The 52,537-nt window shown below is 71.5% G+C and carries 78 protein-coding genes (1 of these 78 cut by a window edge); 74 read left to right on the top strand and 4 right to left on the bottom strand.

The window, feature by feature from the left end; all coding sequences use genetic code 11:
- From ABH927_RS28515 to ABH927_RS28505, 3 genes are all read left to right on the top strand, one after another.
- Positions 1-308, top strand: the 3' portion of a protein-coding gene (locus ABH927_RS28515) for a recombinase family protein (protein WP_370026593.1). 235 nt of this gene lie to the left of the window's left edge; 308 of the gene's 543 nt are visible here — the last part of the coding sequence; its start codon lies beyond the left edge, outside the window; it ends in the stop codon at positions 306-308.
- Positions 305-1,765: a recombinase family protein gene (locus ABH927_RS28510; protein WP_370026591.1), complete on the top strand. Its 1,461-nt coding sequence runs from the start codon at positions 305-307 to the stop codon at positions 1,763-1,765. The genes ABH927_RS28515 and ABH927_RS28510 overlap by 4 nt, the downstream gene beginning before the upstream one ends.
- Positions 1,766-1,900: 135 nt before the next feature.
- Positions 1,901-2,086, top strand: coding sequence for a hypothetical protein (locus tag ABH927_RS28505; protein WP_370026589.1), 186 nt, complete (start codon positions 1,901-1,903; stop codon positions 2,084-2,086).
- 17 nt (positions 2,087-2,103) lie between these two features.
- On the opposite strand, the gene ABH927_RS28500 is transcribed toward ABH927_RS28505, so the two are convergent.
- Positions 2,104-3,138 carry a hypothetical protein gene (locus ABH927_RS28500; RefSeq protein WP_370026587.1) on the bottom strand — a complete coding sequence of 345 codons (1,035 nt, stop codon included), beginning with the start codon at positions 3,136-3,138 and terminating at the stop codon, positions 2,104-2,106.
- Between the two features lie 88 nt (positions 3,139-3,226).
- Positions 3,227-3,706, bottom strand: coding sequence for a hypothetical protein (locus ABH927_RS28495; protein WP_370026585.1), 480 nt, complete (start codon positions 3,704-3,706; stop codon positions 3,227-3,229).
- 292 nt (positions 3,707-3,998) lie between these two features.
- Here ABH927_RS28495 and ABH927_RS28490 point away from each other — a divergent pair, with 292 nt between their 5' ends.
- The 24 genes from ABH927_RS28490 to ABH927_RS28375 all read left to right on the top strand — a co-directional run bounded on the left by ABH927_RS28490 (position 3,999) and on the right by ABH927_RS28375 (position 22,063).
- Positions 3,999-4,151 carry a hypothetical protein gene (locus ABH927_RS28490; protein WP_370026584.1) on the top strand — a complete coding sequence of 51 codons (153 nt, stop codon included), beginning with the start codon at positions 3,999-4,001 and terminating at the stop codon, positions 4,149-4,151.
- A gap of 430 nt (positions 4,152-4,581) precedes the next feature.
- Positions 4,582-5,415 (top strand): hypothetical protein, encoded by an 834-nt coding sequence (locus ABH927_RS28485; protein ID WP_370026583.1) that lies wholly within the window; start codon positions 4,582-4,584, stop codon positions 5,413-5,415.
- 126 nt (positions 5,416-5,541) lie between these two features.
- A complete protein-coding gene (locus tag ABH927_RS28480) occupies positions 5,542-5,880 on the top strand; it encodes a hypothetical protein (RefSeq protein WP_370026581.1) in 339 nt (112 codons plus the stop codon).
- Between the two features lie 505 nt (positions 5,881-6,385).
- Positions 6,386-6,925 (top strand): hypothetical protein, encoded by a 540-nt coding sequence (locus tag ABH927_RS28475; RefSeq protein ID WP_370026579.1) that lies wholly within the window; start codon positions 6,386-6,388, stop codon positions 6,923-6,925.
- Complete coding sequence (locus ABH927_RS28470; RefSeq protein ID WP_370026577.1) at positions 6,922-7,188, top strand: hypothetical protein; 267 nt, start codon at positions 6,922-6,924, stop codon at positions 7,186-7,188. Before ABH927_RS28475 ends, ABH927_RS28470 begins: the two co-directional genes overlap by 4 nt.
- Position 7,189: 1 nt before the next feature.
- Positions 7,190-7,582, top strand: coding sequence for a hypothetical protein (locus ABH927_RS28465; RefSeq protein WP_370026575.1), 393 nt, complete (start codon positions 7,190-7,192; stop codon positions 7,580-7,582).
- Entirely contained in the window at positions 7,582-10,020 is a 2,439-nt protein-coding gene (locus ABH927_RS28460) for a hypothetical protein (protein WP_370026573.1), read from the top strand. Before ABH927_RS28465 ends, ABH927_RS28460 begins: the two co-directional genes overlap by 1 nt.
- 205 nt (positions 10,021-10,225) lie before the next feature.
- Positions 10,226-10,570 carry a hypothetical protein gene (locus ABH927_RS28455; RefSeq protein WP_370026572.1) on the top strand — a complete coding sequence of 115 codons (345 nt, stop codon included), beginning with the start codon at positions 10,226-10,228 and terminating at the stop codon, positions 10,568-10,570.
- Positions 10,571-10,694: 124 nt separating this feature from the next.
- Positions 10,695-11,981, top strand: coding sequence for a hypothetical protein (locus ABH927_RS28450; protein WP_370026570.1), 1,287 nt, complete (start codon positions 10,695-10,697; stop codon positions 11,979-11,981).
- On the top strand, positions 11,978-12,406 hold the full coding sequence (locus ABH927_RS28445) for a hypothetical protein (RefSeq protein WP_370026568.1): 429 nt from the start codon (positions 11,978-11,980) through the stop codon (positions 12,404-12,406). The genes ABH927_RS28450 and ABH927_RS28445 overlap by 4 nt, the downstream gene beginning before the upstream one ends.
- A gap of 54 nt (positions 12,407-12,460) precedes the next feature.
- Positions 12,461-12,745, top strand: a complete 285-nt coding sequence (locus ABH927_RS28440; RefSeq protein WP_370026566.1) for a hypothetical protein — start codon at positions 12,461-12,463, stop codon at positions 12,743-12,745.
- Positions 12,746-13,019: 274 nt separating this feature from the next.
- Positions 13,020-14,246: a helix-turn-helix domain-containing protein gene (locus tag ABH927_RS28435; protein ID WP_370026564.1), complete on the top strand. Its 1,227-nt coding sequence runs from the start codon at positions 13,020-13,022 to the stop codon at positions 14,244-14,246.
- 105 nt (positions 14,247-14,351) lie between these two features.
- Positions 14,352-14,780: a hypothetical protein gene (locus ABH927_RS28430; RefSeq protein ID WP_370026562.1), complete on the top strand. Its 429-nt coding sequence runs from the start codon at positions 14,352-14,354 to the stop codon at positions 14,778-14,780.
- A gap of 537 nt (positions 14,781-15,317) precedes the next feature.
- Positions 15,318-16,544 carry a hypothetical protein gene (locus ABH927_RS28425; RefSeq protein ID WP_370026560.1) on the top strand — a complete coding sequence of 409 codons (1,227 nt, stop codon included), beginning with the start codon at positions 15,318-15,320 and terminating at the stop codon, positions 16,542-16,544.
- Positions 16,541-17,017: a hypothetical protein gene (locus tag ABH927_RS28420; protein WP_370026558.1), complete on the top strand. Its 477-nt coding sequence runs from the start codon at positions 16,541-16,543 to the stop codon at positions 17,015-17,017. Before ABH927_RS28425 ends, ABH927_RS28420 begins: the two co-directional genes overlap by 4 nt.
- Before the next feature lie 16 nt (positions 17,018-17,033).
- Complete coding sequence (locus tag ABH927_RS28415; protein ID WP_370026556.1) at positions 17,034-17,387, top strand: hypothetical protein; 354 nt, start codon at positions 17,034-17,036, stop codon at positions 17,385-17,387.
- A 130-nt stretch (positions 17,388-17,517) separates the two neighbouring features.
- Positions 17,518-18,009, top strand: coding sequence for a hypothetical protein (locus ABH927_RS28410; protein ID WP_370026554.1), 492 nt, complete (start codon positions 17,518-17,520; stop codon positions 18,007-18,009).
- A gap of 188 nt (positions 18,010-18,197) precedes the next feature.
- Positions 18,198-18,359, top strand: coding sequence for a hypothetical protein (locus ABH927_RS28405; protein WP_370026552.1), 162 nt, complete (start codon positions 18,198-18,200; stop codon positions 18,357-18,359).
- Positions 18,329-18,574 (top strand): hypothetical protein, encoded by a 246-nt coding sequence (locus tag ABH927_RS28400; RefSeq protein WP_370026551.1) that lies wholly within the window; start codon positions 18,329-18,331, stop codon positions 18,572-18,574. The genes ABH927_RS28405 and ABH927_RS28400 overlap by 31 nt, the downstream gene beginning before the upstream one ends.
- An 86-nt stretch (positions 18,575-18,660) precedes the next feature.
- Positions 18,661-19,221 carry a hypothetical protein gene (locus ABH927_RS28395; RefSeq protein ID WP_370026549.1) on the top strand — a complete coding sequence of 187 codons (561 nt, stop codon included), beginning with the start codon at positions 18,661-18,663 and terminating at the stop codon, positions 19,219-19,221.
- Positions 19,218-19,403: a hypothetical protein gene (locus ABH927_RS28390; RefSeq protein ID WP_370026547.1), complete on the top strand. Its 186-nt coding sequence runs from the start codon at positions 19,218-19,220 to the stop codon at positions 19,401-19,403. Before ABH927_RS28395 ends, ABH927_RS28390 begins: the two co-directional genes overlap by 4 nt.
- Positions 19,400-19,828: a hypothetical protein gene (locus ABH927_RS28385; protein ID WP_370026546.1), complete on the top strand. Its 429-nt coding sequence runs from the start codon at positions 19,400-19,402 to the stop codon at positions 19,826-19,828. The genes ABH927_RS28390 and ABH927_RS28385 overlap by 4 nt, the downstream gene beginning before the upstream one ends.
- Positions 19,829-20,267: 439 nt before the next feature.
- The gene (locus ABH927_RS28380) at positions 20,268-20,855 is read left to right on the top strand and encodes a hypothetical protein (protein ID WP_370026545.1); all 588 of its coding nucleotides are present in this window, start codon (positions 20,268-20,270) and stop codon (positions 20,853-20,855) included.
- A complete protein-coding gene (locus tag ABH927_RS28375; RefSeq protein ID WP_370026543.1) occupies positions 20,852-22,063 on the top strand; it encodes a hypothetical protein in 1,212 nt (403 codons plus the stop codon). The genes ABH927_RS28380 and ABH927_RS28375 overlap by 4 nt, the downstream gene beginning before the upstream one ends.
- A 17-nt stretch (positions 22,064-22,080) precedes the next feature.
- Here the strand turns inward: ABH927_RS28375 and ABH927_RS28370 are convergent, their stop codons facing one another.
- Positions 22,081-22,539 carry a MaoC family dehydratase gene (locus ABH927_RS28370; RefSeq protein ID WP_370026542.1) on the bottom strand — a complete coding sequence of 153 codons (459 nt, stop codon included), beginning with the start codon at positions 22,537-22,539 and terminating at the stop codon, positions 22,081-22,083.
- A gap of 424 nt (positions 22,540-22,963) precedes the next feature.
- Here ABH927_RS28370 and ABH927_RS28365 point away from each other — a divergent pair, with 424 nt between their 5' ends.
- From ABH927_RS28365 to ABH927_RS28170, 40 genes are all read left to right on the top strand, one after another.
- Positions 22,964-23,089 carry a hypothetical protein gene (locus tag ABH927_RS28365; protein ID WP_370026541.1) on the top strand — a complete coding sequence of 42 codons (126 nt, stop codon included), beginning with the start codon at positions 22,964-22,966 and terminating at the stop codon, positions 23,087-23,089.
- Positions 23,086-23,469, top strand: coding sequence for a hypothetical protein (locus ABH927_RS28360; RefSeq protein ID WP_370026539.1), 384 nt, complete (start codon positions 23,086-23,088; stop codon positions 23,467-23,469). Before ABH927_RS28365 ends, ABH927_RS28360 begins: the two co-directional genes overlap by 4 nt.
- Positions 23,459-23,809, top strand: coding sequence for a hypothetical protein (locus ABH927_RS28355; RefSeq protein ID WP_370026537.1), 351 nt, complete (start codon positions 23,459-23,461; stop codon positions 23,807-23,809). Before ABH927_RS28360 ends, ABH927_RS28355 begins: the two co-directional genes overlap by 11 nt.
- A 66-nt stretch (positions 23,810-23,875) precedes the next feature.
- Entirely contained in the window at positions 23,876-24,007 is a 132-nt protein-coding gene (locus ABH927_RS28350) for a hypothetical protein (protein WP_370026535.1), read from the top strand.
- 5 nt (positions 24,008-24,012) lie between these two features.
- Complete coding sequence (locus ABH927_RS28345; RefSeq protein WP_370026533.1) at positions 24,013-24,441, top strand: hypothetical protein; 429 nt, start codon at positions 24,013-24,015, stop codon at positions 24,439-24,441.
- Positions 24,442-24,514: 73 nt separating this feature from the next.
- Entirely contained in the window at positions 24,515-25,294 is a 780-nt protein-coding gene (locus tag ABH927_RS28340; RefSeq protein WP_370026532.1) for a hypothetical protein, read from the top strand.
- 116 nt (positions 25,295-25,410) lie between these two features.
- Positions 25,411-25,890 carry a hypothetical protein gene (locus tag ABH927_RS28335; protein ID WP_370026530.1) on the top strand — a complete coding sequence of 160 codons (480 nt, stop codon included), beginning with the start codon at positions 25,411-25,413 and terminating at the stop codon, positions 25,888-25,890.
- 177 nt (positions 25,891-26,067) lie between these two features.
- On the top strand, positions 26,068-26,322 hold the full coding sequence (locus ABH927_RS28330; protein ID WP_370026528.1) for a hypothetical protein: 255 nt from the start codon (positions 26,068-26,070) through the stop codon (positions 26,320-26,322).
- A 20-nt stretch (positions 26,323-26,342) separates the two neighbouring features.
- Positions 26,343-26,513, top strand: a complete 171-nt coding sequence (locus tag ABH927_RS28325; protein ID WP_370026526.1) for a hypothetical protein — start codon at positions 26,343-26,345, stop codon at positions 26,511-26,513.
- Positions 26,510-26,965: a hypothetical protein gene (locus tag ABH927_RS28320; protein WP_370026523.1), complete on the top strand. Its 456-nt coding sequence runs from the start codon at positions 26,510-26,512 to the stop codon at positions 26,963-26,965. Before ABH927_RS28325 ends, ABH927_RS28320 begins: the two co-directional genes overlap by 4 nt.
- Positions 26,962-27,264, top strand: coding sequence for a hypothetical protein (locus tag ABH927_RS28315; protein ID WP_370026521.1), 303 nt, complete (start codon positions 26,962-26,964; stop codon positions 27,262-27,264). The genes ABH927_RS28320 and ABH927_RS28315 overlap by 4 nt, the downstream gene beginning before the upstream one ends.
- Positions 27,265-27,354: 90 nt before the next feature.
- Positions 27,355-27,753, top strand: a complete 399-nt coding sequence (locus ABH927_RS28310; RefSeq protein ID WP_370026520.1) for a hypothetical protein — start codon at positions 27,355-27,357, stop codon at positions 27,751-27,753.
- A gap of 25 nt (positions 27,754-27,778) precedes the next feature.
- A complete protein-coding gene (locus tag ABH927_RS28305) occupies positions 27,779-28,096 on the top strand; it encodes a hypothetical protein (protein WP_370026518.1) in 318 nt (105 codons plus the stop codon).
- A gap of 13 nt (positions 28,097-28,109) precedes the next feature.
- Positions 28,110-28,604 carry a hypothetical protein gene (locus ABH927_RS28300; protein WP_370026516.1) on the top strand — a complete coding sequence of 165 codons (495 nt, stop codon included), beginning with the start codon at positions 28,110-28,112 and terminating at the stop codon, positions 28,602-28,604.
- 111 nt (positions 28,605-28,715) lie between these two features.
- Positions 28,716-30,239, top strand: coding sequence for a DNA polymerase III subunit beta (dnaN, locus tag ABH927_RS28295; RefSeq protein ID WP_370026514.1), 1,524 nt, complete (start codon positions 28,716-28,718; stop codon positions 30,237-30,239).
- 185 nt (positions 30,240-30,424) lie between these two features.
- Positions 30,425-31,405, top strand: coding sequence for a hypothetical protein (locus tag ABH927_RS28290; RefSeq protein WP_370026512.1), 981 nt, complete (start codon positions 30,425-30,427; stop codon positions 31,403-31,405).
- Positions 31,398-31,952, top strand: a complete 555-nt coding sequence (locus tag ABH927_RS28285) for a hypothetical protein (protein ID WP_370026510.1) — start codon at positions 31,398-31,400, stop codon at positions 31,950-31,952. Before ABH927_RS28290 ends, ABH927_RS28285 begins: the two co-directional genes overlap by 8 nt.
- A gap of 116 nt (positions 31,953-32,068) precedes the next feature.
- Positions 32,069-32,716, top strand: coding sequence for a hypothetical protein (locus ABH927_RS28280; protein WP_370026509.1), 648 nt, complete (start codon positions 32,069-32,071; stop codon positions 32,714-32,716).
- A 60-nt stretch (positions 32,717-32,776) separates the two neighbouring features.
- On the top strand, positions 32,777-33,151 hold the full coding sequence (locus ABH927_RS28275; RefSeq protein WP_370026507.1) for a hypothetical protein: 375 nt from the start codon (positions 32,777-32,779) through the stop codon (positions 33,149-33,151).
- 3 nt (positions 33,152-33,154) lie between these two features.
- Complete coding sequence (locus ABH927_RS28270) at positions 33,155-33,763, top strand: DUF6349 family protein (RefSeq protein WP_370026505.1); 609 nt, start codon at positions 33,155-33,157, stop codon at positions 33,761-33,763.
- Positions 33,764-34,112: 349 nt separating this feature from the next.
- On the top strand, positions 34,113-34,349 hold the full coding sequence (locus ABH927_RS28265) for a hypothetical protein (RefSeq protein WP_370026503.1): 237 nt from the start codon (positions 34,113-34,115) through the stop codon (positions 34,347-34,349).
- A complete protein-coding gene (locus ABH927_RS28260; protein WP_370026501.1) occupies positions 34,346-34,657 on the top strand; it encodes a hypothetical protein in 312 nt (103 codons plus the stop codon). The genes ABH927_RS28265 and ABH927_RS28260 overlap by 4 nt, the downstream gene beginning before the upstream one ends.
- Position 34,658: 1 nt before the next feature.
- Positions 34,659-35,306: a hypothetical protein gene (locus tag ABH927_RS28255; RefSeq protein WP_370026499.1), complete on the top strand. Its 648-nt coding sequence runs from the start codon at positions 34,659-34,661 to the stop codon at positions 35,304-35,306.
- Positions 35,307-35,486, top strand: a complete 180-nt coding sequence (locus ABH927_RS28250; protein ID WP_370026498.1) for a hypothetical protein — start codon at positions 35,307-35,309, stop codon at positions 35,484-35,486.
- Positions 35,487-35,586: 100 nt separating this feature from the next.
- Complete coding sequence (locus ABH927_RS28245) at positions 35,587-35,730, top strand: hypothetical protein (protein WP_370026496.1); 144 nt, start codon at positions 35,587-35,589, stop codon at positions 35,728-35,730.
- A gap of 51 nt (positions 35,731-35,781) precedes the next feature.
- Entirely contained in the window at positions 35,782-35,907 is a 126-nt protein-coding gene (locus ABH927_RS28240; RefSeq protein ID WP_370026494.1) for a hypothetical protein, read from the top strand.
- A 91-nt stretch (positions 35,908-35,998) separates the two neighbouring features.
- On the top strand, positions 35,999-36,295 hold the full coding sequence (locus ABH927_RS28235) for a hypothetical protein (RefSeq protein ID WP_370026492.1): 297 nt from the start codon (positions 35,999-36,001) through the stop codon (positions 36,293-36,295).
- Entirely contained in the window at positions 36,181-36,864 is a 684-nt protein-coding gene (locus ABH927_RS28230) for a DUF4192 family protein (protein WP_370026662.1), read from the top strand. Before ABH927_RS28235 ends, ABH927_RS28230 begins: the two co-directional genes overlap by 115 nt.
- A gap of 19 nt (positions 36,865-36,883) precedes the next feature.
- A complete protein-coding gene (locus ABH927_RS28225; RefSeq protein ID WP_370026490.1) occupies positions 36,884-37,438 on the top strand; it encodes a DUF4192 family protein in 555 nt (184 codons plus the stop codon).
- A gap of 97 nt (positions 37,439-37,535) precedes the next feature.
- Entirely contained in the window at positions 37,536-37,811 is a 276-nt protein-coding gene (locus ABH927_RS28220) for a hypothetical protein (protein ID WP_370026488.1), read from the top strand.
- A 68-nt stretch (positions 37,812-37,879) separates the two neighbouring features.
- On the top strand, positions 37,880-38,536 hold the full coding sequence (locus ABH927_RS28215; protein ID WP_370026486.1) for a hypothetical protein: 657 nt from the start codon (positions 37,880-37,882) through the stop codon (positions 38,534-38,536).
- A gap of 23 nt (positions 38,537-38,559) precedes the next feature.
- Complete coding sequence (locus tag ABH927_RS28210; protein ID WP_370026484.1) at positions 38,560-39,750, top strand: DUF3560 domain-containing protein; 1,191 nt, start codon at positions 38,560-38,562, stop codon at positions 39,748-39,750.
- 90 nt (positions 39,751-39,840) lie between these two features.
- Entirely contained in the window at positions 39,841-40,131 is a 291-nt protein-coding gene (locus ABH927_RS28205) for a hypothetical protein (protein WP_370026482.1), read from the top strand.
- Between the two features lie 59 nt (positions 40,132-40,190).
- Positions 40,191-41,018, top strand: coding sequence for a hypothetical protein (locus ABH927_RS28200; protein WP_370026480.1), 828 nt, complete (start codon positions 40,191-40,193; stop codon positions 41,016-41,018).
- Positions 41,011-41,580 carry a hypothetical protein gene (locus ABH927_RS28195; RefSeq protein WP_370026478.1) on the top strand — a complete coding sequence of 190 codons (570 nt, stop codon included), beginning with the start codon at positions 41,011-41,013 and terminating at the stop codon, positions 41,578-41,580. The genes ABH927_RS28200 and ABH927_RS28195 overlap by 8 nt, the downstream gene beginning before the upstream one ends.
- Before the next feature lie 31 nt (positions 41,581-41,611).
- The gene (locus ABH927_RS28190; protein ID WP_370026476.1) at positions 41,612-42,103 is read left to right on the top strand and encodes a hypothetical protein; all 492 of its coding nucleotides are present in this window, start codon (positions 41,612-41,614) and stop codon (positions 42,101-42,103) included.
- Positions 42,100-43,119: a hypothetical protein gene (locus ABH927_RS28185; RefSeq protein ID WP_370026474.1), complete on the top strand. Its 1,020-nt coding sequence runs from the start codon at positions 42,100-42,102 to the stop codon at positions 43,117-43,119. Before ABH927_RS28190 ends, ABH927_RS28185 begins: the two co-directional genes overlap by 4 nt.
- Positions 43,119-43,313, top strand: coding sequence for a hypothetical protein (locus ABH927_RS28180; RefSeq protein WP_370026472.1), 195 nt, complete (start codon positions 43,119-43,121; stop codon positions 43,311-43,313). The genes ABH927_RS28185 and ABH927_RS28180 overlap by 1 nt, the downstream gene beginning before the upstream one ends.
- Complete coding sequence (locus tag ABH927_RS28175; protein ID WP_370026470.1) at positions 43,304-43,558, top strand: hypothetical protein; 255 nt, start codon at positions 43,304-43,306, stop codon at positions 43,556-43,558. The genes ABH927_RS28180 and ABH927_RS28175 overlap by 10 nt, the downstream gene beginning before the upstream one ends.
- A gap of 176 nt (positions 43,559-43,734) precedes the next feature.
- On the top strand, positions 43,735-44,913 hold the full coding sequence (locus tag ABH927_RS28170) for a phosphoadenosine phosphosulfate reductase family protein (protein ID WP_370026468.1): 1,179 nt from the start codon (positions 43,735-43,737) through the stop codon (positions 44,911-44,913).
- Between the two features lie 25 nt (positions 44,914-44,938).
- Here ABH927_RS28170 and ABH927_RS28165 read toward each other — a convergent pair whose 3' ends face one another.
- Positions 44,939-45,208 (bottom strand): hypothetical protein, encoded by a 270-nt coding sequence (locus tag ABH927_RS28165; protein ID WP_370026466.1) that lies wholly within the window; start codon positions 45,206-45,208, stop codon positions 44,939-44,941.
- Between the two features lie 516 nt (positions 45,209-45,724).
- Between ABH927_RS28165 and ABH927_RS28160 the strand changes: the two genes are divergently transcribed.
- The 7 genes from ABH927_RS28160 to ABH927_RS28130 all read left to right on the top strand — a co-directional run bounded on the left by ABH927_RS28160 (position 45,725) and on the right by ABH927_RS28130 (position 52,398).
- Entirely contained in the window at positions 45,725-46,963 is a 1,239-nt protein-coding gene (locus ABH927_RS28160; protein WP_370026465.1) for an AAA family ATPase, read from the top strand.
- Positions 46,964-47,039: 76 nt separating this feature from the next.
- A complete protein-coding gene (locus tag ABH927_RS28155) occupies positions 47,040-48,683 on the top strand; it encodes a VWA domain-containing protein (protein WP_370026463.1) in 1,644 nt (547 codons plus the stop codon).
- A 127-nt stretch (positions 48,684-48,810) separates the two neighbouring features.
- On the top strand, positions 48,811-48,987 hold the full coding sequence (locus tag ABH927_RS28150) for a hypothetical protein (protein WP_370026461.1): 177 nt from the start codon (positions 48,811-48,813) through the stop codon (positions 48,985-48,987).
- Between the two features lie 49 nt (positions 48,988-49,036).
- The gene (locus tag ABH927_RS28145; RefSeq protein WP_370026459.1) at positions 49,037-50,155 is read left to right on the top strand and encodes a DUF6744 family protein; all 1,119 of its coding nucleotides are present in this window, start codon (positions 49,037-49,039) and stop codon (positions 50,153-50,155) included.
- An 88-nt stretch (positions 50,156-50,243) separates the two neighbouring features.
- On the top strand, positions 50,244-50,519 hold the full coding sequence (locus tag ABH927_RS28140) for a hypothetical protein (protein ID WP_370026457.1): 276 nt from the start codon (positions 50,244-50,246) through the stop codon (positions 50,517-50,519).
- A gap of 124 nt (positions 50,520-50,643) precedes the next feature.
- Positions 50,644-51,216, top strand: coding sequence for a hypothetical protein (locus ABH927_RS28135; RefSeq protein ID WP_370026455.1), 573 nt, complete (start codon positions 50,644-50,646; stop codon positions 51,214-51,216).
- 120 nt (positions 51,217-51,336) lie between these two features.
- Positions 51,337-52,398, top strand: a complete 1,062-nt coding sequence (locus ABH927_RS28130) for a ParB/RepB/Spo0J family partition protein (RefSeq protein WP_370026453.1) — start codon at positions 51,337-51,339, stop codon at positions 52,396-52,398.
- Positions 52,399-52,537: the final 139 nt, after the last annotated feature.

The following is a 52,537-nucleotide window of genomic DNA, read 5'->3' as shown; positions in this document are numbered from 1 at the left end:
TCGCCCTGGTCGCTCGCGGCCTGGTCGACCGGGTGGCCGTCGTCGAACTGGCTCGGCTGGGCAGGCGGGCCGACGACGTCCGGACGTGGGTTCAGGCGTTCGACGGCCAGGCGGCGCAGTTGTGCCTGCTGTGCGGCCCCAGCGGGCAACCGTGGGAGGTGACCGGGACGGTCGGCGGGCTCGTGGTGGCCACCGCCGCCGACCTGCTGGCGCTGGATGAGAAGTTCGCCCGCCGGGTGGCGGCCGCACGACGGCGATTGCGCCGTGAAAGGAGGCTGGAAAACACCGCCGCTGACGGCGAGGCGTGAGCCTTATCGGCCATGGCCTTTCCGGTCTGCGGTGGGGAATTTACGCCCGACTGTCGATGGACCGGCAGGGCTCCGGCCTGGCCGTGGAAAGGCAATGCGCTGAATGCACCGACCTGATCCGCCTCATCGACCCCCAGGGCGTAATCGTTGACCTGTATGTCGACAATGACGTGTCGGCGTCGAAGAAGAAGTACCGGCCCGACTACGAAAGGATGATCAAAGACGTCGAGGGTGGGCGGATCAACGCTCTTGGCGTCTGGCACATCGACAGGCTGACCAGGCGAAACGCCGAGCTTGAACGCGTCGTCGAACTCGTCGAACGCAAACGCGCGTTTTTCAAATGCGTTCATGGTGACGTGGATTTGTCGACGCACACCGGCCGCATGGTCGCCAGGATCTTGGGGGCTGTGGCGCAAGGTGAAGTCGAGCAGAAAGCCGTACGGCAGAAATCGGCGAACAGGCAGCGCGCTGAAATGGGCAAAACATGGAGCGGCGGATTGAGGCGCTACGGATACGACGCCGATGGGGTCACCCTCGTGCCGGAGGAAGTGAAAGTCATCCGGCACATGGTGGAGCACGTCCTTAAAGGCGGCTCGCTGCGCTCCCTCGTCGACTGGCTGGACAAGAACGGCCACAAGACCACCCAGGGCAACCCGTGGGTGGCGCGCGGCATCTCCCGCCTGCTGCTCAACCCCGCCATGGCGGGTCACCGCACCTACCTGGAGGCCGGGCGGCCCGAGGAGGAGCGGCAGATCGTCGCCCGCAACGTGTGGCCGGCCATCATCACCGACGACGAGCAGCGCCGCCTGGAGGTGATCCTGCGCGACCCCGCCCGGGTCACCAACCGGGACGGCAACTCCCGCAAGTACCTGCTGGGCGGCGGGGTGCTGATCTGCGGGCTGTGCGGCACCGGGCTGGTCGGGCACCGCTCCAACGCAGGCAAGCCTGGCTACAACTGCCGCAAGTCGCCGCCGTACTCCGGCTGCGGCAAGATCCGCATCGCGGCGGGCCCGCTAGAGGTCGACGTCGCCGGGCAGGTGCTGGCACGGTTCACCTCCCCGGCGATCCGCCGGCGACTGGCCAAGGCAGTCGTACCCGACGACCAGGACGCCACGCTGGGACAGGAAATCACCAGGCTGCAGGAGAAGCTGGAGCAGCTGGGCCTGGACTACGCCGACCCGGAGGTCGGGCTACCGCGGGAGGCGTTCCACGCTGCCAGCCGCAGCCTCAACGCGCAGATCAAGGAACGCAAGGCGAAGCTGAAGCAGGCGGAGCGGTTCGAGGCGCTGCCCGAGAACATCAACCCCCGCTCATTGGCGGAATGGTGGGCCACGGCCGATATGGAGCAGCAGCGCATGCTGATCCTTACCGTCCTTGACCACATCGTGGTGCACCCGTCAACCCGCATCGGATTCCAGGGACTCGACCGCGACCGATTGACCTACGTTTGGCGGTAATTGTCGCCCTTAATGGCGTCTCCCAATTACATTTAAAAAAGGGGTGTTGCGGTCCGCCGATATGAGAGCGTGTCCGTCCCGCCCGGTCCGGGTAGTTGCCTGCGTCGCCGCGCGGTGGACAGGAGGAACCCCCAGGTGGAACGCGACGCACAACCCGGTCTGGCCGACCGCATCGAGCAGGCGATCCGGGAGGCTCTGCGACACCCACCCGGGCCGGAGCTGAGCGACCTGCAGATCGAGCACGCCGCCGACTTCCTCACCCCCGTCCTACTGGGCCAGGCCGCCCAGCAAGAACTGGATGAGCCGCGCCGGGCCGGCTGACCGGCCCGGCGGTCCGATCACAGGCACACCTCAATGCCGACGACCGGCGGCACCCGCACGTCCACGTCCAGCAGGTCGCAGTCCCGGCCCGCCGGGGGCTGCGTCGGCTGCTGGGTCGGCTGGTCGCTGGGCCCCTGCGTTGGCTGCTGCTGGGTGGGCGGGGCCGGGTCGCCGGTCGGCCCGCTGGGCCCAGGCGACGGCGGCGCCTGCCCACCACCGCCGGGCTGCCCGCCCGAGCCTCCGCCGCCACCGCGACCGCCAGGTGCGGCGCCCCCGCCGCCGGAGCTGCCGCCGCCCGGGCCAGGACGGTCGCCCTCTGGCCGCTCCGCCACGTCGTCGGCCCGCAGCGGCTCCTTCGACGGCCGCGGCGACCGGGTCGCCGGGGTAGGCGTCGGCTCCGACGGGGTGACCACCGGCGGCGGGGCGGGTGCCACCGCGACGACTGCGGGCCGACCGGCGGGGACGGGCTGGTGGGCGGACGCCAGCGCCACCCCGACGGCCAGCGCCGCCGCCGCGACCACCCCTGCGGCGGCCGCCGCCTGCCGGGGCCGCCTGCGTACGAGACGGGCCAGCGCGGCGGCCGGGGCGGGCAGGAATGCTCCATGCCGCAGCATGCGAATGGCCGCCCGCGCCACCGCCCGCGAATGCCCGGTGTTGAGGATGATCGCCGCGCCGGTCTGCACCGCGAGCACGGCCGAGTCCATGCTGCGCAGCTGCTCACCGGTCAGCTCGGTTTCGGCGACGGCTGCCAGGACGTCGGCCCATACGGCGACCTGCCGCTCGGGGTCGTCCCGGCCGAGCGGCTGTACCACGATCTGCACCTGGTGGGCGCTGACGTCGACGGCGACGGCGCGGGGCTGGCCGGGTTCGGCTGCCAGCGCCTGGGCCAGGGGGCGGGGCACCGCCTTCTCCGCCAAGACGGCCAGCGTGCCTTCCAGGTCGGTGATCTGCTGCCGCAGCAGCCGGTGCTCGGCCAGATCCGGCACCGGCTGGGTGCGGGTGAGCGTCGCCAGCCGCAGGCGCAAGGTCCGCAGCACTTGGCGGACGGCCAACACCGCATCGTGAACGTTTTCAGGCAAGGGCGAACCACCTCGGGGGGCGAGGGTTGGCGCAGCCGGCGCGGGGCTGCATGAGGTCAGGTCACGCGGTCCGCGCCGATGCGGGGGGTTGGGGGGCCGCGCTGGCGCCGCGGGAGGCGGCACCGGACAGTGCAAGGTAGACCTGCACCAGGGCCTCGCGCTGGGATTCGCTGAGGCTGGGGTCAGGGGTTTCCCACAGGTACTGCAGGACCGGGTCGTCGTAGCGGGGCGGCTGCCGCGGCCGGGCCGGGGCGTCAGCCTCGGCGTCGTCGAGGCACTGCAGCGGCGCACCCCTTCCAATGAATGCGCGGATGCTGCCGGGCTGCAGCCGGTAGGCGGTTTCGGCGGCCGCGAGGGTTTCCCGCTTGTAGTTGTCGCGTTCGCCGAGCTCAAGACTCGTGATCATCCTGTACCAGCCGTTGGCGCCCACGGCGCGGGTGGCGACGACGAACGCCCTGCGGGTGCGGTATTCGGGGTCGAGCTGCACGCGGCGATGGACGAGCTGGTCGCCGAGCTGACGCCAGATCGGGTCGACGGGCAACGGATCCTCCCAGGCTTGGAGTCATCCCGAGTGTGCACCAGTTGGCGTCAGATGGAAACAGTTTGAAACCGCACGTTAGGGACCTGTTGGTCACGTGGGTGGCCTGTTATGGCGTGATTGTTGGAACTATCGGGTTCCAAATGTCCCAACTGATTCCTATTGGTTCCAAGTAGTTGGCCGAAACAACTTGACGCGTTGCCAACTGATTCCTACGGTTTTTGAGCATGACTCAGGTTGTTTCCATAGGCAACGACCCCTTATTGCCGGTCTACGCCCCCACCGGGCTGCCCTGATGCGGGACGAAACACTCATCGCAAGGATCGAGGCGGCGATCCTCGACGCCGGGCCCGTCGAAACGGAACTCGGCGACGAACAGATCGAACATGCGGCCGAAATCCTCGGCCCCCGCCTGTTCGGGTCGGCCGCAACGTCACCAGCGGCCTGACCGCGACACGCCTAGCAGCAAAATTTTTTCCGCCCGCCCGTGCGCCCCCCGGGGGACGCACGCCCTACCTAGCAATACGGGCACTCTTGAAAAGACTTTGTACATAGGCGTACGGTCCATCGTGCACACTGGCGGTCGTGGAGGCACACCCCGCACCCGGGGGCGGTCGGCACACGCCGACACTGCAACCGTCCCGGCGGGAGCGCAAAGCCTGCCGGTTACGGGTCGGCGACTACGTGCACGACCGGCTGGCCCCCATGACCGTCGACGGGTTCGAGCCGGCCTGCCCCGGCACGGTCCGCATCGTCGGGACGCTGGATTCGGGCACGGTGATGCGCGTCACGCACCCGGCGCGGCGCGAGCTTGACGTAACCCGCCTGATCCCGGCCCCCGGACACCGTCACCTGACACTCTGCAGATCGGAGAGGCAATGAGCCGCAACCTGCTGTTCGTCGCGATCTCCCGCACCGGGCCCGACCCGCTGCGGCACGAAACGTTCGAGATCGCCGCGATCCTGCGCCGCCCCGGCGCCCCCGACATGGGCCGCTACTGGGTGATCCGCCCCGAGCACCTGGAGGCCGCCGACGACGCCGAGCTGCGCCGCACCCGCTACCTGGAGCGGCGCGAGGCGTGGGAGCACAACGGCGACCCCGTGATCAGCCTCGACCCCAGCCTCGGCACCACCGTCCCCACCAGCCGCCGGTCCGTCGCCGAGAAGCTGGCCGCCGCCATGGTCGATGCCCACCTCGTCACGCTGGGCCGCGACCGAGAGCCGGAGTTCCTGCGGGAGTTCATGCGCAAGCAGGGGTCCCCCTGCCCACACCTGGGCCACCTGGACGCCACCGTCCACGCCGCCGGGGCGATGTACGGGTGGGCGCAGGGCTGGCACACCTGCGCCCAGACCGCCAGCGCGGCCGTCGCCAACCAGGTCGACTTCGGGCCGGAGCTGCCCTACGACCCGTTTTGGATCGCCCGCGCGCTCGGCCTGGCCCTGCCCGCCGAACAGGAGAACGCGTACGCCCGCGCCCAGCTGGCCGCCGCCATCTGGTCGACGACGACCGCCCGCCCGGCCCCCCTGCCCGTCCCGCCGCCCGAGCCCGCCCCGCCCGGCCCCGCCGACGCGGCGGAACTGCTCGGCGACCTGGTCGCCACCGGGTCCCGCGACGACGACCACCCCGGGCTGAGCCCCGACCGGCGGCCCCCGTGCGGCGACGACGAGCGCCCCGCCGCAGCGGACCAGACGGTCGCCATGCCGGTCGCGTGACGGGTTTGCTCAAATACCCGTCACAGCCCGCCCGGGCGGGCTAACGTGGCGCCACCTATGCGGGCGCGTAACAAAAACGCGCCCGCATAGCCGTTTCCGGGGTCAAGCAAAAGGGGGGTAAAGCAAATGGCAAGAACCGTCTTCACGGTCACGTTCCAAGACGAGCAGTTGGACGACCTGCAGGTGGTCGCCAGCCGGTACGACACCGACGAGTACGCAAGGTTCGTCCGCTTCTACGACGACGGCCGTGAGGTCACCGCCGTCGTGTTCCATCTGGTCAAGGCGATCCGGATCAGCGGGTACGCACCCGTGACCAGTCCCGGCCGCGCCGCCGACGCCGCCCCGCCGCCCGCCCCGGCGGCGCAGCCCGTCGTGCCGCCGCAGATCCCGGCCCCCGGCCCCCAGCAGCCGGAGCCGCGCCTGCCCATCGCCGCGCAGGCCGCCGCCGCAGCAGCCGGACGCTGACCATGCAGCTCGCCGGCTGGTCGTGGCCCCACACGCCCCGCTCCCTGATCACCGTCACACCAGCCGGCAGCCCAAGCGCACCCCGCTGGGCACACCGCCTGGCCTGCGCCCTGTTCCCCCAGTCGCACCGCGACTGCTGGACCTGTGAGCCCTACCGCGCCCACTGGGACCACCTGATCAACGAAGACCGCCGACGCCGTGGGAGGGGTCCGACGGCGTCGGCGACCCATCCCGGATCACCACCGGCCCGCCCTTCGGAGACCGCCACGCGCGGCCTGCACCCCGAGCCGGAGGGCACCGGCTCCCCGCCAGGCCTCACCCCCGTGGGCCTGCCGCAGGGTCGAGACGGCCAAGCCGCGGCGTAATCCGGGACCAGGGGGACGCCCCTGCACCATCTGGGGGGACTGGTGCAGGCGGCGTCCCCCTCTTTCATGTCACCGGTCGTCACCCCGGGGCCTCTGGCATCCTCGCGCGAACAGTGGACAGTGCACTATTCTCCTGACCTATGCGTGAGCATTCCAACCACCACCCCCCGCAGGGGACGCCGGACGGCGACCCCGACGACACGCCGACGCAGGCGTTCGGCGCGGCGGTGCAGCTCGGCCCGGCCGAACCCGGCCGCGGCGTAAGGCTGGCACCACGCCCCCACCACCACGGCGACGACCCCGGGCCGAGCCCCGCCGACGAGGACGACACGGCGGAGCTCGAGTTCGACGACCCGCCCGTCCCCGCCCGGCCCAGCCGCGCCCCGCGACCGGCCGCCCGCACCGGCAAACGTCCCCCCAAACGCACAGCCAAGACCACCAGGGCGGCCCGGCCGGGGCGGCGGCTGCGCGCTCAGCTCGGCATCGGCCTGCTGGTCGTAATGGCCGCCGCCGCCTGGGGTGCGTACACGCTGGCGCGTGAGGTCGCCGGCCTGCCCCGGGACGTGTCCCTGCTCGGGGCGGGGCTCGTCTCCGGGCTCAGCACCCACCTGGGGGCGTGGCTGCACCGGGCGCGCCTGGCCGTCGCCACGTGGATCCATCCCGGCGGGGGTCGGTCGTGAACGCCCAGTCCCGGGCCGGGGTGTGGGCGCGGCGCGGCCTGTCGCTGACGCTCGCCGTGGTGGTGGCCACCGGGCTGGTCGCCGCCGCCACCGTGGCGGCGGCCGTCGTGGTGTGCGGCGGCCTGGCCGTCGCAGCCGCCGCGCTGGCGTGGATGCGGTTGCGGCCTGCCGAAGGCCACCAGTTGTGGCACGGGCCTACCCGGCCCGAGCCGATTGGCACCGACGACCCCGACGGCCCCCCGCAGATGACCCTGGAGGTGTGACGTGGCACAACGCGCGGCGGAACTGCGCAACGTGGCGACGCGCAAGCCCGAACAGGTCCGCACCTACGCCCGACAGGCGGAGGAGGTGCTGACCGACCTGATGACGGAGTTCGTCTGGCGGCGGCCGGAGCTGACCGCCCGCATCCACGCCCTGCTCAAGGAAGCGCAACGGCAGGGCGTCGACAAAGGCAACGACAAGTGGGTGCGGGCGCGGCTGTGCACGGTCGGGCTGGTCACCGCCGTCATGGGCCTGCGCATGGCCCGCATGGGGATCCGCACCCTGTACCCCAACCTGGAGCGGTACGCGGGGGTGGCGATCGACGGGCTGCGCGACAAGAAGTACGGCCCCGACTGGCGGAAGAAGTCCGCCCGCAGCGAGGCCATGGAGGTGTGATGGTCGCGTTCCTGACGTCCGACCCCAAGCGCCGCGGCAAGGCGGAGGAGCGCAAGCTCCGCCGGCAGATGTCGGAGGCCGGGGAGATCTCCGCGACGCTGCGGCTGCTCGCCCCGTGGATCATCCTGCTGGCGTCGATCGGCGTGGCCCCGCTGGCGTACCTCGGGGCGCAGGCCGCCGACGCGCAGGGGTTCACCGCGTTCTGCGCGGCCGCCTGCGGGGCCGCGCTGGTCGGGTCGTCGGTGTACCTCAACAAGGGCCGCGAGATCTTCGCCACCTGCCACGAGGCGTTCAACTTCGGCGCGCCTTTCGCCGTGTTCGCCTACACCGTGCTGTACGGCCCGAACGCCTACGTGGAGATCGGCGCGTTCTTCGCCGGGCTGGCGGCGGCGATCATCTGGCACAAGCGGCACGGCAACCACACGCTGCGGGACCTGGAGCGGCGGGGCGCGGCGACACCCGCCGCGGTGTCGGCGGCGTGGCGGGAGTTCGCCGCCGAGCACATGCCGACGATCCGCGACAGCGACATGGTGATGCTCGCCAACAACAAGGACGAGTTCCGCGGCGGGATCGAGCTGGGGCCGGGCGAGGTGCCGTCCGACATCGACGAACGCGCCATCGACAAGATCACCCGGTGGGCGGGGGGCATCGCCGGGGGCACCACCCTGTTCGTCGGCGAGCAGCTGGACCGGGTCGGTGTGCAGGTGCTGCGCACCGACAAGTTGAAGAAGCCGTTCCCTTGGCTGGGCCCGTCCGGCCCGGGCGAGAGCATCATCGAGACGATCGAGGGGCTGGGGCTGTACCGGGACTTCCTGCCGCTGACGATGCTGCTGCCGCACGTCGCCGGGAAGGGCGACCTGGACGAGGACAAGCAGCAAGGCCATATGGCGTTCACCGGCATGTCCCGCTCCGGCAAGGGCGACGCCGGCGAAATCCTGGACGTGAACGTGGCCTGCCGCAAGGACTCCGGGGTGATCCTGCTGGACCCGGTGAAGGGCGACCAGCAGCTGGCCGTCCTCGGTGATGCCGCGATCTGGTCGCTGTCGACCATGTCGGCGGTACGGGCGTTCCTGTGGTGCCTGGTCCACCGCACCATCCCCATGCGCGCCAAGCACCTGGGCGACCCGTACCGCAACCCGCTTGGGAAGAACCTGCGGGAGTGGGTGCCCGGGTGCGGCCTGACGTGGCTGATGGTCCACATGTACGAGGCGTCCGCGTTGTATGGCAACGAGAACATGGTGAAGATCACCGAACAGGCCGCGTCGGTGGGGATCATGCTGCTGACGGAGGCGCAAAGGTTCGTCCACGACCGGGTCGACACCACCCAGCGGGCCCAGACCGCTGACATCGTCCACTTCGGCTGCAAGGACCCTGACGACGCGAAATTCACGCTGCCGCCCGAGTTGATCGACATGGGGGCCAAGCCGTGGGTGTGGGCCAACAAGCGGCCCGGCATGTGCTACGTCGCGCTGTCGCACCTGTCGCTGAACCGGCAGGTGCTCCCCGCCCGGTGGGCGCGGCGAGCCCGCGACGGGTCGGATGTGCGGGCCGCGCTGGACGATCACCGGCCGTTCGTGGAGATCGACCTGGACCCGGTGACGGCCGCGTCCTTCGGCGACCCGTACGCCAAGTACGCCACCGAACGCCAGGCCAGGCGCGACGCCCGGCCCCGGCAGTACGCGTTCTCGGGTCCGCCCGGTCCGCGCTACGCCGACCCGGCCGGGCAGCCGCCGGTAACGCGCGGCGCCGTGCTGGTCGGCCAGCCCCCCGCGCCCGCGCCCGCCCCTGCACCTGCCCCGGCGCCGGGTCTGGTGGTTCCGCCGGCTGCGCAGCGGCGCAGCACCCCCACCGTCCCCGCTGAGCCGCCGGAGGTGCCGGGCAGCGGGTTCGACCTCGACCCCGGCGACGACCCCGAGTCGGACGGTCCGGAGCCGGGGGCCGACGACGACCGCGCGGAGCTGACGGAGGTCGCCGAGCGGGTCATCGGCGACATGGCGGCGGAGATGGAGGGCGACCCCGACGCGGTGCACGTCCTGCACCAGGCGGTCGACGCGCTGGAGCGGATGGGAGACCCGCGCGACGACGAACCGCAGACCGGGCCGCGCGAGGAGCGGTTCGACGACATCGACTTCCCCGACCCGGAGGAGGGACTGGCCGAGGTCAGCCGGGACGAGGCGATCGACATCCTGCTCCACGTCCTGGCCAACGACATCGGGGTGGGCAACCGGTTCCGCCCGTCGGATGTGTACGCGGCGTTCCGCGGGCGGGCCAAGCGGTCCGACTCGTGGGTGCGTAAGGAGATGGCCACGCTGACCGAGTGGGGCTGCATCCGCGACGCCGAGGAGTACGGCGTGTACGAGGTGATCCATACACAGCGTCAGGACCGGCCCGACCCGGCCGACGGCGATTACGGAGCGTGGCCAGATCAGGGGCTGTGACGGCCTTGATCACCTCACTGTTACGCCCGTGATCACCTCACAGTGAACCGGGGCAAATCTCCCCTCCCCCCTGCACAGTCCTTATAGACACGAGGCGTCACAGCCCGAACGTCACAGTGCGCCTCACAGTGCCTGCCCGGCCCCCGCGGGGCTCGGCGCCCGCGCACGCACAGTAACCACAGCAAGATCACGAACGGAGTTCGAGATGACCGACGACACCCCCGACCAGGCCCCCGAGCAGCCCGCCAAGCCCGCCGCCGACCGGCCCGGCCCCCGCTACCTGCGCAGCCAGCCGACCAGATCAACAGGCGTGATCAACGCGCTGTCGATCACCGCAGTCATGGCGGTGATCTTCACTTCCCGGCCGCAGGTCCTGCAGCTGGTGCCGATCCCCGAGCCGGCGTTCTGGGTCGGCTTCGCCATCGTCACGCTGGCCGCCGCGCACTGCGCCGTCGCCAACCTCAACGGCCGCCGCTCGGCGGTGCCCGCCGTCGTGGCCGTCACCATCGGCTGCGCGGTCTCCGTCGTCGCGCTCACCCTGCACGGCTAACCAGCCATGATCAACTCGCGGGTGGTGCACGTGCGCGGACCTGGGATTGCTCCCGTACGCCTGCGCGAACCACCCGCAGGTCGCTTACATGGCCACCAGCTGACCGACCCCGAGGAACACGCACATGCTTCGATCACTGCTCCGGCGCACCCCCGAGCCGGCACCTGACCCGATGTCCGTTGCGGAGGCTGCGGAAGCTGCCGCACTCGCCGCACAGGCCGACGCCGAACGGCGCGCCGCGCTCGGCAAGGCGGCCGTCGCGGACGCCGAGACCGCCGCCAAGCTCGACGCGATCCGCCACCGCGCCGCCCTGGAGCGGCGCCGGCGGGAGCGTCGCGCGGAGGCCGAGGAGGGGCGTGAAGCCGAAGCCGCACGCGTGGCGCAGGTTGCGGCAAGCCGCCGCAAGCGCAGCACGACAGCAGCACACGCCCGCAAGGTGCTGTCGGACAACGCCTCCCGGCTGCGCCGCCTGACCGTCAACGTGATCGTCAACGGCGGCGCCGGGTACGGCCAGTACAGGTTTTTCCACTTCAACCTGGGGCTGCCTGTGTGGGCGGCCGTCATGCTTGCCGCAGGGCTGGAACTGGTCGCCGTAACCGTCCTGGACTACGGGATCGTGGCCCGCCGGGAGGGCCGCCGCTACCACGCGAAGTTCGCCGCCGCGGGCCTGCTTGCGGCCCTTGTGGCGGCCATCAACTACACGCACTGGTCCGGCGCGCCGGGCCTGCACGGGCTGGCGATCCCGTCGGCGCTGCTGTCGCTGTTGGGGCCACCGATGTGGATGTGGTACGCCGACGCCACCCGCCCCGACACGGGCTCCGTGCGGGGGGTTGCCGGGGGTGCGGCAGGCAGCAGCACGGTTGTGGCAGGCGGTGACACGGCTCCGCACGGCACCGGCATGGCGGTCGCGGAGTTCGACTGGGCGCAGTGGCTGCTGTGGTCCCGGCTGACGTTCGCCGCCAAACGGCAGGCCGTGCTTCACCGGATCACCGACCCGGAGGAGGCGCTTGCTGCGGCCCGTGCGCACCTTGACGACAAGCGTGCGGCACGTGACGACAAGCGTGCGGCACGCGCCGCCAAGATCGAGCAGCGGCGTGTGGGGCAGTTGGAGGAGGCGCGGCGCAAGGAACTCGAAGCCGGCGGGCCGCAGGCGTACAACCGCTACCTGCCGACGCCGGAGGAGGTCGCAGGGATGACCGACAAGGAGAAGCGGGAAGCGGCCCGCGACGCGTTCCGCACTGCCAAGCTCGACGGCGTCACCCTGACCGCGGGGGCGCTCGCCGCGCCGTTCAGCCTGTCGGAGTCGTGGGCACGAATGCGTATCCGGGAGGTGCGCGACGTGCTGCGCGGCGAAGTGGAAGACCCCGACGTCGAAGACCCCAACGATGAGCAGGAGGAGCAGGCACAGTGAGCACCACGCCCCGCACCCGGCCGATGACGGCCGCCCAGGTGCTGAACCACGCCTCGGAGGCTGCCGCGCACGGGCGGGGCGTGCTGCCTGCCGACGTGACGGTGCGCCGCCAGTACGAGGACCTGCTGGCGCTGGCCCGCCAGGTGCTGCCCCGCGTCACCACCCCGGAGAAGCTCCTGGAGGCGGCCGACGAGCTGCATTGGCGGGCGGCCCGCCTGGCGGCGGCCGCGTCGCTGCCCGAGGTACCGTCGCTGGCCGAGCAGGAGAAGATGATCGGCCGGAACGTGCAAGCGGCGGCGGCCCGCACCGTGGCCGCCGCGCGCCGGGCAGGGACGCCGGTCACGGTCGAGCTGCTGGTCGCCGCCTACGACATGAGCGACGACCTGGCGGCCCGGACCCTGCGCGGCACGGCGGCGGGCTGCTGACCACACGGAAGGGCGTAAACGCGCGTGGTTGCGTCGTTCCCCTACACTCCGATCATGCCTGGCGAGGAACTTCCCCACCCCGACGAGGCTGCCCCGAGCGTCGACGAGCTGTACGCGGCGGCGGAACGCGAGAAAGCCGACTACGCGTGCAAGGCCCAGGAGGCGGAGGAGCAGATGGACCGCTGGTACGCGGCGGTCAAAGCGCTCGACGCCGCCGGCGAGTCCTGGCCGCAGATCGCCGCCCGCCTCGGCATCTCCAAGTCGAACGTGCAGTACATGGTGAACACGGACCTGGACGCCCGGCGGCGCAGGCGCGCCAAACGCAGGGCCGACCTCTAAGTCCGCGTGTGCGACAGACCGGCGAAGATGTCGCGAGCCCACCCGCGCGGCCCCCGGGACGACACCCGTCGACCGGGGTTCTCGCACGTCCGGGGCTGGAAACAGGCGCGGCCCGCAGGGGCTGACCTTCCCCGCGGGCCGCGAGGTCCGCGTTTCCGCTGACCACCTGACAGTCACCGAGCGTACCGGAGCCCTGCCGTATCGGCGAGGGGCGGCGTACTCTCGCAGGTGTAGGGACCTGACACACTTCGCTGACCCCCGAGGGATGTCCCCCATGCGTGAAACCACGCCCACGACCGAGTCCAACGGCGACAGGCTGCGCAAGCTGCGCCTGGCCAAGGGGTGGAGCCGCGAACAGCTCGCCGCCGCCACCAACGGCATCTCCGTCCACACCGTCCAGGCGTACGAGCAGGGCAGGCGCGGCCTGGAGAACTGGCGCACCATCACGATCCTGGCCGAGGCGCTGGGCTGCCACCCCACGCAGATCACCGGCGCCCCGTACCCGGTGCCGCCCGGCGACCGGGACGGGCAGATCGCATCGTCGGCGGTGCCCGCGCTGCACAGGGCGCTGCTGTGCCACGGCCGGCCCGGGCACATCACCGCCGCCGAAGCCGACGCCGTGGACCTGGCGGACCTGGCCGCCCGCGTCGGCAAGGCCCTGCAGCTGCGGCAGCGTACCGCGCTGGCCCGCTCCGGGGAGGTGCTGCCGCAGCTGGTGCGGGACCTGCAGGTGGCGGTGGCGGTGCTGCCGGCGGGCCCGGACCGGCGCCAGGCGTACGACCTGCTGGCGTCGGCGTACGAGTGCGTGATGCAGGTGGTGTACAAGCTCGGGCACGTCGCCACCGCCACGCTCGCGACCGAGCGGGTGGTGTGGTCGGCGCTGGAGACCGGCGACCCGCTGCGGCTGCTGGCCGCCCGCTGGTACGAGGCCGGGGAGTACATCGCGGTCGGCGAGCACAACGTGGCCGCCGACATCGTCGACGGCGCCCTGGTGGAGCTCGACGAGTACGGGTCGCGCTCCCCGCAGGCGGTCAGCTTGCGCGGGCTGATGCACCTCAAAGCGGCGCTCAACGCCGCCCGCGCGGCGGACCGGCCGCAGGCGGAGGAGTCGTGGCGGCAGGCCATGGTGGTCGCCGAGGACCTGGGCGAGGACCGCGACGACTACCAGCTGATGTTCGGCCCGACCAACACGCTGATCTGGGGTGTGGCGGTGCCGGTCGAGTTCGGCGACGGCCGCGAGGCGATCAAGCGGGCGGAGCGGGTGCGCCTGCCGCAGGGCTACTCCAGGGAGCGGGCCGGGCACTTCCACATCGACGTCGGCCGCGCGTACTTCTACGCCGGCAACCGGGACCGGGCGGTCGCGGCGTTCCTTGAGGCCGAGCAGGTCGCGCCGCAGCAGACCCGCATGAACCCCGCTGTGAGGGAAACGCTGACCACGATGATCCGCACCGCCCGGCCGGGTGCGTTGCACCACCTCGCAGCCCGCGCGGGCGTGATCTGATCGTTACTCAGCGTGGGGGCAGGTGGTACGCCCTGTACCAGTTGCCCCCGCAGGCCGGTCTTACGCTGCGTGCGGACCTGACAACCCAGCGGAAGCCGATCTCAGATGACTGAAGGGCGACACGCGCAAGGCACCACCACCCGCCCCCGCTCGCAGGGGGAGCAGCTGACCGACATGATCAACGGTTTGCGGGACACGTTGACCGCCCGCGGTTTGACCGTCAACCAGCGCCGCCAGCGCAACTACGTCCTGCTGGAGGTGCGGCAGTCGGCCGTGCCCATGGCAGTCGACTACCAGCACCGCCTGGACGGCTTCGCGAACTTCGCCGGGCTGACCCAGGACGTGGTGTTCTACGCCGACCCCGAGCGGCCCGGCTGCTACGCCTGGCACCTGCTGTGGGGTGAGGGGCTGCGCGGCGAGGGCGAACCGTCCCTGCAGCGGATCTGCCCCGCCGAGGACACCGAGCAGGCCGCCCAGATGCTTGAGCGCCTGCTGCGGCTACAGCCCGAGCGCGGACCCACCTCCACCTCCTGAAAGCCCCCGGCGGCCCGCTCCTCCTTGCGGGTGCGTCGGTTCCCCAGGCCCGGCCCAGGCCCCCCGTGTGGGCCGGCGTCTGGAATTGTCGGCCCCCCGCCGCCCCATGCGGGCTGGCCGGCCCCTGCGGCCCCGGTCTTCGACCCACGTGAAGGCCGGGGCCGCGCGCGTCCCCCCGCCCCCAACCGCTCGCGTCCGGACTATCTTGCAAACGCGCACGCATAGGCGTACGGTTCGCCTTGCCTCACTGACCTGCAATGCAGGGCAAAACAGGCCCATCAACTGTACGGACTACCTTGCAATGTCTATGAACATAGGCGTACGGTCGGTCTTGCAAGCCCTCCCCTCCCGAGAAAGGGCACGACTATGACCCGCACCATCCCCGCCCGGCGCGCCCGCGCCGGACTGTCTTGGACCTGACCCGCTAGGGGCCGGGACCGGGGCGCGCAACCGGGACAACAGCTGACCACCAGGTCCCCCGCGCCCCTCCCGGTCTCCGCCGCCCGCGCACCTGACCGCACGATCGGAGATCACGACATGGCTGACCGCGTCTGCCCCCGCTGCGGTGTCTGCTGGGACACCCACCAGGCCGCGACCTGCGCCAACCCCTACACGCCGCCCGAGGTAGCCGACCGCTACCGGGTGGAGGTGCACCCCACCACAAGCGCCGACCTGTTCCGGGTGCTGCTGGTCGATGTGACCCGCACCGCCGTGCTGCGGGAGTACGGGTTCGTCCCCACCCACCGGCTGGAGGCGGTGGCCGCCGCCCTCATCTCCAACGAGAACACCCCCGCCCGCGAGTGGGCGGTCGCCTACACCCGCGCCGACGGCAACACCGGGCTGTCGTACGACCCCGCCACGTTCGACCCGCGCGACCGCGCCGGAGCCGACACCCGCGCCCGGACGCTGCGCACCTGGCAGTCCGAGGAGGGCATCCGCCAGGACGCCACCCTGGTCGTGCGCGACAGCAAGGCCGAGGAGTGGCACATCGACCCCGAATGGGAACACATGGCCCAACACCACCACGGGCAGTTCATCCTGGCCCTCAACCCCACCGGCGGCTGCACCGTCACCAAGCCCGCCTACGGCGAGGCCGAGCTGCGCCGCGTCGCCGACCAGATCGGCCCGTTCCACCGGGTGCCGGTCGACGGCGTCGCCTACGAGTTGCGCGCGACCGGCCCCTACCGGTGGGACGTCCACGGCACCGGTGAGCACGCCGACCGGGTGTACGGCAGCATCCGCGCCACCAGCAGCCCCCACGGGGTGGTGTGGCGGTTCGGACTGCGCTCCTACGTCGGGCAGGACGTCGGCCGCCACTACCTGGCGAACGCGATCCGCGACATGGTGGCCGACTGGCCCGACACCGTCGACCCGCTGGAGCTGGCCGCCCGAGTGGAGGCGATGCTCGGCCGTCTGGCCACCACCCTGAACGACCCCCGCGCCGGCTGGTCCGGACACTACGCCGCGCTGCTCGACCGGCTGTCCGGCGCGGCCAAGCACATGGGTGCGGCGTTCGAGCACACCAACCAGGTCGGCATACACCTGGAGGACGACCACGACGTGGAGGACTTCGGCCGGATGGCCGAACGCGCGGCCGTCGCCGCCCACCACGCCGATGCGGCTGCTCTCCACGCCGCCGACGCAGGCAAGGCCGCCCGCGACGCGCTAGCCCTGCTGCCCCGGGAGGCGTTCGTTCGGGGCCTGCTGACGGCGTACTTCGCCGCCGCCCGCGCCGAGATCCCGGCGGGGGGTGCCCGCCAGTGACGACGCTCGGCAAGAGGCCATTGCCTAGGCCGCCCATCACCCTTGCCGCTGCGGCGGCCCTGACCGCCGTCACCACCCTGATCTCCGTCACCGCGGCCGGCTGCACCGGCGGCCCCGCCACCCCGGCGGCGGCCCCGGCGGCGACGCCGAGCCCTGCCGCCGCGCAGACCACCCCGGCCGCCGAGCCGTGCCAGGAGGCGGTGGGCCTGATCAACGCCCGAGCCGGTGCGGCGATCACCCTGATGGACCTGCAGAAGTCAGCCGAGTGGGAGCAGGCGATCGTGCCGTGCCGGGCGGACGCCACCCGGCACACGCAGGTCGAACTGCTGCCGCTGACGATCGGGCTGGCCGCCCAGCGGCTGGCCGAGGCCGACGAGGCGGGCCGCCTCACCAAGGAGCAGCGGCAGGCGCTGGAGGCGGCCATCGAGCTGATCAACACCGGCCTGCACGGCGACGACGACACGACCAGCTGACGGACGGAGCACCCTCATGCACCAGCAGCCGATACTGCGCATCCCCACCGCGCTGTCCGGCCGGGCCAACTTCGAGGCGGCCGACGCGCACGCCTCCCACCTGGAGGCGATGATCACCGCACATCGGGCGGACGCGGAGAAGAAGGCCGCCTCCGCCCGGGAACGCGGCAACAAGCACGTCACCCCGGACGACTACCTGGACCTGGACCAGCTGTCGATATGGCACTGCTTCGCCGGGCTGATCCGCGCGCAACTGGCGGCCGCCGCCTACGACCCGGCCATCGTCGCGCAGGGATCGGAGCAGCTGGTCGACGCGCTGGACGTCCCACGCGACCAGGTGCAGTCGGCGGGCGGCGCCCCGACGCGATGAACGCGCTGCCCCGTTCTAAGGAGCCGTTGACCTTGCGAATTGACTCTGCGGCCCTGCACAGCGAGTGCGACCTCGTACGGACCCGCCCGCTGCAGGCGTCCGGATACCACACCCCGGGAGTGATGCCCTGATGGAAGCCGATTTCTCTTTCCTGCCCGAGTCGTCGATCGTGCTCGCGTGCAACGCTTGCGGCGTACCCGTGCCGAACCAGCACACCGACACGCATCTCGACTGGCACGCACGGCAGGCCCGCGCCACTGAGAAGCTGCAGCAGCAGCTCGACGCCCTCACTGCCAGCCGTGACGCCCTGCCGGGCGCGGGCCGCCCCTCGGCGTTGGTGCTCGACGACGACGAGGTGGGGTTCGGCCCCGTCGGGTGCGGCAGGGCGGTGCAGGTGGAGCTGTCCGGCCGCCGCACCGACGTCCTGGCGGCGCTGGCCCTGCTCGACGCCAAGCACATCCACCTGGACCACCGGACGGGGCCGGTCCCCCACGACGAGTCGCAGGTGTCGGTGTACGCGTCGCTGGACCTGGAGGAGTGGTTCCGCCTGGCCGTGCAGCGCCCCGTTCACGTGGCCGCCAACCCGCCGGCCGAGGGTGGCACGGAGGCCGGGGACGGGTAAGGAGGGGAACCCGTCCCCACCCATCGTGGTGCCGCCCCCCGGCGCGGGAAGGGGGGCGGCACCACCCGTTTACGGAGGCCGCCCGCGACACGCCCAGGTGGAGGGGTCAGCGTGCGCATCGCGCCCGTGCACCTGCCGTACGGTTGGCCCACACACCCGCCCGTTTTCGAGTCTCGGGACTTCCACCAATGAACGCCACTGTCGCGGCGCGTGCCGCGATCGTTCTCGCCGTGCTGCTCGGCATTGCCGTCGCCGTCTTCGCGATCTACGAGGCGGTGGAGGTGATGGTGGGGTTCGTTGTCGCCGCGGTGGTGCTGGCATGGCTGCCCTGGTTCGGCACCTTCTGCTGACCCTGCCGAGGCGTGAGCCGCCCGAGCAGCCTGGCAGGTGGTCGACGCCCTGCACCCAGCCGGTGGCGCAGCGCCTGGCGGACCGGGCGGCGCTGCCGTGCCGGTCCTGGCCGACCCGCCGTTTCCTCAACGCGTGGTTGTGCGTTCACCATGCACCGGTCATCCTCACCCCGCCGAATCCTCTGCAAATCCGCACGCCCGGCACGTCGCAGTAGCCCCGACCTGGTAGGGGGGTGACCATTCCACCGCGCCCCCGCACCTTCGCCGCGCGGGGCGTACACGATCGCGACGAGGGGGATGGGTGACCGTGATACCGGCCGACATTGGGCACGCCAGCGAGCCGCCGCACCAGGGGGACGGCGGGGGCCGCCCGGGGCCGAAGCTGTTCACGCTGGACCAGGCCCGCCAGGAGCTCGCCCAGCGGGAGTGCGCCGAGTTCGGGCACGACGTGACGGTGATGCTGGACGGGTGGGGGCAGCCGAGCCGCCTGGTGTGCGACCGCCCGTGCGGGCACCCCGGCTGGGTGGTGCTGGACGCCAGCGCACCCGACCTGCATTTGGAGCTGCTGCGCGCCGCCATGCTGGACCTGTGGGCGGACCTGGCGGTGGCGTACCTGGCCAGCGAGACACGGCCGAGGGAGTCGAGCGTGGCCTGCCACGGGCTGATGACCCGCATCCAGGACGTCGCCCGGCACATCGGCCCGGTGGAGCCGGAGAAGGTGCCGCCGCTGGTCGTGACGACCGGCCTGTACGAGCTGGTCCACGCCGCCGCCGGGTGCGAGGTGCAGGTGCCGCCGCAGGTGATGGAGGCGGCCTGGTCGGCGCTGGAGCAGTCCACCGGCGGAAAGGCGGCCCGCGCATGACCGTGAACGAAAACGCGCGTTCATGCGGGCAGGGGGCCAGGGAGGACTGCGACCCGGACCTGTGCGACCCGGACCTGTGCAGCCCCGACGGCTGCGGCGGGGCCTGCGCGGGCGGGGGCGGGCTGCTGCAGGTGCGCCCCGCGCCGCCCCCTTCGGGCTCGAACACCGGGGGGCGGGCATGAGCGTCGACCCGCGGGTGCAGGAGGCGCTGAGCGTCCTGGGCGAGACGTACGGCCCGCTCGGCGTCGCGCTGGTGTTCGCCCTGGCGGCCGCCGGCGTCGACGACAAGCAGGTGCTGCGCGACCAATTGCAGTCGGTGCTCGGCGCCGCGCCGCAGCCGGCGGCGCCCGCCGTCGCGGCGGGGCCACCGGTGCCGAGCGTCGGTCGGATGGTGCACTACGTGTCGTACGGCACGCCCGCCGGCGAGTTCCCCTCTGTGTGCCGGCCGCGACGATCGCCGAGGTCGGGGCGTGGGTCCCGGAGGTACGGCGCGAGCCGTTTATCGCCGAGGACAACACCCGCCGGCGGGAGGTCGTCGAGCAGTGGCACGGCGACGCGTGCGCGCTGGTCGTGCTCAACCCTGCCGGGGTGTTCTTCACCACGGTGAGGCATCACGAGCCGGTCGACGGCCGGCACTTGCCGGGGACGTGGCACTGGCCCGAACGGGTATGACCGAGGGCGTTAGCCTGCGCCCGCACAGGTTGGCGCGGTACGGTCATGCCGCGACGATCTCCGCCACAACGCGCGGCGGGGTCCGACTCCACATAGCCCGGCCACTCAACGCACCAGCCGGGTAGGTGACGCCCTCCACCTTCCGCGCTGGTGGGGGGCGTTGCCGTTACTGTGGCCCTGGTCAGCTGCTGACCCCCGGTCGCCCGGAACGCCGGGGTGTGCCGGCCCGCCTGGTTCTCCAGTCGCGGGGGCACCGTCCTCGCCCTCTCCCGCGCCCGGTTCGCAGCCCTGCGGGAGGGGGCGTCGCCGTGTTTGCGCAGGTCAGCTAATCAAACCCGCTGGATATCTAGATCACGGCATATTATGATTTTGATATGACCCAGGGTATGCAGTTCGCCATCCGCTTCACTGACCGCCTGTACGGCAACGTCCGCACCATCTTCGACGCCAAGGCGGCGACGCTGGACCGCGCGCAGGCCGCCCGCGTCCGCGAGGTCAACGAGTGGCGCGGCTACGACATCGGCTGCCACGTCGTGTACCGCGACCAGCCCGGTACCGACTGGCGGCCCATTGACGGCATGCCCACCCCCGGCGGGTGCCGCTGGTGCGGGCTGCTCCGCGCCGAGCCCCACGGCGAGCGCTGGTCCAGCCTGACCGGCGACGACGGCAAGCTCGTCGGCAATCACCACTGGACGCCGCCCACCGTGGAACAGGTCAAGTGGCGGATGCTGGCCCGCCGCATGCGCCACGCGCCGGCCGGGCCGCGCACCTACCGCGTCGAGGCGGACATGTTCGACGGCACCTGGTACCGCTACACCTTCACCGTGGCCGCCGCCGCCGACGACGCGTTCGAGGTGGCCCGCCAGCACATGGACGAAACCCGGCCCGGCGAGTTCCGGTTCCTGCGCAGCCTCGGCCTCACCACGAAGACGGCCGAGCCGACGGTGGAGCGGCTGCCGTGAGCGGCGCGGCACTCCGCGACGCCGCCAGACAGTGCCGCCGCCGGGTCATCCTGTCGTACGGGCTCGGCGCGGATTCCACGGCCATCCTGCTGCGGTGGCTGGCCGACCCGTCCAGCCGCGACTTCGACCTGTCCGACCTGGTCGTCATCACGGCGCAGACCGGCGACGAGTGGCCGGAGACCGGCCACCTGGTGGAGCAATTCATCTACCCGCTGCTGGCCGCGCACGGCGTGCGCACCGTCCAGGTGGCCCGGGGCGGCCACTACGAGCGGGACGGCATCGTGGTGCTCGACGACACCCGCCACCCGACCGCCTGCCACATCGACGGCGTGTACAAGCTGTCGACAGAGATGGTCACCATGGGAACCGTCCCCCAGGTCGGCGGGGTCCGTAAGTGCTCGCTGCGGTTTAAGGGCTGGGTGCTGGACCAGTGGATCTCCGCGTTCACGCGGGGCCGCCCGTTCGACCACGTCGTGGGGTTCGAGCTGGGCGAGCTCGACCGGGTCGCCACCGACCGGGAGCAGGGCCGCCTGCCCGGCCGCAACCCGCTGTACCCGCTGGTCGAGTGGGGGTGGTTCCGCGGCGACGCCCTGGCCTACATCCGCCAGCGGCTCGGCGTTGACTGGCCCAAATCAGCCTGCACATTCTGCCCCTTCGCTCTGACGCACCGGGAGGGGCTGGAGCGGACGTTGCCGCGTTTCATCCGGCACCCGGAGGTGGCGATGCTGCCGCTGTCGATGGAGCACGCCGCGGTGGCGCTCAACGCTCGGCAGGGCCTGATCGGCGGGGAGCGGCTGGTCGACGTGATGACCACCCGCCCTGATGCCGGGCCCCTGATGCAGCAGTTCCACCAGCACCTGGACGAGCAGGAGTGGGCGCTGTACCGGGTGCAGCGGGCGTTCCGCGCCAAGAACGGCGACATGCGGACGATGGGCAACGCGGTCCGCAACGTTCAGGTCCTCGGCACCGGGGACCGCGCCCGGGTGCTGGCGTCGCTGCAGCGGGTCGCCGCCCGGCACGGCCGCACCCTGGAGGCGGACGGCCCGCACCGCCGCCTGTGGCTGCACCGCCGCAACAACCTGTTCCCGTGCGTCGAGGAGCTGGTCACCGCCGCCCCGGCCGTCGTCGAGACGAAGAAAGGTCCCGGGTTCGACAAGGCCTGGGCGTCGGGGCTAAACGGCCCCCGGCAGCTGGCGGTGGTCGCGTGACCGCCCGGCCGCCCGCCTCAGCCTGCGGGCACGTACAGCGTCAGGGCGTCGGCCAGGCACGCCGGCCGTTTGCCGCCCTCCACCTCCACCGTTACGCGCATGCTGGCCAGGTAGCCGGACGGTGTGCCCTTCACATCCAGCAGCTCGCCGGTGGCGCGCACCCGCGACCCGACCGGAACTGGCGCGGGGAAACGCACCCGGTTAAGCCCGTAGTTGATGGCCATCGCCAGCCCCTCCACATGGACCAGCGCGCCCATCAGAACCGGCAGAAGGGCGAGGCTCATATAGCCGTGGGCGATGGTGGAACCGAACGGCCCATTTGCTGCCCGTTCGGGGTCAACGTGAATCCATTGGTGGTCGCCGGTGGCGTCGGCGAACTGGTTGACCTGCTGCTGCGTCACGGGGCGCCATTCACCGGGGCCGAATGTCTCCCCGACGGCTGCTTTCAGCTCTTGCACGTTCGCGAATGTCCGCACGGCGGCACCTTACCGCGCGGATATCCACCCGGTATTGAAGGGACTTTGTCAGTGGCACGAATTACGATTTACCTACGCGGGCGCAATGAAAGTGCTAATCGCGCAGGAGGTGATTGCCGTGACGGTGCCCTGTCCGTTCCCGCGCTGCACGTGCACGCACATCGGATGCGTCGCCGGCTGGGTCGACACCGACAGCGACAACGCCGTTCCCTGCCGGAACTGCAGGCCGGAGGTGTACGAGGAGCTTCGGCACGGTCGGGGTACCCTCGCCGACTCCCGGCGGCGCATGCGGCACGTTCCCCGGCCGTCCCGTACCACCCGCGCCAAAACTCGCTAACCCAGTCGTACGGACTCCATTGCAATGACACACACCTATGTGTACGGTCTGTCTTGCATCCGATGTAGGAGGAGGGAAACCCGGCTGATGCTGAGCACCCACGGCGAGGCCCTGGCCCGGGAGGCGCTGGACGCGTTCTTCCGTGAGCGGGTGACCGCCGCACAGGAACACCTGACCCAGGGCCTGCCCGTCGACAAGTGGGCGACCCGATGAGTAGCCGCCGCACACCGCAGCAGCCTGAGCCTGCGCCGCTGACCCCTGCCGAGCGCGAGGAGGCCGAACGCGCCATCCACGACGCCATCGGCCGCCGGGTCGGAGCGCTCCACCAGCAGTTGGAGAACCTGCTTGCGCAATGGCGGACGCTGGAGGGTTCCCGCCGCGCCTTCGAGACGGACAAGAGCCTGGACTACCAGTTCGGGCTGGACCTGTGGGCCGACTTCACCACCGCAGCGACCGAGGCCGGACACGAGGCCGCGTTCCGCGGCGGCGACCAGGACACCTACCGGGCGGCGCGCCGCACCGAACTGCTGGTCGGCCGGTACCTGCGGGAGACGGGCAACGCGTTCATGCGGGGGTACGGCGATGAGCGGTAGCCCGGACCTGGCCGCCGCCCTGCTGTCGTGGGCGGAGCGCAGCGACAAGCACGTGCGGGCCGCCGTGCGGCTGCTCGTCAACCACGGGCACTGGGTGCAGTGCCCTGAGTTCACCGCCGCCGCAATCGAGTTCACCGGGGACCGGCGGCTGGCATTCATCGACTGGGACCGCGCCATGGTCGCCCTGCAGGGCGGGGTCGCCGTGGGCACCGGCTCGGAGCGGGCGATCCTGCGCCTGGCCGTCGCGATCGGCTCCGACACGTTCGAGTTCGACCGCCTGGACGACGTCAACCGGGGACACGTGCTGAACGCGGTGATGACCGCGCTCGGCGGCACCTGACCCCGGCCCCCTCCCCCTCCGCACCACCGCATCACCTGACACCGATCCGACCAAGGGGAACTGATCATGAGCAGGCACACCGACGGGCCGCGCCCGTACTGGCCCTGGCAAGGCCTGGCCGCGCTCGGCGTCGTCGCCGCGGGAGCCGCCCTGGGCGTGGTCCTGGCCGCCGTCTTCCTGCCGCTGCTGGGAGGCTGACCCGGATGGGCGCCGCCCCGGACCTGCCGGTTAAGGCGGTGCTGGATGGTATGGCCCGCTGCGGCCGCTGCGGTGGTCGGGAGCTGGTGGAGCACCTGGACGCGGGCGGCCGCGCCTACGTGTGCTTCACCCGCCGCCCCGGCGGCTGCACTCGAGCCGACGCCGACCACCTGGAGTGGCTGGTGGCGGTGCGGACCCTGGCCGCGTTCAGCCGGGCCTTGACCGTGCACAAGCTCACCCGCCCTGCCCCGGGCTTCACCCCGCCAGGGGCGGGCCTGCCCGCCGTCGACAACCTGCCCGGACTGGTCCACTGGTGGCGTTCGGCCGGCCACGCCCAGCAGCGGGGGTTCCTACGGACGCTGCTCGACCACCTCAACGTCCACACCGGGGACGGGGAGCTGACCGAACGCGTCGAGCTGACCTGGAGAACCTGACCCCCACCCCTGAGCCGCCCCCGCCCGGAAACCGCTGCCGGGCGGGGCCCTGACCACGAGAAGTGAGGCCCCCATGGGATACACCGAAACCGGCGCGGCGTCGGACGACGCGACCCGCACCGTGCCGATCGCCACCGCCGAGCAGACGCTGGAGCAGCGGCGGGCCGCCGTCCGGGCTGAAGCGGAAAGCCTCGGGCTGCGGGTGGTCGAACCGCCCGTACGGCCCGTCTACCGGCCGGTCTCCGTGAGGCTGTCCGGGGAGGAGGGCGACGTCGCCGACCTGCTGGACATGCTGGTCCGGCGGGGGGTGCGGCTGACCAACCCGTCGGAGACGAAGGTCGGATCCGGCGGACGGATTGAGCGGTGGGTGACCGTCCGCATGGACGACAACGCCAACGACCAGCAGGCGCCGCCCCCGGACCGCGCGTTGTGGCGGCCCCGGTCCGACAGCGTCGAATGGGAGGGTGTGCTGCTGCGGTTCGTCCGGCGCGACGAAGCCGAGCAGCGGCCCGGCGACCGCCCGCGCGGCATCGTCGCCCCGTACGACACGACGCCGAAAGGCGGGTCGCTACCTGTGCCGCTGTTGGACCGGGAGGGCCGGCAGATCGGCGAGGTTCGGCACGCCCAGGTCATGGGCGGCATGCTGCTGGTCGCAGGTGTCGTCGCCGAGTCACAGGTGCGGGCGGTGATGGAGTCGCCGCGCCTCGGCTCCCATGTGCGGGTGGAGGCGGTCAACCCGAAGATGAACGACGGGCTGCACCGGATGGTGTCGCCGTGGTCGCTGCCCGCCGTGTACCTGTGCACGGACGGCACCGGTTCCATCCAGGTCGCCCAGCCGGGGAGGCAGCAGTGACCGTGCTGGACAGCTTGTACGTCGTCGGTAGACCAGGTGCTGGAAGACGCCGCCGGGGGCGGGGGGTGACGGGCGCGCCGGTTGCTATCGAAGTCACATTTTGCAATGCTGTTGGTATGGCAGAGGAGAGGTTGAAGGCGTCTGCCGCTCTGTCCAAGCTGCGGGCTGCCCGCGCGGCGACCCTGGCTGCCGAGGACGAGCTGGAGCGGTCGGTGATTGACGCGCGGCACGTGAATGCGGGCTGGGCGCGGATCGCCGCCGAGTTGGGCGTGCACCAGCCGAACGCGACCCGCAAGTACAAGCCGCTGATTGACACGCGGAAGTGGGAGCCTCGCAATAAGTGGGACGGCGTGGAGGACAAGGCGACGCCGGCGTTGGTCGTCGTGCGTCACGCCAAGGCCGGGCTGGACAAGGCGCGGGAGAATGAGCTGCAGGCCGTCGCCGACGCCCGCACCGCCGACGCGCGGTGGCACGAGATCGCCGAGATTTTCGACATGGAGGTCTCGAACGCGATGGTGAAGTTCAAGCGGCTGCTGGTGGAGGAGCGGGTGGTCCGCGTCCGCACCAACCGGGACCAGGAGCCCGCGGAGGCGTAGCCCGCCACGGTCGTCATTGGCGCCCCCGGCCCCCGTTGTGGGGCCGGGGGCGTCGTGCTGTCCGGGCACCCGTTTGACTTGCGATTTTCCTGGCTTTCCTCCGCACACCCCCTGTACCACAGAAAGCACATAATTATATGATTTTGATATAAGCATTGACGGAAGGGAGCCATAGCCATGCCCGCCATCATCACCACGGTCTCCCCGGAGGACGCCGAGCAGGTGGTCGCCGCGATCGCCGCCCACTTCCCCCACGACCCCGCCTACGGGCCGCAGCTGATGGAGGAGGACTTCGACGACCGTCAGTGGACGATCGTCTGGGACGAAGGCCCGTACTGCTGGGCGCTGCACGCCAGCCACCGCATCCTCGCACCCGCCGGGGTGTTCCTCGATGCCGTCCGCGAGCACACGCTCGGCATCTACCCCGCCTGACGCAAGGGAAGGAGGACAACATGATCGACATCATCGAGCGCGGGCAGATCCCCGCCCGCCGTGAGCGCGTTATCGCCCCCCTGCGGGACTACCGCAGCCAGTGGGCCGCCCGCGTCAACCCGCGCCAGCTGACCGAGCGGGGCGACCTCGCCGAAAGGCTCGCTCGCCAGCAGGAGGTGATGGATCGATGACCGCCGGCATCCTGGTGACCTGCGAGGACCACCCCACGCAGGCGGGGTGTGACGATGACGCCTGGTACCGGGTCGAGACGGTGGCCGCCGCGCTGGCCCTGCACGAGGCCCACTTCCCCGGCACCACCCAGCGGAAGACCACATGCGTGTCGATCGGCTGCGAGATCGGCGGGTGCCTGACCCACATCTACGTGAAGAACTGCGCCACGGTGGACGAGGCCCGCGCCAGGGTGTCGGAGCACAACGAAGGCTGGTACCGGGCGCGCAGGGCCGGCGGGCGACTTGTCGACGGCTGCCAGTGGCACCTGGGGACCTGCTGCATCCATCACGCCGCCAGGTGGCCGGACAGCCCGACGCTCGACCGGGACGCGGTGCTGCCCGGCCCGGAACCGGCGCCACCCGCTCCGGTCCAGCTCGACCTGCTGACCCAGCCCCGGAAGGAGGCGGCATGAGCACGAAAGCCCCGGCGGTCATCCCCGTCGACCCGGCCGGCCTGACCGGCCGGCACATCATCCGCGTCAGCGACGGCGAGGAGGTCACCCCGGACGACCTGTTCGGATGGGTCCGCGCTGCGAAGCTTTTCGGCGACCACTGGCGGGTCCGGTGGGACGCCGCCGTGGTGGTCGACGCCGGGCAGCCGGCGACCGGTGTGATGCGGATCCCGGCCGGGCAGTGCGCGCCATGCATCTCGCGGGCGCACTGGGAGCAGCTGCCGCGCCGCCTGCCGCGCAGCATCGCGCCCCGCAGCTGACCGGTGCCCGGACGCCCCCGGGTGGCATTTTCCCAGCTCAACACGCACAACCACTGTACTATCGGGACCATCGTTATATATGATAATGATATGAGGTTGGCGCGGCTCCATCACACGGAAGGGACGGCCCCGGCAATGGACGTCATCAAGTGCCTCAGCTGCGGACGGCCCCTTCGAGCCGAGCAGTCCCGCCGCGACCGCCGCGGACGCCGGTGCAAGGCCCGCGTGATGGCGGCCGCCAAGAACGCCCCCTGCGACGACTACAACGCCACCCAGCTCGACAATGCGCGCGAGGCCCTTGAGGAGGGCGCGATCCTCCCGACCAGCCGACCCAACCTCTGGACCGCGGTGAGCAGCGACGGAAGCACGACTTACCTGGTAGCCCTCCAGGCATGCACCTGCCCCGCCGGGCTGCGGCAGCGCCGCTGCTACCACCGCCTGGCTGTCGCCATCCTCACCGCCGCGCGTCCCGCCCGGGCCGCCGCCTGACACCGACACCGAAGGAGCGAGCATCATGATCAGCACCTGCGCAGCCCCCAGCACCGGCCACGTCCACTGGGCCGGTCAGCACGGCCAAACGTTCACCGTCACCGACATCTACTGGGACAGCCGCCAGGCCCGGATCAAGTCCGACCACGGCACGTTCTTCGCCCTGCTGGCTCACCTGATCGTGTGCGGCGAGCCATGCCCGCCAGCCCCGCCGGTCCTGAGCGAGGCGCAGGCTCTGCGGGAGATGCTCGCCGACATGGAGGAGGGCTGCGACCCGCACACCGCCCCGCTGCGCGAGGAGCTTGCCTCCCGCCTGGCCTTCATCACCCGACGAGCCGCCTGAGACGGAGCCCGCAGTGAGCGATCCCATAGACTTCCACGAGGCCGCGCGGCTGGTCGCCCAGTCCGCCCGGGCGAAGGTCCTGGACGCCCTCGACGGCATCGAGCTGGACGAGGCCGAACGTCGGTTCGTGTACGAAGCCGCCTGGGACGGCGGCGCGCCCGCGCTGGTGTCCCTGATCGGCAAGGTGCGGGAGTCCGAGCGTGACGTCCCCGCCGAGCCGGACCAGCCGGCCGGTCCCGCCGTCGAGTTCGCCCCGGTCACGGACGAGTCCAAGCAGCTCGTGCTGGGCGCGATCACGCGGGAGAGCCGCCGAGCCGCCCGGTCCGGCTGGCCGGGCGTGCCGATCGGCTGGCTGCCGCTGCGGGACGCGCCCTCCCTGCACGCCCTGGTCGACGGAGGCCGCGTCGAGCTGATCACCATCACCAAGCGCGGCAAGGCCCACCCGGACCGGCTCATGCGGTACACGTACGCGCGCCTCGCCCGGGACGCCGACAACACCCAGACCTGACCCACCGGGGGGTGGGCATTTTCCCAGCTCACCCCCCTAATCAGATTGATATCAATGGCACGGTTATATATGATTTAGATATAGCAATTCCACTACCAACGAGGAGAGCCCATGCCCGCCACGACCGAGGCCAAGGCCCGCAAGACCGGTACCCGCCGTAGGAACAAGGCGGACGTCCAGCCGCAGGCCGAGCCGCAGTCGACCGCGCCGGCCGAAACGGAGGTGCCCGAGGCCAAGGCCCGCAAGACCGGTACCCGCCGTAGGAACAAGGCGGACGTCGAGCCACAGGCTGAGCCCGCCGGGACGGAGGTGACCGAGACGGCTCCCAAAGCGGAGGCAGCCGAGACGGACATGATCGAGCCCGCCGCCGAGGCGGAGGCCAAGCCGGAGCCGCAGGCGGCCGAGCCCGTCGCCGAGCCGGAGGCCGCCGCCGAGCCCGAGGCGGAGGCGGAGACCGCCGGACCTGAGCCGGGGACCCTGGTGGAGGTGAAGGCCGAGCGGCCCGCCGAGGTGTCGTTCAGGGTCGATCGCGCCGACTTCGCGCAGGCGGTGGCCTGGGTGGCGAAGTCGCTGCCGGTCCGCCCGTCGGTGCCGGTCCTGACCGGCATCCGAATCGACGTTATCCGCGACCGGATGGAGCTGTGCGCCTACGACTACGAGTCGTCAGCGAAGGCCGCACTGCCCGTCGACGGCGACGGGGAGGTGAGCCTGCTCCTGCCCGGCAAGATCCTCTCGGAGATCACCAACGCGCTGCCACACCGAATGGTCGACATCGACGTCAAGGGCACGAAGGTCGTAATGACCTCCGGCGACGCGGTGTTCACCCTCATGAGCATGCCGGTCGAGGACTACCCGACGCTGCCCAAGGCGCCGCAGGCGGTCGGCACCGTCGACGCCGCCGAGTTCGCCAAGGCCGTGGCGCAGGTCGCGGTGGCCGCGAGCAAGGATGACACCCTGGCCATGCTCGGCGGGGTCCACGTGACCGCCGACGGCGGGAAGCTCACGCTGGCCACGACCGACCGCTACCGCCTCACGGTGCGCGAGCTGGCCTGGACGCCACCCACGCCCGACTTCACCGCCGAGATCATGATCCCGGCTCGGACGCTCAGCCCGACCGCGAAGGCGTTCACCGGCGACGGCATGGTGGAGCTGGCCTTCCCCGGCGAGGGCGACGAGGCGGGCCTGGCCGGCCTGGCCGCCGGCGACCGGCACACCACGACCCGCCTGCTCGACCCGCAGTTCATCGACTACCAGAACCTGCTGCCGACCGAGTTCTGCAACGAGGTCGACGTCAGCGTGGCCGCGCTGACCGCCGCGGTGAAGCGGGTCGCGCTGGTCGCCGAGCGGGAGACGCCGATCCGGCTGGCGTTCGACTCCGGGTGGGTGAGGATCGAGGCGGGCACCGGCGACGAGGCGCACGGGGTGGAGAAGCTGCCCGTCGAGTGGTCCGGCGACCGGTTCGAGGTGGCGTTCAACCACCGCTACCTGCTGGACGCCCTGGACGTGGTCGGGTCGCCGAAGGCGCGGCTGCGCCTGACCTCCGCGACGACGGCCGAACTGCTGGTCCCGGTGAACGCCGGAGGTGAGATCGACCCGGCGTACGTCCACCTGCTGATGCCGATCCGGCTCAGCTGAGCCGGTGGGGGGGGGGGCCCCCGGGCCCCCCCCCCCGCGTTTCCCAGGTCGGCGCCACACCACCCCACGCCCGAACGCCTGTTGGATCTAGGTTCGGCACAGGCAGTTCCGGCTTCCCTTCACCATGCGGAGACGCCATGCACACCCATCCTTATATCACAGTCACAGAAATGGGGCGCAAAGATATGACAAAGAGCGTTACGCGGGTCACCGTGTACCGCAACCTCGACCGCCGCGGCGACCGCTACATGCCGGGCGACCGGCTCGCCGCCGTTCACACGGGCACCCTGCCCGGCGACCTGTGGGACATGTTCGCCTCCTCCACGGCCGAGCACCTGCGGTGGGTGTTCGGCCCCGACGGCGCCGTCCCAGCCGACATGACCGACGCCGAGCGTGTGCACCGCCGCACCTATCAGGCGGCCGGCCTGCCGCCGTTCGTCTCCGGCGACGTCCTGCTGCTCAACCGGTGGGCATTCACCTGGGACGCCTACGGGCTGTCGGTGACGCTCCGCCCGGCCGACCTCACCATCACCCGCACCCTGCCCGACCCGGAGGCCACGATGACCCAGCCCATCCCGCACGGCGTGGTGGTGTTGCCCGACACCGAATGGGGCCAGGTGCTGTTCGCCCTGTCGTTGGTGACCTCCTCGTACGCCGCCGCCTGCGAGGCGTGCGGACAATGCACGGCCCCCGTCTACACCTGCCCCTCCCACCGGCGGGACCGCGCCTCCGCCGCCCGCTACGCCGCCATCACCGACCTGATGTCGGCCCAGCTGCACCCGCCCGGCCGCCCGGACCGGACGCCCACCGGCCCCGCGGGCACGCCCACGGCCGACCGGCCCACCCCACCACCCGCCGCCGCCTACCCGGCGGGCACGGGCACGCCACGCCGCGCCCCGGCGGAGCTGATCGGCCTGTGGCAGTACCGGCAGGAGCCGATCGCCTACCACCTGGACGACGGGCGGGTGCTGTGCGCGCCCGGCTGCCTCACCCACACCCGGGCGCAGGTCATCGCGGACGCCGGGTCGGAGCTCGGCGAAGTCCACCCGTGGACGGTCGACCTGTATCACGGCGACAAGGACCTGACGTGCTCGGCGTGCGGCCGTGTCCTGGTGCAAGCCCCCATCTCCACCGAGGAACCCGAGGAAGGAACCGACTGTGATTGAGGTCGAAGACGGCTACACCGTGGCCTACGACATGGCGACCGTGATGCGGCACGCGCAGACGGCCCTGGACGCCGACCCGAACGCCGCGATCGAGCTGGCCACCGACGGCAGCGTGCTGCGCTACTCGGCCGGACCGCCCACGCTGCTGGTCGCCCACGACGTCGCGGCGCCGCAGCCGCAGGAGGTGGCCTGGACCCGCCGGCAGCCCCTGACCTTCGCCTGCAAGCCGAGCGACGTCAACGACATGGAGTTCCTGCGGGCATGCCTGGCAAACGGCTCGCGATGGCTGCACTTCATGTACTGCCCCCGCGTGACCGGCCAGTGGATCCGGACGGCGAACTCGTGGATCGACCAGCGCAAGCCGCCATACGACTCCAAGGACCGATTCATGGTGCTGTCGATGACGCACCCCACGCACTACGCGGTAATCGACCTTGAGACCGGCATGGCCTACCGGGAAGGGCCGGGGAAGGCCGGCAAGCAGGCCGACCGGGCGACGATGCAGGCGCTGTGCGACCGGCTCAACGCGGAGGCGCGCGGCGACTGACCCCGGTTGGACTTTTCACCGCTTCACCCGCACAAACACTGTCATATCATAGCCGCCATTATATATGATTTAGATATAGACATGGTTCGGCACCACCATCATCAGGAGGCAACCACATGGCCAGCCGCGACTCCTCCGCACCGCTCGTCGTCACCCTCCCCAGCGACCGCTGGGAGCTCGTCACCGAAGGGCTGAGCTGGGCGGCCAACCACTACAGCGGACCCGGCTGGTGCTGGTGCCCGGAAAAGCCCGAGGACGAGGCGATATGCGACGACTGCGCGGACCACGAGCTGCGCGGCCACCGCTACTGGGAGCTGCGGGACCAGCTGCGGGACCAGCTGCCCGACCGCGCCCACCTGGTGCGGGTCGCAATGACCCTGGGCGAGTGGACCGAAATCGCCGCCGGCGTCGGCGTCGGCGCGACGTTCCTCGGCGCTGACGCCGGCCACGACTGCGCCCGGAACAAGCGGGACGCCGCAGCGATGGCCCGCCTCGGCACGCGCCTGGCCCGGCGTGCGCGGCGCACGCACACGCGGGCCGCTCACCCGCTGGCCGCGGCCGTGCTCGCCGCCCGCGCGGCCGCCCTCGATGAGGAGGTGCAGGAGCTCGGCCGGGAGCTGGGCGACATGACCCGCTGGGAGCCCGCTCCGGAGGAGGACTGGCGGCTGCTGGATGAGCTGATCGGTCGCAGGGACCGCCTGGCCGCCCGCCGCGCCCGGCGGCCGCGCCGCCCGGCCGGGACCCGCGCCCGTGGCCGCCGCTGACCACCCGAAGGGCCCGCGCCCGCCCGCAGGCCCGCAACCCACCACAGTGAGGAGGACGACATGAACCGCGACCAGCTCGTAGCCACCGGCTGCAGGGAGGCCGACGCCTACCTGAAGGCGGGCCTGGCCGGGCTCCCCGCCGAGCAGGAGGCCGCCAGCAGCCGGGCGGCTTGGAAGCGGGCCGTCGGGGCTGACGACCAGCACGCCGGATTCCACGGCACGGCTGAGCGGCGCCAGCGCGCCGAGCGGCTGTACGACCAGGCCCGCCGGGCGCTGGCCGTCGCCCAGGCCGCCGAGAAGCAGGCCCTCCTGGCGGCTGAGGAGGCCGACCCGCGGGCGGCCGCGCTGGCGACCGCCGAACTGCAGGCCGCCCGCGGGGAGATCCAGGCCCGGCGTGCCTCCCGGGCCACCGAAGGGACTGAAAGGAGCGTTTGAGCCGTGACCGTTGAAACCGCACCCCACCTCACCCGCGACGCCGACCCCGCAGCCCAGGTCCTGCCAGGTAAGCCGGGCGCTTGGCCCGAGCCGTATCCGAACGGGGTGGCCATCTGCCAGCCCGCCCCAGGCCCTCGGCTGGAAGGGGCATGCCGTACGACGGTGCTGTCCTGGTCGCACGACGGCCAGATGCCGAGCCCGCCGACGGTGGCCGAGCCGGAGCGCCACATCCGCTACCGGTCGTTCTGCGGCGCCTGCGGCCACGCGGGGCCGATCCGGTCCGACGAGAACACCGCCGTGGAGGACGGGCAGGACCACGCCTTCTCGGGCTGGCGGGACATGCCGGTGCTGCTGCACCGCCCCTACGACATCGACAGCAGCAGCAAGAAGGCCATCACGAAGTGGGAGGCCGACGCCCGCAAGGCGTACCCGCAGGGGTGGTTTGAGCGTGGCGGCCCGGTGCTGGAGTGGCGCACCCCGCCCGGCACCCGGCACGTGCCGGGCAGGGCGCCCGGCGGCGGGTACGCGATGGCCGTCGTCCGCGCCGAGCCCGCGACGCCCGAGCCCCGGCGGGAGCCGGCGCGAGTCGAGCAGACGTCTCTGTTCGGCTGACCCAGGGGACGGGGGGCGGACCCAGCCCGGCGGGTATTTTCCCTGCTCAACACCACCACACCGATTGATATCAGATGGACCGTTTTCTATGATCAAGATAGGAAATGGCGGGAGGTGATCGCATGACGGACGAGGGGCTGGAGCAGACGCTCCGCGAGGAGCTGCGCAAGATCGACGTCCTGCTGCCCGACTCGCAAATCAAGGACGGGCAGGACGGGCAGGGCAGCCGCTAGCCGGTGACCGCTGGGATGGGCATTCCGCACACCCACACCGTCACCTCGATTGATATCAAAGATACCGCTATCTACGATTTTGATATAGGTGTTCCCCACGAGCCACGGAGGCACGCATGCGGTTCGAATTCGGCCAGTTCAAGCCCGGCGACGCACAGAACTGGAACGGCAAGATCGTCAACCTGGTGACGCGCGACGGCGACAAGACCGGCGACGACGCCACAGAGTACAAGGGCCTGCGGTTCTGCTACGAGAGCGGCAAGCATCACGCCCTGCTCGCCGAGCCTGGCACCGGCGAGCCGGTCGCCGGGGTGTTCCTGGAGCAGGTCGCCGACATCCAGGACGCGGCATGAGCGACGAAGGACGCCAGCTGGTGCCCATGGGGCTCGCCGACCTGCTGTCTCCGCACAGCGCCCCCGGCGGGGTCGCCCTGGCCCGCGTCGAGCTGTACGACGGCGACGACTACGCCGGGTTCGCCGCCTGCCGGGTGGCGGTCGGCGACTGGCGGGTGGAGTTCTTCGACGGCTTCGGCTGCCCCGTCTCGTCGGTGTCCGGCTCCTGGTCGCCGCCCCACCTGGCGGTCGACGAGTACCTGCAGTGCCACCACGCCGACGCGGGCCGCGTCGGCGTGACGTTCATCAACATGGAGGAGGTGCTGTGACGTGAGAATCCCATCGGAGGTGCTGGAGGTCCTGCGGGACCAGCGGGTCGTCATCGCCGGCGACCGCGTCCAGATCCCGTTCGAGCTGGGCAAGCGCCTGTACGAGCGGGTCAACCGGGTCCTCAAGCAGGCCGGAGGCAAGTGGGACAGCCGCACCCGCGCCCACATGTTCGGCCGCGACATCGAGGAGCTGCTGAACCAGGCGATCCTCGCCGGGGAATTCGTCTCGAACATGGACCTGGGGTGGTTCCCCAGCCCGCCCCCGGTGGTGCACCAGCTGCTGGAGCACGCGTCGATCCGGCCCGGCATGACGGTGCTGGAGCCGTCCGCCGGGACCGGCGCTATCGCCGGCCCCGCCATGGGCCGGGGCGCGGTGGTCGACTGCGTGGAGCTCGACGAGCACCGGGCCGCCGTCCTCGCCGAGCGGGTCCCCGCCCGCCGCATCGTGCGGGGCGACTTCTTGAAGTGCCTCAAGCCGAACGACTACGAGCAGGGGTTCAATCGGGTGCTGATGAACCCGCCGTTCCACCACGCGCTGGACCACCTGCGGCACGCCATCGGGTTCCTCGGGGAGGACGCCCTACTGGTCGCCGTCATGCCGCGGTACGTGGAATGGCGCACGGACCGGCCATACGCCGAGTTCCGGTAGATGATCAAGGACAACAACGGCGACCTGACCCCCCTGCCCGGCGACGCGTTCGCGAGCGTCGGCGCCAGCATCAACACGGTGCTGCTGTTCCTACCCTCCGGGGAGGACGGCGGGACGCTCCGCACGCACGCCTGGTACCGCCACAGGCGCGGCCTGCAGATGCAGCTGTTCGCCGCCTGACCTGGAAAAAACTTCGCCCCCAAACCCGTAAGGCGATTGATATCGATTAGATAGTTTCATATGATTATGATATAGAACAGCTATGGAAAGGGGCCCAATCATGGTCGCCACCAGCACACTCGCCCGCACCACCTTCGTGATCACTGCGGAGGGTCGCGAGGTCCGCGTGAGCGTCCCCGACGACGGGCGGGCCAAGCTGGCGGCGATCCTCGCCGACAACGGCATCCAGTTCCGGTTCGCCTGACCCGGCACCCACCTCACCGACTGCACCGCTCACAGGAAGGCAGGGCCCCGCATGGCCACCGTCAAGTACCTGGTCATCGCCCCGGAGGGCGACGTCACGCTCGACATCCCCGAGGGCGACGCCGAGGAGTTCACCCGCATCCTCAACGACGCCGGTATCCCCTGCCGGGTCGCCTGACCGGCCCGGCCGCCCGCCTGCCCCCATCGGGCGCGCGGGCCATCCCACCCCATCCCACCGACCGCACCGCACGCGACGAAAGGGGACCGCCATGTCCGCACCGGCCGCCACCCCGGGCCCCGCCCTGGGCTTCGACCCGCTCGACCACGCCTACGTGTTCATCTTGCGCGCCCCGGACGGGGGCGACGACGTCACCGTCTCCCGCATGGGCGACACCGACACCTACATGCTCACCCGCCGGTGGTCGGCCGACGTCTACACCGTCAACGGCGACTGGATGCGCCTGCGCGACCTCGCGCCGAGCGACCCCGCCCACCGCGCCCTCGTCGCCTGGCAGCGCGACCCCGCCCTGTCCACCGCCTACCAGCTGACCCAGCCCACCGCCTGACCCCAAGGAGACCGTCCGTGATCAGCCGTGACCTGTTCCGCGACCACTGCGCCACCCTGACCGAGCGCCTGCGCGAGGACCCGCACGGCCTGGCCGTCACCGTCGTGAACGACGGCCGCGCCCTGCTGGACCGCTTCCACAGCGACGGCGAGCTGCCCGACCCGCACGCCACGCAGCTCACCGTCGCCCTGCAGGTGCTGTACGTCCGCGACACCGCCTGGGCGTCGATCAGCCGGGACAACGCCGCCCGCCGCGCCGTCCAGTGGACCCGCCTCGGCACTAGCGTCCCTCCGGTGTTCACCGCTCCGGCCGCGTTCCTCGCCGGCTACGCCCACTTCCTGGCGGGCAACCTCGACGGGGCGCTCGACGCCCTGTACGGGGCGCTGACCTGCCAGCCCGACTACCGCGCGGCCCACCAGATGGTGCACATGCTGTGCCTCAAGCCCGACGGCTACGACATGTCCTACGTGCAGCTGCCCGACGTCGAGCCGAACGCCCGCTGGCTCGACCCGCTCGTGGACCGCCTCGGAATGTTCGACCTGATCGAGCTCGCCCGGACGACCGCCTGACCGGAAGGGACCAACCGCCGTGACCATCAGCCTGAGCGTCGTCCGCGGCCACCGCGACGCCCTGACCGCCCGGATCGCAGCCGACCCCGACCGCGCGGCAGCAGGCCTCGTCCGTGACGGGCTGGACCTGCTGTCCCGCTTCCACACCGGCGACGATCTGCCCGGCGACGACGCCGCCCGCCTCGCACTCGCCCTGCACGTGCTCTACGTGCGTGACACCGCGGTGGCCGCCATCAGCGGGGACAACGCCGCCGAGCGGGCTGAGCGCTGGATGGCGTTCACCGCCCGCGTGCCGGAAGTGTTCCTCGCCCCGCCCGCGTTCCTCGCCGGGCACGCCTGCACCCTGTCCGGGGACGTGCTCGGCGTCCGCGCCGCCCTGGACATGCTGCAGGTGTGCCACCCGGACTACCGGGCCGGGCTGCTGCTCAAGTCCGCCGTAGGGCACGGCATGGAACCCCTGGACCTGTCCGACGTGGTGCTGCCCCCGGCCGAACCGGACGCCGGGTGGCTGGGCGAGCTGCGGCAGCGTCTGGACCTGTTCGACCGGGCCGGCTTCGCCCCCTCGGCCGACTGACCTCGGAAAACTCCGCGCCCAACACCACATCACGATTGATATCAGTAAAGTATTAACATATGATTTAGATATAAATCTGGTTAGGGAGAGGGCCACCATGATCGCCACCAGCACCGCCGCTACACCGGACGCGGCCGACCCGCGCGCTGTCTTCGACGACGAGGACCTTGTCGCCATGCGGCGCGCCATCGAAAGCGGCCCCCACCGGATGACGGCCGTCGGGATCGTCTTCGGCCGCGGCCACACGGCGGACCACGGCATCCCCTACATCAAGGTCAACTGGCTCGGCGCGGACGGCGGGCCGGACGCCCACCACCCGGACCTGCTCGTCCGCGTCGCCTACGACTCGTCCGGCGTTCCCCGCGCCATCTGACCCGCAAGGGGTGGCGTGCGCGCTACCAGCGCGCAGGCCACCGCCCGACATGGAAGGAGACACCGGTTGTGACCGAATCAGCGCGCGACCTGCCAGGCCACACGTTCGACGTCCTCGCGATCATCACCCTGGACGTGCGGGCCCGTGGGGTGGCGTCCGCCAGGCACTACGCCGGCCTGTTCGCATCATGCGAGCCGAACATCGACATCACCCGTGACATCCCGATCGAGCTGGACCCGGGCACGGTCACCATCACCTGCGTCTCAGCGCGGGGCGACGTCGCCGACCCCTCCACCAGGGTACTGCCGGACCCGCTGGTGTGGGCCGCCAAGGCCGCCGAACTCGAGCAGCTCCGCGCCCGCCTGCACGACCTCGCCCCGCTGCTGGCCGCCTGGGACCGCGCCGTGGAGGACGGCACCGGCGGCGACGCCGAGCACGCCGCGTCCGCCGACCTGGCCGACGCCGTACGCCGGCTGCTCGCCCCCGAGGAGCCGCTGCTGCGGATCATCCACACCCGGGCGGACGGCACCCGCATCGACGGCACCACCCCAGGCGACGGCGTCCTGTCCGTCGCCCGGTGGCACGGCTTCCGCCTGAACCGCCGCAAGGGCCGCATCGAGATCCCCAAGTCCAGCGGACGCACCGCCGACCACGACCAGATCGACGCCGCGGCGGCCGCGCTGCGCCAGGCGGGGTTCACCGTCGCCGTCCGCGTCCAGAACTGACCACCCGCACCGAAGGAGAACAGGTGACGAGCACGACCCCCGCCGCGGACGCCCCGGCGCCGCGCGGCACCCTCCGCATCGTCCACGACCGCACCGAAGGCACCCGCCTGCTCGGCTCCCGCAAGGGCGACGGCGCGTGGGAAGCCGTCAGGAACATCACCGGGTGGCGGTGGTCCCGCAACGTCGGCATCTATGTCCGCAACTCCCGCGACCGGGCCGCCGACCGGTGGGTCATCGACCGGGCCGTGCAGGCGCTGCAGGCGGCCGGGTTCACCGTCGCCGTGGAGGTCGACGACGTGACGTCGGGCCGGTCGTTCGCCGACGCCGAGGGCGAACGCAACGACCTGGCGGAGGCGCGGGCCGACCGGTTCGCCGCCCGCGCCGAGCGCAACACCGCCGCCGGGAACGCCCGTTGGGAACGCGCCCGGGACAGGCTGAGCCAGATCCCGCCCGGCCAGCCGATCCTCGTCGGGCACCACAGCGAGCGCGGGCACCGCCGGCTCCTCGAACAGACGCACCGGCAGGAAGGCCGCGCCATCGAGGAGCTGGGCAAGGGCCGGTACTGGGCGGGCCGCGCCGCCGCCGCCGGCCGCTACCAGGAGCACCGCGAGGACGTCGGCACCACCCGCCGCCGCCTGGACCGGCTGGAGAAGGACCGCCGCGACCTGGCCGAGCTGCTGGCCGACGGGTTCGAGCACACCTACTGGGGCGACGAGAGGCCGCCGGACGGCGCCGTGGTGCTGTCCAAAGGTGAGACGTACACGCACTGCCGGGTGTGGCTCACCGGCGACGACAAGACCCGCCGTGAGACCGACCTCGCCCAGCTGGACGACGAGATCGCCTACTGGAAGGGCGTCCTGGCCGACGCCGAGCAGCGCGGGGTCAAGCTCTGGACGAAGGCCGACTTCGACAAGGGCGACTTCGTGATCTACATGGGGCACGCGATCGAGGTCACCCGGGCCAACCCGAAGTCGGTCACCATCCCGTGGTCGCACTACTGGGCGGGCAGCGGCCTGCCCGTGGTCACCGTCGAATGGGCGCGGCAGCGGGACCGCTTCGACGGCCGGATGAGCACCAGCACCGTGGCGTACGACAAGGTCGAGGGCCGGCTCAGCAAGCAGGAGGGTGTCGCCGCGCTGTCGATGACCGCCGCCGAGGCCAAGCAGCTGATCGCGGCGAAGATCCGCGAGGCGCGCGGCCTGACCGGCGAGTAACCCCGTGTCACAAACCTATAACCCAGTACATATCATGACCATATAAAGAAATGATATAGATATAACAACTACGGCGAAAGGGGCCACACCATGCGCGACATCACCCTCGGACGCGACCAGCTCGCCCACCTGCTCAACGTCGCCCGCGCAGAAGACGACGTCGAGATCCACGAGGAGTACACCGCCCGCGGTGTCATCGCCGACGACACCTGCCTCGGTGCCACCGCGATCGGCTGGCCCCAGATCGCCGCCCTCATGGCCGCCGCCACGCAGGTGCTCGGCCTGCAGGAGGCGCTCGACCTGGCCGAGCGCATCCAGACCGACAACACCGGCCACGGCGTGACGGTCTACTGGCCCGGCGTCACCGTCACCGACGACTGACCAGCCGCCCGGCCGGGCGTCCCGCCCGGCCAACCCCGACCCGTGAAGGGACACCAGCATTGATCACCACAGAACGCAACGTCGGTGAGCACACCGTCCACGGCCGCCGTGTCCACATCATCGAGATCACCTGGCGCGGCAAGGACGGCCGCAGCTACGACATCCAGGACGCCGAGACCGGCGACACCCTGACCATGCAGGAGTCGTTCGACGCCTACCCCACGCCCGAGCAGATGGCCGACGTGGTCGCCGAGTGCTACGGCACCGGCCGGGGCAGCGCCCACGAGCCCGCCTACCGATTCCCCGCCGCCGGCGCCTGCGACGAAGCCAACCGGTCCGCGACCTTCGCGCCCCGCACCAGCGACGACACCCTGCCCTACATCGAAGTGGGCGGGGTGCTGACGTTCCTGTACCTCCACCACCAGGGCGGCGCCGTACGGGTGTCGGTCGACCTGGACGACCCGGCCACGTACCTGCTCCGGCCGGACGGCACCGTGCCCGTGCAGGTCACTATCCAAGGCACGGTCGTGTTCGACGACAGCGAGCAGGGCCGCGCCAACCCGGCCGCCACCCGCGACCGCCTGATCGGCCAGCTGATCGCCGCCTACGACGGCAACGCCACCCGCGCCCTGCTCGACCTCGCCCGCGCCGCCGACATCGGCGTGAACTACCTCGACCGCAAGTGGTTCACCAGCTACCTGCGGGAGTTCCACGGCATCGACCTCACCGACGAGCAGTGGCGAGGCATCAGCGGCCACCTGGAGGACTACGACGACCACATCTCCGCCTACGGCCGCCCCAACGTGCAGCACGAGTTCGCGATCGAGGTGTGCCGGATGGCCGGCGTCCTCCCACCCGCCGAGGACGGAGACCACAGCGATGACTGACCCCACCACCACCGCCCTCGTGCCCGACGAGGTGTGGGCGCGCCTGGAAGCCGCCTGCGACCTCGACTGCTACTCCGTGACCGGCCAGTGGGACGTGGAGAACCTGCTGCTCGACGCCCAGAACCACATCGGCGACGCGCTGCCGCAGCTGCTCGGCATGGGCACCGTCGACACCAGCGACGCCGACCAGGAGGACCTGATCGTCCTGGTCGACATGCCCGGCGGGCCGTGCCTGGCCACGACCGTGATCCAGCTGCGGGAGTTCCGCACCGAGGATGCCGTCGACGGGCCCGAGCGTGCGCGGGCCGTCCTCGAGCGCCTGCTGGCCTGCCACGCCGAGCTCATGGCGGACCTGAACGCCGCCCGCACGGCGGGGCCGCTCACGTCGATGTTCACCGCCGACGAGGTGGAGTGCCTGATCCGGACGGCGGCCGAAGCCGTCCACGGCAACGCCCTCGGCGATGACACCCTCAGCGAGCGGCAGATCACGCTGTCGGCCCGCGCCTACGACCTCATGCAGCAGGAGTTCGACGGGGATCGCCCCGTCGGCGCCGCCCACTGATCCGCTACGAGCCCCCAGAAAGGGACACCTCATGCCGTACGTGTACCCCGCCGACCCGATCACGCCCGACGAGCTGTTCGCCCTGCTGGAGGACGCGGTCGACGACCTGGCCCCGCTGGTCAACCAGTACAACGCGATGGACGCCCCGGCCGCGCGCACCGAATTGGCCGCGAAGATCGCCGAGGAGATCGCCAAGGCCGTCGGCGGCACCGGGCAGTGCAAGATGATCATCGGCCCGGGTGACCAGCCGGTGACCGGCCCCGACGGGGAGCCGCTGCACTTCGGCTACGGCCACGCCGCCAACGACCAGGCCAAGCAGCTCACCGGCGAGACCGGCGTCCCGCACGTCGCCCAGTGGCACACCACGTCGTGCCGGGTCGCCGCGTGCGGCGGCTGCGGCCGCACCGCCCCCAAGCACCGCGACACGCAGGAGGAGGCGGACCAGTCGGCCCCCGCCACCTGGGCGCGCACCCCGGACGGGCTGCGCTGCGACACCTGCACCGGGAAGGGGCAGCCCCAGTGACCGCCGTGACCACCTCACCCGTGACGGATGAGCAGATCGCCGGCTACGTCCACCAGGCGTGGCAGGCCGCCGACGCCGCCCGCGCCGAGCACCTGCGCCGCTGCACCGTCCGCGTCGCGCATCTGCTGCGGCAGCACTTCCCGGACGCGGCCACCGCCACGGTCGACGTCGCCGAGTGCATCCCCCGCGGGAGCGTGCCGGTCACCCTGCTCACCATCGGCGAGCCCGGCGAGGTGGTGTGGGACGCCGACGACCACGACATCGCGTGGCGGCTGACCCAACTCGAGGTCGACGAGATCGAGCGGTTGCTGTTCGACGCCCTCGCGTTCGGCGTCGACCACGACGTGCTCAAGGACGCCGGCTGGGAGCAGCACCGCGACGACGGCGACCGGTACACGGTGCGCCTGCCGGACGTCCCGCTCGCGACCAGCCCCGGTGACGTGGTGATGTGGGCGCTGCGGCTGGACACCGGCGGCGAGCCCGGCGGGAGCCTCACCCTGCACCCCAGCGAGGAGCGGGCGGTGGCCTGCCTCGCGATCGAGGTGCGGGAGGCGTGGTACCGGGTGGCCGACCTGGGCGACCCGTCGCTCCCGGCCGACCCGCCGCAGGAGGACCGGCAGGCGATCGGCGTGTTCTTCCGCGCCATGGCGGGGCGCGAGACGTACGCCCTGCAGCGGGTCGTGATCCCGGCGCCGCTGGTGGCCGCCCTGTCGGAGGTGACGGTGTGGGTGCTGCACCACGACGACGACTGCCGCAACACCGGCGAGATCACCGTCCACGCCAGCGAGCAGGACGGCATCGCGCACCTGGCCGGCGAGGTCCGAAAGACCTGGCACCTGGTGGCCGACCACAACCCGAACGTGCCCGCCGAGCCGCCGACCGACGACACCGAGGCGGTGCGGGTGTACTTCGCGGCCCGCTCCGGCGAGGAGTCCTACTCCCTGTATTGGGAGACGCTGCCCGGCCCGGCCCGGTCCGCCTCGGCGACGTCCGGCCCCGCCCCCGAGGGGGCCTGATGCAGCTGACCCTGGACGTCCTCGTGCTGGGCCCCGACATCGCGGAACTGCTGGCAGCGGCCGAGCAGGGCCCGCCCGCGTGGGAGCTGGGCGTGGCCGAGCACCTGGCCAGCCGCGGGAGGCACGGCAGGTCCTGCTTCACCTGCTACTGCCACGCACGGCACAGCTACGGCTTGGACTGGACGTGGGACTGATGCAACTGGCGCTCCTGAGCGATCCCGGCGAGTGGCACCCGCACACCGGCCGCCCGGTTGTGCGGGCCCGGCCCGGCGGCGGGGTGACGGTGCTGTGCGCGTACGGGCACCTGATCTGGTCGATCCGGCCGGGCGAGTGGGCGGGCTCCACCTACCAGGCCCGCCTCGCCGACCCGAACTACCAGGTGACGTGCGAGGGGCCGCTACCGGTGGAGGTGTGGTGGCAGTCGCAGTGCGGGCGATGACCGTGGGAGGGGCAGGGCGCCCAAGCCCCACACCTGGTCGTGTGGGAAGTCCTGCGCCGCCTGTCCGGCGTAGGGTGCGGGTCTTTTCCCCTCCCGGTCATCCCGAGGGTCCGCCGCGCCCTGGCCGTCCGCCAGGGAGACCGGGTGGCACGCAGACCGCGCTCGACCTGCCGGCGGTGCGGCCGCCCCGCCCGGCCGTCGCCCTGTACGGGCCGGTGCCGGACCTCCGGGCGTACGACCTGATCGTCATCTGCAGCTCGGCCGGTAAGGACTCCCTGGCGATGCTGGCCTACGTCGCGAAGCTCATCGAGGAGCAGGGCTACCGGGGGCGGGTCGTGGTCCTGCACAACCACCTGGGGGTGACGGACTCGGGCGAGCCGGTGGAGTGGCCGGGGGTAGAGGCCGCCGCCCGCGAGCACGCCACGGCGTACGGGTTCGAGTTCGTCACGCGGTCCCGCCCGGGCGGGGGCCTGTGGCAGCAGCTGCTCGGGCAACGCCGCAAATGGATGGGCAACAACGCGCGTTGGTGCACCAGTGACCAGAAGACGGGCCCGTCGATGACGTGGATCACCCAGGCGGTGGACGAGCTGCGCGCGTCCGGGGTGGTCGAGCCGGGTCGCCCGGTGGAGGTGCTGTACTGCCTGGGGCTGCGCGGGCAGGAGTCGCCGGGGCGGGCCGCCAAGCCGATCCTGTCCGTGGACGAGGGCCGCTCCTCCCGCAACCGCACCATCACCCGCTGGCTGCCGATCCGGGACTGGTCGCTGGCGGAGGTGTGGGCGCAGATCCGCCGGTCGGGGCTGCGCCCGCACGCCGGCTACACCTGGGGCCTGTCGCGCCTGTCGTGCGCGTTGTGCGTTTTGGCGAGCCTGGAGGACCTGATGCTCGCGGCGGCGCTGCGGCCCGCCCTGGCCGCCGACTACCTGCGTGCCGAGGTGCGGCTGGGCCAGCCGTTCACCGAGCGCCTGTCGATGGCGCAGATCCTCGCCGGGCTGGACGCCGCCCGCGCCGAAGCGGCCGGCGAGCCCGCAGCCGCCAGGCTGGCGGCCGCGCTGTACGAGCTGGTCCGCGCGCACCTGGCCGCGACGCCGCAGGCGCGCGGGGAGGGCGTCACCAAGGCGGGCCGGCCCCGCGTGCCGTGGACGACCCGCAAGCTGGCCGACCGCGCCGCCGCCCGCACCGCCGAGATCCTCGCCGCCGCGCGGCGGGCGATCGCGCTGGCTACCCGCGCGGACACGAGCGTGGTCATGGCCGGGCCGCTGGACGAGGCCGCGGAGGCCGCCCTGGTGGCCGCCGCCGGGGCGGTGAGCGTGCCGAGGCCCCGGCTTCCGCGAAAGCCGGGGCCGTACTACGCCTGAAAGGCGTACAGTTGTTTTTTGTCAGCTACGCGTGCTGTTCACCTCCAGCCTTGGCGGGTGCGGGGAGGACGACGTCGATGCGGCACTGCGGCGAGTCCTCCTGCGAAGAGGACGTCGCCGAGTGGTACAGGGCGAGTGAACCTGCTGCGAACAGGAACACCGCACACAGCCGGACGGTCTTGGACGTGTTGCTGATGGCTTCCCGGACCGTCCGGCCGCCCTCCCTCGTCATCTCGACCGCGAGGGTTTCGCTTGTTTCCTCAGCCCCGGCTGGCGGGGGTTCTTCGCCGGTCATTCAGCGCATTCTCCTATCCGTGAAAACGAAAAAGCGCCCACACGAAGCACCTACGGTGGTAGTGCGGGTCTCCTGGTAACCCGCGCGTAGGCGCAGCGCATGAACGCAGCGGTTTATTCAGTTGTCGGAGTCGTCGGCGGCAACCGACGACCCTCGTTGGCGGCCAGCCCGTCGCACACGGGCCGCCCGCGATAGCCATCAGGCGGTCTCACCAGGAGAGACCTGCTCCGCAGGGGGATGTCTGCGGAAGCTTCCTTGAGGGTAAAGCGGCGCTCCGCCCAGCTGACCACTGACTGTCGCTGTCTAGGCGAAACGCAATTGGTCATAGTCTGCCACGGCTCGCCCCGGCGTGCGTCCCGAATTGGACGGGAACGCGGGAAATCTCCGAGCCGGCGGGACCGCCGACCTGGCCGACCTGGGCTCTACCGTGCGATCGCCGTCTTTTCCAGCAACTCGATTGATATCAGCGACACATTTTTATATGTTTAAGATATGAACTTGGAGAGGGAGGGGACCTTGACCACCACCACCGCACACCCGGCCGCAGCCACGCCCGCCGACCCCGGCGACGGCTCGGTGACCTCCGCCCGCCTGCGGCAGATCGTGGACGAGATGAACGCCCGCTTCCGCGAACGCGGCACCGTCATCCGCGCGATCATCGCCGCGATGCTCGCCCGCCAGCACAGCCTGCTGATCGGCCCGCCCGGCTCGGCCAAGTCCGAGCTCGCCCGCGACCTGACCGACCGCATCGACGGGGCGACGCAGTGGGAGACGCAGCTGAACGCCTTCACCGCCCCGACGCAGATGTTCGGCCCGATCGACGTGGCCGCCCTCGTCAAGGGCCGCTACGAGCAGGTGTGGGACGGCCGCGCCACCCGCGCGGACATCGCGTTCATCGACGAGATCTTCAAGTGCGGCCCCGGCGCGCTGGACGCCCTGCTCGCGTTCCTCAACGAAAGGCTTTACCACCCCGAGTCGGGCGGCCAGCCGATCAGCTGCCCGCTGATCTCCGCAATCACCGCGAGCAACGAGTTGCCCCGCGCCGGGGAGTCGGCCGCCGTGTACGACCGGCTACTGGTGCGGGTCGAGGTCGGCTACCTGGACGACCCGACGAACTTCGCGTGGCTGCTGCGCCAGGGCGCCGCCCCGGCCGGGCCCCGCACCCGGATCCTGCTGTCCGACCTGGTCGCCGCCGTCAACACGCACGTCCCCGCGGTGGGCATCCCCGACCAGGTGGTGGACGGCATGGTGACGCTCCGGTCGGCGCTCCGCCACGCCGGCGTCGTCGCCTCCGACCGCAGGTGGCGGCAGTCGGTGCGGCTCCTGCAGGCCTGCGCCTGGCTCGATGGCCGCGACCAGATCAGCGTCAACGACCTGGACATCCTGTCGCACGTGCTGTGGACCGACCCGGCCGAGCGGCGCACCGTCGAAAAGGAGGTGCTGGAGGTCGTCAACCCCGACGCCAGCAAGGCCCTGGACATCCTCGACGGGGTCGAAGGCATGAACGCCGAACTCGACGCCCTCAAGGGCACCAACACCGAGGACCTGGCCAAGTGGGCCGCCGAGGCATCGCAGAAGCTCGCCAAGGCCGCCAAGGAACTGCAGGGGCTGGCCGCCAAGTCGAAGGCGGAGGGCCGCTCGACCGCCGCCGTGGACGACACGCTGGACCGGGTGCGGCAGATCCAGGCGCGGGTCATGGTGGACGCGCTAGGCGTCGACGCGAGCGTCGCCAAGTCCATGATCCAGATGAGCTGATGGAGGACAGCCCGCCGTCCTGCAGCGGGCTGTCCCACGTCCACCCCATCACCCCCGATGAGACCGGAGGAACCGAATGAGCCTGACCGGCAGGTTGAAGGACCTCACGGCCAGGGCCGGGCAGTGGCTCGGCCTGGCCGCCACCCCCACCCCGGCCCCCGCCGCCCTGCACACGCTGGTCGTCGAGCACGACAAGCTCGACGCGATGACCTGGGCCGACACCTGGGAGCAGGCCACCGCCCTGCGGGACCTAGCCGACAGCCTGAACGACAACTTCGACCACACCGGCGACCTGGTGCGGGACACCTGGACGGCGGCGTTCAAGGCCACGCCGCGCCTGCGCGACCGCGACCGGGTCGACCCGTCCCGCCACGTCAACCACGAGGTGGTGCGGGCCCTGCGTGACGCGCCCGCCTTCACGGAGCTGCGCCGCCTCAGCGTCGGCGATCCCTACACCGCGGCGATGGCCGTCCTCGCGCAAAGCAAGGAGCTGCGCGGCATGCTGGAGCGTTCCAAGCAGGCGGCCCAGGCCGCGCAGGCAGCGCAGGAGGCCCGCGAGCAGGCCGCCCAGGCGGCCGAGCAGTTGCGGCAGGCGCTCGAGGACGCTCAAGCCGCCGCGCAGGCCGCCGGCGACGGCGACGCCCAGGGCGACGGTAACGGTGAGGGTGCGGCGGGTGAGGCGGCCGACCGGCTGGAGCAGGCGCTCACCACCGCCCAGGCCGCCGCCGACGCCGCCCAGCAGGCGGGCCAGCAGGAGGCGCAGGCGTTCGCGCAGGCCGCGCCCGCCCTACGGCAGGCCGCCCGGGCCGCCGCCAAGCAGGCCGCCGACGCCGCCGAGACCGAGCTGGCCGCCGTCGCCGCCTGGGGCCTCGGGCCCGGGGAACTACAGCACATGAGCTTCGCCGAACGTGCCCAGCTGGCCGAGGCCCTGACGAGGCACCGCCTGGCCAAGTACGTGGACCTGATCGGCCGGTTCCGGCAGATGGCCACCGGGGAACGCGCCCGCAAGGTCGACCACGCCCGCGGGGAGCTCGTCGGCGTCACCCTCGGCGACGAGGTGCCGCGGCTGGTGCCGGGCGAGCTGGCCGCGCTCGCCGACCCGGGCCTACGGGCCGACTTCGCCGCCCGCCTCGCCGAGCGCCGCCTGATGGTGTACAACACGCGGGGCGACGCCCCCGCCGGGCAGGGCCCCATCATCTGCCTGGTGGACTGCTCGGGGTCGATGCTGCACGAGGAGAACGGCATCTCCCGGGAGGCGTGGGCGAAAGCCTGCGCGCTGGCCCTGCTGGACCAGGCGCGGCAGGCGAGGCGGCACTTCGTGGGCGTCTTGTTCTCCAGCGCAGGCCAAGTGAGGGACTTCCACTTCGAGCGGGGCCGCGGTCCGATCGCCGACGTGCTGGAGTTCGGGTCGCACTTCTTCGACGGGGGCACGTCGTTCCAGGAGCCGCTGGACCTGGCGTCGACCATCTTGGACGAGTCGTGGGACCGCGACGACCTGCGGCACGGCGACGTCGTCCTCATCACCGACGGGCTGTGCCGGGTGGAACCGGAGTGGGCGGACGGGTGGCGGCAGCGTAAGGCGGCGATCGGCTACCGCCTGTACGGGGTGACGGTGCAGGCGCGGCCCAGCCGGACGCTGGAGGAGCTGTGCGACAACGTCCGGACGGTGGACGAGCTGGCCGACCTGGACACGCCGCGTGAACTGTTCCGCCTCATCTGACCCCCGCCGTGGCCGCCCACGGGCGGCCACGGCGGCATTTTCCCAGGTCAACACCACCAAACCCCTGTACTACCAAAACGACAGTTAGATATGATTTAGATATAGAATTTCGAGTTAGGGAGAGGCCATGAACGCCAAGATGCTCGGCACCGCGCGGGACATCCTGGTCTGCTGCGCGGGCCACGACCCGCTGATCCTCGGCAGCCGCCGCAACCGGCGCCGGTGGGTGCGCATCAACAAGCGCCGCGAGCAGCGCGCCTGGCGGCGCGACCTCGACGCGGGCACTCGGCGCGGCGCCCACTGACCCCCACACACAACGCACGTTTCGCCACCAGAGAAGGGCAGGCACCACGATGAGCATCCCTACCCCCACCGCACCCGACCGGGCCGCCCAGGCCGTGCAGGGCGAGCAGGGCGAGCAGGGCGGCGCGATGGAGACCCTGGCCGGGTTCGCCGCATACGCCGCCGCGATGGAGCAGTCCGGCGCGCCCATCCTCGGGCACCTCGTCCTCTACAGCGTGTTCGAGACGGAGGTCACGCGGGACCGGCTGCACCTGTGGTTCACCGAGCTGGGCCTGGACGACACGTTCCTCCCGCCCCCGATCCGGCAGGTCGACGCGTTCGAGCAGATCACCGGCCCGCGCGGTGTCCGCGCCACCTACCAGCTCACCGCCACCCCCGACGCTGACGCCGGGCCCCGCCCGCGACGGCGCCGCCGCGGCGACGAGAAGGTCACCGAGGTCACGCTGATGATGCGGAACGTGTCGCGAGACAACCTCAAGCTGGTGCGGCACCTGGTGCGGGAGGTCCGCGACGAAGGCGCGGCCGAGCTGTCGTACGACCCGAAGATGGCCGAGATCGTGTTCTGGCGGGACCCGCTGGGCAGCGGCACCCCCGGCGTGGGCGTCCTGCAGATCCACCCCGACGAGGCGGCGATCGCCCAGCTGTCGGAGAGCGAGCAGATGAAGGTGCGGAACACGCTGGATGAGGCCAAGCAGATGTACCTGCGGGCCTGCACCTACTACACCAGCGACCGCCTGAGGTCGGTGCTCCGCACCTACGTGGAGGGCCTGAACGCGGTGAAGGTCCGCACCAGCGGCGGCGTGTACTTCGTGCACCGCGCGCACGAGGCGCCGCTGGCCGCCCTGCGGGAGCTGGTGTCCCGCCTCGGCAACGGCAGCCACCTGGCCCGGGTGCCGCTACCGGACCAGGAGGAGATGCGGGAGATGGTCGTCACCGCCATCACCACCAAGACGCGGGAGGAGCTGGAGGACCTGGTCGTCGACATCGCGACCGCCCGCCGCGACGGCGCGTCCGAGGCCAAGGTCGAGGGCCTGGTCAAGCGGTTCAAGGCGATGCAGCGCTCGATGGCCGAGCACGAGGAACTGCTGGGCGGCAGCCTCGACAGCACCCGCGAGGCGTTCAAGCTGGTCAACGCCCAGGTGACGAGCCTGCTGGCCACCGCCTGGTGACCTCTGGGGCGCGGGTGGGCGGCCCACGGGCGCGGCCGCCCACCCCACCCCCAGGCACAGCAACCGACTGGAAAGGACACGGACAGACATGCCGACAAGCTTCTCTTCCCTCCTCCCGGAGGTGCCGCCCAACCGGTGGAACGCCGACAAGCACGGGGACGAAGGCGACTCCGACTACGGCCCACGCCGGTCGTTCTACTCGATCGACGCCGGCAGCGCCCAGGAGGCCGAGCTGCGGGTGCTGGCGTGGATCAACCACGACTACCAGGACGACCTGCGGCACGCCGAGGTCACCGCCGACCCGGCGCCGGTGGGACCGGCCCGGTGGCGCCTGACCGTCCTGTGGGACAACCGCTACGAGTAGCTGCCCCACCCCGGCGTAAAACCGGCCCTGAGCTGCAAAAACACCCCGCAAAACCATTCCTATCAAGATCGCCGTTTCATATGATTTTGATATCAGTTTGGTTACCACTACCAGGGAGGGCACCATGGCCACCACCACCACCGCCACCGCCGCCGGCCGGGCCGCCGAGCTTCGCGAGCAGGCCACCGCCGAGGACGTCAAGGCGCTGCAGTCGTTCGACAGGTGCGACACGGACGGGGCACTGTCCCAGTGGGCGTGGGGCCTGACCGCGGCGGAGCTGCGCCTGCAGGCGTCGATCGAGGAGGCCGGCGGGAAGGCGCTCTTCCCGGCGTTGTTCGACACGGCCGGCCGCCTGGTGTCGGCGGTCCTGCGGCACGGCGAGTGGGGGCCGTACTTCGCGCTGCTCGACGAGAACGGCCGGATCTACGGCAAGTGGTTCACTCCCTCCAAGTGGAAGGACGCCCGCCGCGCCCGCGCCGCCGACGCCGCGAAGGGGTTCTACGTGGGCTACGTCATGGCGCCCGCCAAGGCAGAGATCCGGGGCGGCAGCCTCGTCTCGTGCAGCGCGGTGGCGGTCCGCACGGACGACGGGTTCTCCACCGAGGCGGAGGGCGTCGAGATCATCGACAACGGCCAGCACGACGAGTTCACCTTCCAGCGGGGCCGCTGGTACGCGGTGCAGGGCGGGCTGGTCTGACCGCCCCGCAGGGGCCCCGGGGCCGCGCACCCCGGGGCTTTCCCCTCGCAAAATGATTGCTATCTTTGACACCGTTAAATATGATTTTGATATAGAAACCGAGAGGAAGGGACACCACCCATGACCGCCACCGCCACCGAGCACGGCATCCGCACCGCCCTCAAGATGGTCCCGATCGACCGCATCGACCGGGACGAAGACCAGCCCCGCCAGCACTTCGACCCCGAAGCGCTGAACGAGCTGGCCGACTCGATCCGCCTGATCGGCCTCCTCCAGCCGATCAGCGTCCGCTACATCCCCTCCACCCGCCGCTACAAGATCATCGCCGGGGAGCGGCGCTGGCGCGCCTGCCAGCTCGCCGGCGTCACCGAGATGGCCTGCCAGGTCACCCACGGCGTCGGCGAGGACGACCCCGAGACGTTCGCCAAGCAGGTCGCCGAGAACGTCGGCCGCGTCGACATGACCCCCATGGAGGAGGGCGCCGCGTTCCGCAAGCTGATGGAGCTCGGCTACAGCATGGAGCAGGTCGCGAAGACCACCGGCAAGTCCCTCAACTTCGTCGAGCTGCGGCTGGACCTGCTCAAGCTGACCGACCCGATGAAGGACGCCCTCCTCAAGGGCCACCTGCCGGTCGGCCTCGCCTGGTACGTCGCCAAGCTCCACGCCGACAACCAGAACCGGTTCCTCGCCCGCTTCTCCCGCGGAGAGTTCCCCACCATCCGCGACGCCGAGGCGTTCGCCCAGGTGTGCCGGAGGGCCGAGGAGGAGCACGCCAGCCAGGGCACGTTCTTCGTACTGGCCGACGAGCGGGCCGTCCACGTGGCCGGGACCAACCGCCAGGAGGGCCTGTTCGTCCCAGCCGAACTGCCCGACGCCGAGCGCGAGCGCATCGCCAACGAGCGGCGCCAGCTGCTCGGCAAGTTCGACCGGCTGGCGGTGTTCGGCACGCTCCTGGAGGAAATCGCGAAGATGGACCCGGCCGAGCTGGCCGGCGTCCTGGCCGCCGCGCCGGGCGGCGTCGGCGCCTGCAAGGCCCGCATTGACCACCTCAAGGACATCGTCGGCAAGACCTCGACCACGCTCCGCCAGGCGCAGGCCGCCGCGCACGTGATGGCCGGGTCCGCCCTGCTGGTCGACCCCACCCTCACCGGCGACACCGCCGACGCACAGGACGCGGCCTGACCCGCGCACCGGGGGGGGGGGGGGGGGGGGGGGGGGGGGGGCCCCGCCCCCCCCCCCCCCCCCCCCCCCCCCCCCCCCCCCCGGCGGGGGTCAGATGAGGCGGAACAGTTCACGCGGCGTGTCCAGGTCGGCCAGCTCG

This window comes from Planotetraspora sp. GP83 (assembly GCF_041262585.1).
Lineage (GTDB): Bacteria > Actinomycetota > Actinomycetes > Streptosporangiales > Streptosporangiaceae > JAOEGB01.
This window is presented reverse-complemented; position numbering and strand designations above follow the sequence as displayed.

What these genes read in the sequence shown, in the direction of transcription:
- ABH927_RS28490 (WP_370026584.1), top strand. Translation starts at nt 3,999, where the DNA reads ATGCGGGACGAAACACTCATCGCAAGGATCGAGGCGGCGATCCTCGAC.
- ABH927_RS28485 (WP_370026583.1), top strand. Translation starts at nt 4,582, where the DNA reads ATGAGCCGCAACCTGCTGTTCGTCGCGATCTCCCGCACCGGGCCCGAC.
- ABH927_RS28480 (WP_370026581.1), top strand. Translation starts at nt 5,542, where the DNA reads ATGGCAAGAACCGTCTTCACGGTCACGTTCCAAGACGAGCAGTTGGAC.
- ABH927_RS28475 (WP_370026579.1), top strand. Translation starts at nt 6,386, where the DNA reads ATGCGTGAGCATTCCAACCACCACCCCCCGCAGGGGACGCCGGACGGC.
- ABH927_RS28460 (WP_370026573.1), top strand. Translation starts at nt 7,582, where the DNA reads ATGGTCGCGTTCCTGACGTCCGACCCCAAGCGCCGCGGCAAGGCGGAG.
- ABH927_RS28455 (WP_370026572.1), top strand. Translation starts at nt 10,226, where the DNA reads ATGACCGACGACACCCCCGACCAGGCCCCCGAGCAGCCCGCCAAGCCC.
- ABH927_RS28450 (WP_370026570.1), top strand. Translation starts at nt 10,695, where the DNA reads ATGCTTCGATCACTGCTCCGGCGCACCCCCGAGCCGGCACCTGACCCG.
- ABH927_RS28440 (WP_370026566.1), top strand. Translation starts at nt 12,461, where the DNA reads ATGCCTGGCGAGGAACTTCCCCACCCCGACGAGGCTGCCCCGAGCGTC.
- ABH927_RS28435 (WP_370026564.1), top strand. Translation starts at nt 13,020, where the DNA reads ATGCGTGAAACCACGCCCACGACCGAGTCCAACGGCGACAGGCTGCGC.
- ABH927_RS28430 (WP_370026562.1), top strand. Translation starts at nt 14,352, where the DNA reads ATGACTGAAGGGCGACACGCGCAAGGCACCACCACCCGCCCCCGCTCG.
- ABH927_RS28425 (WP_370026560.1), top strand. Translation starts at nt 15,318, where the DNA reads ATGGCTGACCGCGTCTGCCCCCGCTGCGGTGTCTGCTGGGACACCCAC.
- ABH927_RS28415 (WP_370026556.1), top strand. Translation starts at nt 17,034, where the DNA reads ATGCACCAGCAGCCGATACTGCGCATCCCCACCGCGCTGTCCGGCCGG.
- ABH927_RS28410 (WP_370026554.1), top strand. Translation starts at nt 17,518, where the DNA reads ATGGAAGCCGATTTCTCTTTCCTGCCCGAGTCGTCGATCGTGCTCGCG.
- ABH927_RS28405 (WP_370026552.1), top strand. Translation starts at nt 18,198, where the DNA reads ATGAACGCCACTGTCGCGGCGCGTGCCGCGATCGTTCTCGCCGTGCTG.
- ABH927_RS28400 (WP_370026551.1), top strand. Translation starts at nt 18,329, where the DNA reads ATGGCTGCCCTGGTTCGGCACCTTCTGCTGACCCTGCCGAGGCGTGAG.
- ABH927_RS28390 (WP_370026547.1), top strand. Translation starts at nt 19,218, where the DNA reads ATGACCGTGAACGAAAACGCGCGTTCATGCGGGCAGGGGGCCAGGGAG.
- ABH927_RS28385 (WP_370026546.1), top strand. Translation starts at nt 19,400, where the DNA reads ATGAGCGTCGACCCGCGGGTGCAGGAGGCGCTGAGCGTCCTGGGCGAG.
- ABH927_RS28380 (WP_370026545.1), top strand. Translation starts at nt 20,268, where the DNA reads ATGACCCAGGGTATGCAGTTCGCCATCCGCTTCACTGACCGCCTGTAC.
- ABH927_RS28365 (WP_370026541.1), top strand. Translation starts at nt 22,964, where the DNA reads ATGCTGAGCACCCACGGCGAGGCCCTGGCCCGGGAGGCGCTGGACGCG.
- ABH927_RS28360 (WP_370026539.1), top strand. Translation starts at nt 23,086, where the DNA reads ATGAGTAGCCGCCGCACACCGCAGCAGCCTGAGCCTGCGCCGCTGACC.
- ABH927_RS28355 (WP_370026537.1), top strand. Translation starts at nt 23,459, where the DNA reads ATGAGCGGTAGCCCGGACCTGGCCGCCGCCCTGCTGTCGTGGGCGGAG.
- ABH927_RS28350 (WP_370026535.1), top strand. Translation starts at nt 23,876, where the DNA reads ATGAGCAGGCACACCGACGGGCCGCGCCCGTACTGGCCCTGGCAAGGC.
- ABH927_RS28345 (WP_370026533.1), top strand. Translation starts at nt 24,013, where the DNA reads ATGGGCGCCGCCCCGGACCTGCCGGTTAAGGCGGTGCTGGATGGTATG.
- ABH927_RS28340 (WP_370026532.1), top strand. Translation starts at nt 24,515, where the DNA reads ATGGGATACACCGAAACCGGCGCGGCGTCGGACGACGCGACCCGCACC.
- ABH927_RS28335 (WP_370026530.1), top strand. Translation starts at nt 25,411, where the DNA reads ATGGCAGAGGAGAGGTTGAAGGCGTCTGCCGCTCTGTCCAAGCTGCGG.
- ABH927_RS28330 (WP_370026528.1), top strand. Translation starts at nt 26,068, where the DNA reads ATGCCCGCCATCATCACCACGGTCTCCCCGGAGGACGCCGAGCAGGTG.
- ABH927_RS28325 (WP_370026526.1), top strand. Translation starts at nt 26,343, where the DNA reads ATGATCGACATCATCGAGCGCGGGCAGATCCCCGCCCGCCGTGAGCGC.
- ABH927_RS28320 (WP_370026523.1), top strand. Translation starts at nt 26,510, where the DNA reads ATGACCGCCGGCATCCTGGTGACCTGCGAGGACCACCCCACGCAGGCG.
- ABH927_RS28315 (WP_370026521.1), top strand. Translation starts at nt 26,962, where the DNA reads ATGAGCACGAAAGCCCCGGCGGTCATCCCCGTCGACCCGGCCGGCCTG.
- ABH927_RS28310 (WP_370026520.1), top strand. Translation starts at nt 27,355, where the DNA reads ATGAGGTTGGCGCGGCTCCATCACACGGAAGGGACGGCCCCGGCAATG.
- ABH927_RS28305 (WP_370026518.1), top strand. Translation starts at nt 27,779, where the DNA reads ATGATCAGCACCTGCGCAGCCCCCAGCACCGGCCACGTCCACTGGGCC.
- dnaN (WP_370026514.1), top strand. Translation starts at nt 28,716, where the DNA reads ATGCCCGCCACGACCGAGGCCAAGGCCCGCAAGACCGGTACCCGCCGT.
- ABH927_RS28290 (WP_370026512.1), top strand. Translation starts at nt 30,425, where the DNA reads ATGACAAAGAGCGTTACGCGGGTCACCGTGTACCGCAACCTCGACCGC.
- ABH927_RS28280 (WP_370026509.1), top strand. Translation starts at nt 32,069, where the DNA reads ATGGCCAGCCGCGACTCCTCCGCACCGCTCGTCGTCACCCTCCCCAGC.
- ABH927_RS28275 (WP_370026507.1), top strand. Translation starts at nt 32,777, where the DNA reads ATGAACCGCGACCAGCTCGTAGCCACCGGCTGCAGGGAGGCCGACGCC.
- ABH927_RS28265 (WP_370026503.1), top strand. Translation starts at nt 34,113, where the DNA reads ATGCGGTTCGAATTCGGCCAGTTCAAGCCCGGCGACGCACAGAACTGG.
- ABH927_RS28260 (WP_370026501.1), top strand. Translation starts at nt 34,346, where the DNA reads ATGAGCGACGAAGGACGCCAGCTGGTGCCCATGGGGCTCGCCGACCTG.
- ABH927_RS28250 (WP_370026498.1), top strand. Translation starts at nt 35,307, where the DNA reads ATGATCAAGGACAACAACGGCGACCTGACCCCCCTGCCCGGCGACGCG.
- ABH927_RS28245 (WP_370026496.1), top strand. Translation starts at nt 35,587, where the DNA reads ATGGTCGCCACCAGCACACTCGCCCGCACCACCTTCGTGATCACTGCG.
- ABH927_RS28240 (WP_370026494.1), top strand. Translation starts at nt 35,782, where the DNA reads ATGGCCACCGTCAAGTACCTGGTCATCGCCCCGGAGGGCGACGTCACG.
- ABH927_RS28235 (WP_370026492.1), top strand. Translation starts at nt 35,999, where the DNA reads ATGTCCGCACCGGCCGCCACCCCGGGCCCCGCCCTGGGCTTCGACCCG.
- ABH927_RS28220 (WP_370026488.1), top strand. Translation starts at nt 37,536, where the DNA reads ATGATCGCCACCAGCACCGCCGCTACACCGGACGCGGCCGACCCGCGC.
- ABH927_RS28205 (WP_370026482.1), top strand. Translation starts at nt 39,841, where the DNA reads ATGCGCGACATCACCCTCGGACGCGACCAGCTCGCCCACCTGCTCAAC.
- ABH927_RS28195 (WP_370026478.1), top strand. Translation starts at nt 41,011, where the DNA reads ATGACTGACCCCACCACCACCGCCCTCGTGCCCGACGAGGTGTGGGCG.
- ABH927_RS28190 (WP_370026476.1), top strand. Translation starts at nt 41,612, where the DNA reads ATGCCGTACGTGTACCCCGCCGACCCGATCACGCCCGACGAGCTGTTC.
- ABH927_RS28180 (WP_370026472.1), top strand. Translation starts at nt 43,119, where the DNA reads ATGCAGCTGACCCTGGACGTCCTCGTGCTGGGCCCCGACATCGCGGAA.
- ABH927_RS28165 (WP_370026466.1), bottom strand. Translation starts at nt 45,208, where the DNA reads ATGACCGGCGAAGAACCCCCGCCAGCCGGGGCTGAGGAAACAAGCGAA.
- ABH927_RS28155 (WP_370026463.1), top strand. Translation starts at nt 47,040, where the DNA reads ATGAGCCTGACCGGCAGGTTGAAGGACCTCACGGCCAGGGCCGGGCAG.
- ABH927_RS28150 (WP_370026461.1), top strand. Translation starts at nt 48,811, where the DNA reads ATGAACGCCAAGATGCTCGGCACCGCGCGGGACATCCTGGTCTGCTGC.
- ABH927_RS28145 (WP_370026459.1), top strand. Translation starts at nt 49,037, where the DNA reads ATGAGCATCCCTACCCCCACCGCACCCGACCGGGCCGCCCAGGCCGTG.
- ABH927_RS28140 (WP_370026457.1), top strand. Translation starts at nt 50,244, where the DNA reads ATGCCGACAAGCTTCTCTTCCCTCCTCCCGGAGGTGCCGCCCAACCGG.
- ABH927_RS28135 (WP_370026455.1), top strand. Translation starts at nt 50,644, where the DNA reads ATGGCCACCACCACCACCGCCACCGCCGCCGGCCGGGCCGCCGAGCTT.
- ABH927_RS28130 (WP_370026453.1), top strand. Translation starts at nt 51,337, where the DNA reads ATGACCGCCACCGCCACCGAGCACGGCATCCGCACCGCCCTCAAGATG.